Origin of the sequence: Nonomuraea sp. B5E05, assembly GCF_039880665.1 — a bacterium.
GTDB lineage: Bacteria > Actinomycetota > Actinomycetes > Streptosporangiales > Streptosporangiaceae > Nonomuraea.
Window position 1 is genome coordinate 1 of sequence record NZ_JBDPMJ010000036.1, and the last position, 55,388, is coordinate 55,388.

The following is a 55,388-nucleotide window of genomic DNA, read 5'->3' on the forward strand; positions in this document are numbered from 1 at the left end:
CCCACCGCCTGGCCAGCGTCCGCTACGCCGACCGCATCTACGTCCTCGACCGCGGCACGGTCACCGAACACGGCGACCACGACACCCTCATGTCACTCAACGGCCTCTACGCCGACCTCTACACCCTCCAGGCCGCCGCCTACCGCTGACCGGCAGCAGCGGGGGCGGAGGATGATGAGATCTGCGTCCTGCTGGGCACGGGAAGGATGGAGATCGTGATTCGGGTGTTGCTGGCGGAGGACATGGAGCTCATCCGCGGGGCCATCGTCGCGCTGCTGGGGTTGGAGAGTGATCTGACGGTGGTCGCCGAGGTGGCTACGGGGGAGGCGGCGGTGGCGGCCGCCCTGGAGCACCGGCCGGACGTGGCGGTGCTCGACGTGCACATGCCCGGTGAGCTCGACGGGCTCGCCGCGGCCGGTGTGCTGGCCGAGCGGCTGCCCGAGTGCCGGGTGCTGATCCTCACGTCGCTGGGGCGGCCCGAGACGTTGCGGCAGGCGCTGGCGTCCGAGGCCAGCGGGTTCATGCTCAAGGACGCGCCGCCCGCGCAGCTGGCGGAGGCGATCCGCAGGGTGGTCGCGGGCGAGCGCGTGCTCGACCCGGATCTGGCCGCACAGACGATCATGAGCAGGCCGAACCCGCTGAGCGAACGGGAGATCATGGTGCTGCGGATGGCGGCGGACGGCATAGAACCCGCGCAGATCGCCTCGACGCTTTACCTGTCGAAAGGCACCGTACGCAACTACCTGGGGGCGATCGTCACCAAGCTAGGGGCCCGCAACCGGCTCGACGCCGTCCGCATCGCGACCGAAGCCGGTTGGTTGTAGGACCAGAAGCTCATACCCTCCGGGAACCCGGGAGGTGCGCAGGGAGCCGCCGTGGGCGCTCACCCGCTGGGTCAGATTGCGCAGGCCCTGCCCGGGCGGGGCGGCGTCAGTGTCGGCGTGGGTGTCAGTGCCGGTGTCAGTGCCGGTGTCAGCGTCGGCGTCGGTGACGCCGTCGTTGGTGATCCGCAGGCGTGCGGTGGCGTCCTGCGAGGTGAGCTCGATGCGGCAGAGCCGGGCACGGCTGTGGCGCAAAATGTTGGTGACCGCTTCGCGCAGCACCATGGCCAGCAGCGCGTCGATGTCGGCCGGCAGCTCGATCACAGGATCGGCGTGGACGTCGGCGCCCGCGGCGGACAGCACCTCACGGGCGGAGGCCAGCTCGGTGGCCAACGACAACGGCCGGCCGCTGTCGCGGGGAATGGCGGCAACGTCGGCGAGGGCACGCTCGGCGATGCGGGTGATGTCGGCGAGTTGCTCGGCGCTCCGCTCAGGCGTCCGGACGGCCAGCTCTGCCTTCACCACGATGGCCGACAGACTGTAGCCGAGCAGATCGTGCACATCACGGGCGATGCGGCGGCGCTCCCTCTCCAGCGCGATCCCGGCCAGCGCCAGGCGGGCTTGGCGCACCTGGGCGACCATGTGGGTGTGCAGGGCCAGGCCGTGGAACATGACCGCGATGGCCAGCGCGTTGAACGTCCAGTAGAGGTTGTCCACCGGAGCGATGCCGCGTAGTGCCATCACGACGGAGGTCACCGCCAGCACGGCGCCGACCACGGGGAAGGCCGCCCAGCGGGTCCACAGGATGAGCAGCGAGCCGGCGGCGTAGCCGATCAGCTGCGGGTAGGGACGTTCAGGGAATAACAGCGGGGCGAGGGCGAGGGCGAGCTGCAGCGGAAGCGTCCATCGCGCGTGCGCGGGCCGTACCCCGGGCGGCCGGGGCCATGAGTGGCGCAGTTGCAGGCCCGTGACCCCGGCCAGGATCAGGAGAGCGGGGGCCAGGACGGCGGGTGGCGGAGCCGCCCGCCACAGAAACACCGCGGAGACGATCAGGAAGCCCAGGTGCACGGTCACCAGGATGGGCAGCGCGAGCCTGGGCGTGAGGTCGTCGAAGGGCGGCTGGGCCTGGGGCGGCGGAGCCCGCCGGGCGCGCGCGGCGGCCCGGCGCGCCAGGGTGACGATCTCGCCGGTACGCCCCTGCGCCGCCAGGGCGGTGATGGCCGACAGGCTGGAGCCCAGGACGCTCTCGAACTCGCGTGAGGCTCGCTCGCGCTCTTCGGCGACCGACGCCTCGGCCAGTTCGTTGCGGGCGGCGTGCAGTTCGGCGCGCAGGTCGTTCAGCCGGGTGACGCCGAACACCACCAGACCCTGCGTGAGCGCGTTCACCATGGCGTTCACGCAGGTGTAGACGTCGGCCGTGTTGAGCAGGCCGGTCACGGCAACAACGGCTCCGGCCAGCACCCAGCGCGCCGGGCCGCGCGCGATCAGGAGCACGGAGGCGGTGAGCAGCCCAGGAGCACCCTGCCCAGCCCACACGAACAACAGGGCCTGCGCGACCAGAGTCCACGGGCCGACCAGGCGGCGTGGGCGGGGCAGGCTGTGCACGATCTGCAGGATCAGCATGACGATCGCGGGCACGCCGGGCAGCGGTGCGAGCGGATCGAACGCCACACCGGCCAGGACCACCAGGATGATCACCACAGCGGAGAATCATACCGATATGTACGGATCATGCATTTCGCCATACGTACTGGTGTCCCTGACACTGGTCCGGTATCAGCCCAGGTCGGCAGGGTTGTCCCCATGAAAGCGCACCTGATCCGCATCTGGGCCACGGCACTGGCCGGCGCCCTGATCCTTCTCGCAGCAGGCCCGGCCACGGCATCCGCCAGGCCGGTCACGCCGAGGACAGACCTGCCCGGACTGGCCGAGATGATCGACCGGATCGTCCCGGGGCAACTGGCCGAGCACCGCATTCCTGGCGCGGCCGTCGTCGTGGTCTCCGGCGGGCGTACGGTCCTCGCCAAGGGATACGGTGTCGCCGACGTGGCCACGCGCCGGCCGGTCGACCCCCGGCGCACCGGCTTCTTCACCGGATCGCTCGCCAAGCTGTTCACCGCCGCGGCCGCGCTGCAACTCGTGGACGACGGCAAGCTGGACCTGCGAGCGGACGTCAACAAGTATCTGACCACGTTCAAGATCGAGGACTCCTACCCCGGGCGGCCGGTCACCCTGGAACACCTCCTGACCTACACGGCAGGCTTCGACGACGACATCGTCGGGCTCGCCGAGGCCGACCCGGAAGACGTCGGCTCCCTTGCGGAGAGCCTGGCCGAACGGCAACCGCGCCGGGTACGCCCGCCCGGCACGCGCGTCGCCTACGACAACTACGGTGTGGCGCTGGCCGGCCACCTCGTGGAGGCCGCCTCGGGGCAACCGTTCGCGCAGTACGTCGAGCAGCACGTACTCAAGCCGCTCGGCATGAACGCCACCAGCATGGCCGTGCCGCACGCCGCGGACCTCGCCCTCGACCTCGCCGGCGCCTACCGCCCGAGCGAGGACGGCTACGCTGCCGTCAAGGGCCAGTACGGCCCCTGGGCCCCCTCGGGAACCGGCCCTGTCTCCACCCCCGCCGACATGGGCCGCTTCATGCTCGCCCAGCTCAGCGACGATCCGCGCATGGGTACGAACGTCGCTCGCCGCCTCCAGGAGCAGCGCTACGCCCAGGACCCGCGCATCCCGGGCATGGGATACACCTTCGAGCAGCGCTCGCACAACGGCCACCGGATCGTTTACAAGGACGGCGACGTGCCCGGCCACCACAACGTCATGGCTCTGCTACCGAAGCAGGACATCGGGATCTACGTCGTCTACAACGGCGACGGCGTCGGCCAGGTCGCGAACTGGGCCGGCCAGAGCCTCGTCCATCAGATCATGGACGAGTACGTGCCCGCGCAGCCGGACGGCACACGGGCCGTCTCCGGCGGGGACACGACGCGCTACGCCGGCAGCTACCGCTCCACACGCACCAGCCGGACCAGCCTCATGAAGGTCAGCGCGCTGTTCGCCACGACGACCGTACAGGCCAACGCCGACGGCACTCTCACCACCACCGGCCTCTCGCTGGACCCGGAGAAGACGACCCAGCACTGGACGCCCATCGGGCCAGGTCTCTTCCAGGAGCGCGACGGCCGGGCGAAGATCGCCGTCGACGACGAGGGCACGCTGTCCAGCTCGATGAACCCGTCCGAGGCGCTGGAGAAGCTGCACTGGTCCGACGAGCCGATGTTGCACACGGTCCTGTTGGGTCTCAGCGGCCTCGTGTTCATGCTCGCCTTCCTCGCCCTGCCGGTCAACGCCTTGGTCCGGGTCCTGCGGAGGCGTTCCCGTGCCGGCGCCCGGTCTCAGCCGGCCGGTGCCCGTGTCGCCCGGCTGCTGGCCTGGATCACCGCCGCGCTGGTGACCGTCTTCGTCGGCGGCGTCGCCGTGACCATGTCCGACCCGAACGTGGTCATGGAGCTGACCTCTCTCTACGCGCCCCGGCTGGCCGCACTGCCGATCGTCGCCACGGCCGGGCTCGTGCTCTGCGTCGTGGTCGCAGGCTGCGCGGTGGCGGCCTGGGTGAAGGGCTGGTGGGGCCGGCCGGGACGGCTGTGCTACACAGGGCTCGCCCTGGCCGGCGTGGTGTTCTTCAAGATCGCCATGACGTACAACCTCCTCGCCCTGCCGTTCCCGACGAACTGACGACCGGGGCCTTCCTGGCCGCGTTCCGCACGAGCCGCTGCTCATGCGCAGCCGGACACCCGGTGCGTACGCGAGCGCGGACCCTGGTCTCAGCCGACGGTGACGTCGAGAAAGATGGGCTTCTTGCCGGCCAGCAGCGGGGTGCCGTCCTCGTCGGTCATCTTCCAGAAGATCTTGCAGCGGCCGGGGGAGTCGGCGGCGCGCACGCGTACTTTGATGTCGACCGTCTCCCCGGGCAGCACCGGTCCGATCCCGACTCGTTCCGGCGCCTTGCACGGGGTGTCGTTCATGCGGGTCAGATAGCGGTCCTGCCACGGGAGGGTGCCCGCGTTGCGAATGCGCCAGACCTTGTCGAAGGAGGTGCCCCGCTTCACCACGCTCCCGTCGGGGAAGGTCAGGTCCCCTTCGAAGGCGGAGTCGTCGCGCGGCGAGACGGTCTGCGCCGGGGTGGGCTGGGCCGTGGGTTCGCTCTCGTCGCTCTCTCCGAGCAGCGGCAGCACCCAGCCGAGCAGGATGGCGGCGACCCCGACCACGCCGGTGGCCACGGCGAGCACGGTCGCCTTCCTGACCGGCGGCGTACGGCGAGCGCCCGGTCCCGGGCCGGAGGACGGCCCCGGGCCGGCGGAACCATCGGGAGGCGGTGGGGAACCGTCGAGCGGTGCACCGGACGGAGAGGAACCATCGGTCGGTGTGGACCCGCCGGGCTGTGAAGAGCCGCCCGCCTGCGACGGCCCGCCGGGCTGCGAGGGCTCGCCCGCCTGCGACGGCTCGCCCGCCTGTGAGGGCCTGCCGGGCTGTGAGGATCCTTCGGGCTGCGACGGCCCGCCGGGCGGTGAGGAGAGGGCGGGGGCGGTGGGGGAGGGGCGGGCGGATGGGGGTGGTCCGGGCTGATCTGGCGTGCGGCCCTCGATCGTGCCGTCTGCGCTCTCCCCGGCCTGCGCCTGCTCCCAGAGCCTCCGCCACTCGCGCCTGACCTGCTCAGGATCGCGGCCGAGCCGGTCGACCGCCAGGACGCGGACGAACTCCCACGTCGTCTCCCAGCTCGGCAGCGCGCTGCCCCGGGCGGCGGCCGCCAGCGACGACTTCGAGGCCGCCGCGCCGAGGCGGCCGGCCATGTCGGCGAACGACGGGTCGCCCGCCTCCTCCTTGAGCTCCCAGAGACGGTGGGCGAGCAGGGAGACGGGACCGGCGCCAGGGTCAGGCCGGATCGGCCGGCGCCCTCGCCGGGATCCCGTGCCTTCGTCCTGCGGTCCGGAGGAATCCGCCATCCCACCCCTGCTTCGGTCGAGCGCCCGTGCGGCTGCAGAACCGCACCACGTTCAGACGGAACGAGGCTATCAAAGGTGTCCTGGTCGGCCGGATCCCAGGCGGGAGCCCTCTCCCGGTGCGGGCCCCGGCCGGGTGGATGCCACCGCGAATTCACTCGGCCGGGGCCCCGAGGCGCCTCGGCGGTGAGCGCCCAGGCGATCAGGAACGGCGTGTCAGCCGCAGTCGTCCACGGCGTGCGCGACGCGGACCTTGATGCCCCGCGAGTGCTCGCAGTGGTTGTGGAAGGAGAAGGCGACGCTGCGGATGCCCTCGTCGCCGTAGGAGCAGGTGAAGCACGCGCACGATGTCGAGGGCCACGTGCCGTTGCGGTGCTTTCCTCCACCACTTTTGCCCGCCGCCCCGGCTCGTGCCAAGCCATCAATGTCCGAACATTGTCCAGCGGACGTTGGACAAATGAATGCGCTGGTAAGAGCGGCATGATGAAGGATCAGGCCGGTTACGGGAATTCGCCGTACGGGCTGCTTTCGCGGGGCGTCAGCCGGTAGGGGACGCGCACCTCTCCCGGCTCGCTCGTGGCGCCGGCGAGGCGGTCGGCGAGCAGCGACACCGCCGCTCCGCGACGTCCTTGAGTCGTGCCCGCACTCCGCCCCCCCTTCCGCTGCCGATGACCTGACATGGCCCGGTTTACAACGCTGTAACGACTTTCGCCCTGCCTGTTTACAACGTTAGAACCAACGATGTAGAACGGGGCAACATCACATGGGCAGGAGTGATTCACATGTCCCTGGAGAGCCTGACCCGGCGACGCGCGCTCGGCCTCGGCCTCGGCGCGATGGTGCTCGCCGGATGCGGCGGGGGCGGCGGCCCGAAGCAGGCGGCCCAGCAGTCGAGCGGGCCGGCCACGGCGGCGCCCACCAGCTACACGGGCCCCGCGGTGTCCCTCGCCTTCTGGAACGGGTTCACCGGCGGCGACGGGCCCTTCATGAAGCGGCTCGTCGAGCAGTTCAACAGCGCCCATCCGAACATCAAGATCACGATGAACGTCTATCAGTGGTCCGACTACTACTCGAAGGTGCCTGCGGCGGTGTCCGCGGGGCGGGGGCCCGACCTCGGCATCATGCACGTCGACAGCGTGGCCACCAACGCCGCCCGGCAGGTGGTGCTGCCGCTCGACGACGTGGCCACCTCGCTCAGCCTGACCGAGGCGGACTTCTCGCCGCCCGTCTGGCAGGCCGGCGTCTACAAGGGCGCGCGTTACTCCATCCCGCTCGACGTGCACCCGCTCGGCATGTTCTACAACAAGACCGTCCTGTCCAAGGCGGGGCTCGACCCGGACAACCCGCCCAAGACGGGCGAGGAATACCTGGCCGCGCTGGAAACCCTGAAGAAGGCCGGGGTGCAGGGCCACTGGGCCACGCCGTTCCCCTTCACCGGGAGCATGCAGTTCGGCAGCCTGCTCCACCAGAACGGCGGCCGGCTGTTCGCCGATGACGCCGGCGTCTCCCGCTTCGCCGAGGAGCCCGGCGTGCAGGCGCTCACCTGGCTGGTCGAGCTGGTCAACAAGGGCTACAGCCCGAAGAACGTGGGCCAGGACGCCGACTTCATCGCCCTGCAGAACGGCAAGGCCGCCTTCAACTGGAACGGCATCTGGTCCATCAACACGCTCCGGGAGCACAAGGACCTGGAGTGGGGCGTGGCGCCGCTGCCCCAGATCGGCACCGAGCCCGCCGCATGGGCCGGCTCGCACCAGTTCGTGATCTTCAAGCAGCGCCGGCCCGACCAGAACAAGCTGACCGCCGCCAAGGTGTTCATCAACTGGATCAGCGGCCACTCCATCGAGTGGGCCAAGGCCGGTCAGGTGCCCGCGCGCAAGAGCATCCGCGAGAGCGCGGAGTTCAAGGGGCTGAAGGAGCAGGCGGCGATCGGCTCCCAGATCGACCACCTGTACTTCCTGCCGCCCGTGGCCGGCATCGGCGACGCCTCAGCGGTGGTCGACCAGGCCGTCAACGCGGCGATCCTGCTGAAGAAGAGCCCCAAGGACGCCCTCACCGAGGCGGCGGCCAAGGCGGACAAGGTCCTGGAGCAGAACCGGAAGAAGTACGGCGCCTGATGGTCTCGCTCACCCTGAAGGGTGCCGCGGCCCGCACGGCCACCGCCGTCCCCCGGTCGGGACGCGCCACCCCCTACCTCTTCCTGGCCCCCTACCTGCTGCTCTTCGTCGTGTTCGTGCTGGCCCCGGCGATCTACGGCTTCTGGATCAGCCTGCACGACTGGGACTACCTGCTGGAGGCCAGGCCGTTCGTCGGGCTGGGCAACTACACCGCCCTGCTCGACCCGGAGTCGGCGGTCTACGCCGACTTCTGGATGTCGATGCGGGCCACCGGGATCTTCACGCTGTTCAGCGTGCCGTTCCTGGTGGTGCTGCCGCTCGGGCTGGCGTTGCTGCTCCACCGGCCGTTCAGGGGGCGGACGTTCTTCCGCGGGCTGTTCTTCGCGCCGTACGTGCTGGGGGTGGCCGTGGTCAGCCTCATGTGGCGGCTGCTGCTGGACCCGAACCTCGGCCTGGTCGACTGGCTGCTCGGCACCGACATCGGCTGGACGACCTCGCTGCCCTGGGCGTGGATCGCGCTGGTCGGCGTGACCGTCTGGTGGACGATCGGCTTCAACGGCGTGATCTACCTCGCGGGCATGCAGGACATCCCGCGCGACCTCTACGACGCGGCCAAGGTGGACGGCGCCGGCAAGTGGGCGGAGTTCCGCCACGTGACGCTGCCTGGCCTGCGGCCCGTCGCGTTGTTCGTGGTCACCACGACGATCCTGGCCTCGGCCAACATGTTCGGCCAGTCGTACCTGCTGACCCAGGGGGCGCCGGGCGGTGAGACCAGGACGGCGATCTACTACATCCTCGACCAGGGTCTCAGCCAGTACAAGATGGGCAGCGCCGCCGCCATGAGCTACGTGCTGACGCTCGCCCTGATCCTGGTCAGCGTGCTCAACTTCCGCCTGTTCAGGAGGCGCTCGTGAAGCGCTACACGCTGCTCGCCGCGCTGGCCGTGGTGTTCGTGGCGCCGCTGCTGTGGGCGCTCGGCACCTCGTTGAAGAGCCAGTCGGAGGCCACCAGGATGCCGCCGACGTTGTTCCCGACCGAGCCGGTCACCAGGGCGTACGGGACCATCTTCGAGGGCACGACGCAGACGCCGGTGCTGCGCTGGTTCGCCAACAGCCTGATCGCGGCCACCCTGCACATGCTGCTCGTCCTCGTGGTCTCGTCGCTGGCCGCGTACGCGCTGGCCAGGCTGGAGTTCCGGGGCAAGCGGCTGATGTTCGCCGTCATCGTCGGCACGCTGCTGGTGCCGGGGTTCGTCTTCCTCATCCCGCAGTTCCTCATCATCGACCAGCTGGGCTGGCTCGACAGCCTGACCGCGTTGATCGTGCCGGGCGCGGCGGGCGCGTTCGGGGTGTTCTTCCTGCGCCAGTTCTTCCTCGGCCTGCCCCGCGAGCTCGACGAGGCCGCGCTGGTCGAGGGGGCCAACCACTGGAAGATCTTCACCAGGATCACGCTGCCGCTGTCGAAGCCCGCGCTGGCCACGCTCGCGGTGCTGAGCTTCCTGGCCAACTGGAACGACTTCATCTGGCCGATCTTCGTGATCTTCAGCCCGGAGTACTTCACGCTCCCGCCAGGGTTGTCGATCCTCCAGGGCGCCTACACGATCGACTACCCGGTGATCATGGCGGGCGCCGTGCTGGCCAGCGTTCCGGTGCTGATCCTGTTCGCGCTGACCCAGCGTTACGTCATCGAGGGCATCTCCCGCAGTGGGTTGAAAGGCTGACATATGCACATCGCAGCGGTTGCCTCGCTCATCCTGTCGCTGGTGGGCACCCCGTCCTTTGACAATCCCGTGTCGCGGGACTTCGCCGACACCTTCGCCGACCCCGCCGTGATCCGCGGGCTCGACGGCTACTGGTACTCCTACGGCACCTCCGACCCGCTGCGCGAGGGCGAGGGGAAACATCACCGCCTGCCCATCGCCCGCTCCAGCGACCTGGTGGAGTGGACGTACGTGGGCGACGCGTTCGGCGAGGGCGACCTGCCGTCTTACGCGGATCCGAACACCCTGCTCTGGGCGCCGGACGTCCGCTATCTCGACGGCCGGTACGTCATGTACTTCACGGTCACCAACTCGGCGAGCACGCCGCACCAATGGGACTACTCGATCGGCGCCGCCACCGCGCCCACGCCGACGGGGCCGTGGACGCCCGCACCCGAGCCGGTGGTTCCGCCGCGCCCGTCCGGCGACGCGTACTGGAACACGATCGACCCCTCGCAGTTCACGGACGTGGACGGCAAGAAATACCTGTACTTCGGCGGATTCTTCGGTGGGGTGTGGGTGACCGAGCTGTCCGCGGACGGCCTCGAACCCGTCGGCGAACCCACCCAGGTCGCCGTGGACAACAAGTTCGAAGGCTCGTACGTCGTCCGCCGCGACGGCTACTACTACCTGCTGGCCTCGTCGGCGAACTGCTGCGCCGGCCCCACCACCGGCTACTCGGTGCTGGCCGGGCGCGCCACCAGCCCGCTCGGGCCGTTCACCGACCGGGAAGGACAACCCCTGCTCGCCTCCCGCGCCGGCGGCACCCCCGTCCTCGCGCAGAACGGCAACCGCTGGATCGGCGTCGGCCACCACGCCCAGCTCACCGACCTGGCCGGGCAGGACTGGATGCTCTACCACGCGATCGACCGCGACGACCCGTTCCTGGACGAGCCGTACGGCGTCAACGAGCGGCCCATGCTGCTCGACCGGCTCGACTGGATCGACGGCTGGCCGGTCGTCCGCGCCGGGGCGGGGCCGTCCGAACGCTCCTCCGAGCGGCCCGTGACGCGCGGGCACGTCGACGAACGGTTCTCCGGCGGCCTGTCCGGGTGGCGTGACACCGGCGACTGGGCCGTACAGGACGGATATGTCCGGCACACCGGTGGGGAGCAGGCGACGCTGGCGTCCAGGAAGGGCCTCGGCGGCGACCGCCGGGCCGAGACCTACCTCCGGCTCGCCGACGCGCGCCCCGGTGACACGGCGGGATTGCGGATCGGCGCGGCCACCGCGGTGGTGTCGGATTCCGGCCTGACCGTCACCGCGGGAGGCGAGCGCCGCACGGTGGCCCTGCCGGGAGGCGCGGCCACCTGGCGGAACCTGGCCGTCACGGTCAAGGGGCGGACGATCACCGCCGAGGTGACCTCGGCCAGGCTCGGCGACCCCCAGGCCGGCGTGAGCCTGGACTCGCCGGTCCCGCTGTCCGGCGCGTTCGGGCTGGTCGCCAAGGGCACGGCGGAGTTCGACAACGCCGGCGTGGCCCGGCTCGCCAAGCCGGTCACCCGCATGGCGCCCGTCCCCGAGCCCGGCAGGAAGCTCGACGCCGACGAGTTCGGCAGCCTTGACCACGCCTGGCAGTGGGTACGGAAGGACCCCGCCGCCCGCGTCGCCGGCGGCGCGCTGCGCTGGCCGGTGCAGAACGGCGACCTGGTCGGAACGGGCAACACCGCGAGCGTGCTGCTGCGCACGCCGCCGCGCGGCGACTACATCGTGGAGACCAAGGTGACGCTCGACCTGGGCGAGGACACCGTACGCAACCACCAGCAGGCGGGGCTCGTCGCCTACGCCTCCGACGACGACTTCGCCCGGCTCTCCCAGGTGGCCATCTGGAACACCCGGCAGGTGGAGTACGGTCGCGAGCTGCCCTTCGCCGACCGGCTGTCGTTCGGCGGGAACATCGCCGGAGCCCCGGCGAAGACGACCTGGCTCCGGCTCGCCCACCACGTGGACCGGGAGACCGGGGAACACGAGTTCCGCGCCGGGTCGAGCCGTGACGGCAAGACGTGGACGTGGGCCGGGGTGTGGACGTTCGGCAAGGACACGTCCCCGCGCATCGGCCTGGTCGCCCACGGCGGGGCGCAGCCCGCGGTCGAGGCCGAGTTCGACTACGTCCGCTTCTACCGCACCCGCTGATCCGGCGACCTCGGGGCCGCCCCGCTCGTCAGGCCGGCGCACGCCACCAGCCCGGCGGCATGCGCCGGCACGTCGCGCGGGGGCGTACGCCGTGCCGGCGGAGTCGCGTCACGATCACGGCGGGGGAAGCCTGCGGTGTCGGACGACAACGTCGAGGGGGTTCAGGCCAGAACAGTCTCGATCAGGGACGGCTGATCGGAGGAGGCACGCCTCACGCCGGAGACCGCGTGGAGCCGCCGTCCGTGAACGAAGCGCCCGCCGGGCCTGATCGTGCTTCCTCACGGGCGGGAACGTGCTTCAGATCGCCGTACCGCCGAAACCATGCCAGAGTCTCCGCCAAACCCTCGGTGAGGTGAGAGCCGGCCGTGACGCCCGCAGCTGCCAGCCTGCTCACATCGAGCGTCAGTTCCACGTCACGGAACGGGAAATAGTCACGCGGGCGTATCGACGTGTCCGTGACCATCACCAGCCGAGGCGTGACCTCCGCGACACGCGCCAATATGCGCAGGTATTCGAGGAACGAGTACGTGGCGTGCTCTCCCACGTTGTACACATCCGGCACGAGCCTTCCCTCGCAAGCTGTGACGGCAATGCGCGCCAGCTCCCTGGCGTGGATGAACTGGATGCGGGTGCCGCCGTCGCCTGGAACGAGGATCGGCCGGCCGGAGATCATACGGGCCCAGAGAAACTGCTCCCGCTGCTCAGCGTTGTGAGGTCCGTAGACATAAGGAGGGCGCAGGATCGTGAGGGTTCCAGAGGGAAGCGCGCGGCGCAGCAACGCCTCGCAGGCGGCTTTCGCCTCCCCGTAGCCGTCCCAGACCGCGTCGCCGTCCGCCCTGTCCCTTTCCGCGAAGGGAGGATCGGCGGACAGCCGATTGTAGACCGCGGCCGAGCTGATGTAGACGTAGCGCAGGCTCTCCCCCTGTGGAAGCGCCCGAATCACGTTAGAGACGTGCACGAGTTCGGTCCCCGACACATCGACGACGGCGTCGTAGGAGGAGGCGCCGAGCGCCTGGCGCATCTGACCCGCGTCGGTCCGGTCGGCGACCACCTGCGTCAACCTGCGATCCCACAGCGGCCGAGTCGCCCGGTTGAGCACCGACACCTCGTGATCGCACAAAAGGGCGTCGACGATGGCGCGGCCCACGAACCGGGTGCCACCCAGTACCAGAATTCTCATGTCCTCTGATTCCTCTGCGTCGCGTCCTGGCCTGGATAAGCTTCCGGCGCCCTCGCCGCCGAGCTGCGGGTGCTGTGGGAGCTGCGGACGCCCAGGTCATCGGCGGCTTTTCCAACGGCGCTTCTCCAGGGCGACTTCAAGATTGCCAGAGTGGTTAGCCCTGGTGGACTTGGGTGTTCTGGGCTGCGGCGATCTTCCATAGGCCCTCTGTCTTGGCGAGGATGTAGAAGGGGCGGCCTTCGGGATCGTCCGTGGCCCTGCCATCCTGATCGATGGGGACCTGGTGGACGTTGACCGCGGCGACGTCCGGGCGGATGAAAAGGATCCGGACCGGCGTGTAGGTCGCGGTGCCGCGCTTCGTCGCCCCCGGCAGAACTCGGGCGGTGAAGTCGTGGATGGTATCCCACCCCGACAGTCGTTTGCCGTGACCGGTCGTCCACACCGGATCCTCCTTGCTGAACAGGCTCAGAAAATCCTCCACCCGCTCGTTCTGCTGCGCTTCCTGGACCGCCGCGACCAGCGCGACGATCGCCGCGACATCGCCCTGCGGATCATCCGCGTCGCCGAAGACCTCAATGTTCATCATCACTCCTCAAGGATCGTGAGAATTCTGGTTCTGGGTGGCACCCGGTTCGTCGGCCATGCCGTCGTCGATGTCCTGTAGCGCAAGCATGAGGTGCTCGTGCTCAACCGGGCAGCCACTGTGGGACAGCTGTCCAGCCTGAAGGCGCGAGGTCTCGTTTCGCCACCGAGATGCTCGACTGCGGGGTTGTCGTTCGTGTGCGTCCCGGCATCGCCGGCCCGGACGTCGACGAAACCGGACGAGTTGAGTTCGAGAACGAGGACTGTTTCGATTTCCGATGGTGGCCCGGCGGAGATGTGCGGTGGAGGGGTTCGCGCAGGTGAGGGCATCACTGGGCCGTTCGACCCGTGGCCATGAACCGCACGCCGCGCTGGCGGCGGGCGCTGGGGGGTGTGCCGAGTTGCCGGACGAAGGCGCGGCGCATGGTCTCGGCTGTGCCGAATCCGCTTCGGCGGGCGATGACGTCCAAGCCTTCCGCTGTGGCCTCCAGTAGTGTGCAGGCCGCCTCCACGCGGGCGCGTTCGACGTACTTGCCCGGGCTGAGGCCGACCTCGCGGCTGAAGACCCGGGTGAAGTGCCGGCTACTGGTCGACAGCCGTGCGGCCATGGCGGGCACGGTGTAGTCGGCTGCGGGGTAGGCGGCGATGTCGCTGAGCAGCAGACGCAGTGCCTCGTTGCGTACGGCGCCGGTCCGCTGCCAGACGCTGAACTGGGAGCACCCGCCCGGCCGCTGGACGAACATGACCAGCCACTGGGCGACCTGCCGCGTCAGCTCGGTTCCGTGGTCCTGTTCGATGAGGGACAGGGCCACGTCCACGCCGGCGGTCACGCCCGCGGCGGTCACGATCGGCGGGTCCTGGACGAACAGCGCGTCGTCCAGGACGGTGACCGCGGGATAGGCGGTGGCCAACTCGTCGCGGAAGCGCCAGTGCGTGGTGACGATGTGTCCGTCGAGTAACCCGCCCTCGGCCAGGACGAACGCGCCCGTGCACATCGATCCCACGCGCCGGGCCTCCTGCGACAGCCGCCGCACGTGCTTGACCAGCTCGTGGTCGAGCAGCGCCTGCCTGCGGCTCAGGCCGCCCGCCACCATCAGCGTGTCCAGCGGTCCCGTGATATCGGCGATGTCCACATCCACGCTGATGCGCACACCACACGATGTTCGTACATCTCCTCCTCCCGTGGAGGCCAGGCGTACCTGGTATCGGGTGTCGGCGAGCCGGGCGGCGCTGGCGAAGGCGTCCGCCGGCCCGGCCAGGTCCATCAGCTGAACCCCGTCGTACACGACGAAGAGCACTGTTCGCTCGCCGCCCGCCACAGCGGGTAGGTCAACGGTGTCGTTCATCAGTCATCCCCTGAGCTTCACAGCATGTGTAGTCAGTCGCCGGCGGTGCGATTGGCGGAGCGGTGGTGCGCGCGTGCAGCTACCTCAGATGCTCGGCGAGCCAGTCGTAGGCCATGGCCGAGGTGTAGGGGATGTTGCTGATGCCGCAATGGGTGTCGGCGCCGTCCACGGCGGGAAGCGTCGCGAAGTACTTGGGAGCGCGTAGTGCGTGGTGGAAGCGGCGGGCCTGCTCCGTCGCGATGTCCGTCTCCCCTTCGGCGACCAGGCTCAGCGTGGGACAGGTGATCTGTTCTTCCAGGCCGTCCAGGGTGAAGGCCTGGACGCGAGCGGCGAATTCCTCCAGGCGGCTCACCCCGTGGTTCCACATGAAGTAGTTCTCGACCATGGCCTGTCCGGCCCAGCCGGCCTCGTCGAGCTGTTCCGCCACCCCGGTGGCCGCGCGCTCGGCACCGCCCATGATGACGCCGAGCGGCGCGCGCATCGGCGAGTTGGCCACCAGCGCTCTGACGCGCCGGTCGTGCGCTGCCGCCCGGGGAGCCAGGTAGCCGCCATAGCTGACTCCGTACAGGGCGACTCGCTCGGCGTCCACGTCCGGCCGGCCGACGGCATGGTCCACGACCGCGCCGAGCGGTACCTCGTAGTCCGGGCGGAATGTGAGGTGGGGGTGGCTGAGCTGGAGTCCGCGCTGCCCGGGGCCGTGAAACACGATGACGTTCAGCCCGCGCGCCAGCGCGTCGGGAATTCCGCCCAGCAGATACATCTCCTCGCCGGAGCCGTCCACCCCGCCGCACAGCACCACCGTCGGGCGCGGACGCCCGTCGTCGGTGACGGTGAAGACGTGGCCGGGCAGCGTGACGCCGTCCTCGTAGGGAATCTCGACCTTTTCGACCGGGTGGGGCATGAGTTCCGCCGCGGCGTCGAACTGCGTAAGGCTCTCCTCATACACCTTCCGCCGTTCCTCCAGCCGGTTGGCGGGGAAGAAGAACTCCGCCGCGCGCAGGTAGGTCGAGGCCCTGAGATGCGCGGCTCGCGCGGTCACTCGCCGGCCGGCCGCCAGCGCCTCCTCCGCCTGCGCGGCGATCCGCCGGCCCAGTTCGGCCCAGGTCTCGATGTAGATGTCGCGGTCGCCGCCGCGGGCCCGCATCGTGCTCGCGACGTTCATGACCTCCCCCGCGGAGGCGGCGCCGTACGGCGCGCCGGAGAGGATGCGCAGGTAGTGGACGTCCAGCCCGATGTCGTTGCTGAACCGTAGCCGGTTGAAGTGTTGTGCCATCTGTGATCGCCCCCGCTTTCTTGATGAATGTCTCGCGGATGGCCCAACCGTAGGTACGTCGTAGAGTGGCGCTCAATCAACAAGTACGGCCCACTGGCGCATACGCAACAGCGAGGACAAGGTGTCGCAGAGACCGGAGCAGGCCGGAGACCTGCGGGTGGTGCGGACCCGGACACATCTGCGCGCCGCGCTGGTGCAGTTGGCCGGTGAGCGCGGCTACGACGCCGTCACCGTCGGCGACATCGCCGGCCTGGCGATGGTGAACCGCGCGACCTTCTACCGTCACTACGAGGACAAGGAAGATCTCGCGGTCGACGTCCTCGCGGAGGAGGTCGAGGAGGTCGGGAGGTTCACGCCCGTGCGCCCGGGCTGGGCTGGCGGAGACGAACTCGCCGAGTTGGACTCGAGGATCGCGGGCGCGGAGAGGTTGTTCGAGCACTTCGCCGAGCACCGCCGGATGTACCAGCCGCTGCTCGGTTATCCGCGCAACCGCCGGTTCATGATCAGGGCACGTGAGTTGCTGAGCGGGGGGATCTCGGAGCGGATCGACACCGCCGAGCCCGACCCCGACCAGGCCCGCATGCCCATGACGCTCATCCCGGTGTTCGCCACAGAACTCTTTCTGGGCGTGATCGCGTGGTGGCTGGATCGGGGCCTGCCTTACCCGCCGCGCCAGATGGCGGACTGGTCCATCCGCTTCCTCTTCTACGGGTACTTCGGCGCCCTCGGCCTCGAGCACCGCCTGCCCGATGACACGGCCACCTGATCCCGCTTCGACCGTCCGGGCCGAGGTCGATCCCGCCCTCGCGGCGGGCAGGTCGGCCCGATATTTCACATAATTCACGAAATTTGTGAATTTAGTGTAGCTTTGAATCATGACACACGCGATTTCCGTGTCCGGCCTCGTGAAAACATTCGGCCGGACACGTGCGCTGGACGGTCTCGGACTGAACGTCCGAAGCGGCGAGGTCCATGGCTTCCTGGGCCCCAACGGAGCAGGCAAATCCACCAGCATTCGGATCCTGCTCGGCCTGATGCGCGCCGACGCGGGCGAGGCTCGCCTGCTTGGCGGCGATCCCTGGGCCGACGCCACCGAGCTGCACCGCCGGCTGGCCTACGTGCCGGGCGACGTCACCCTGTGGCCCAACCTCACCGGCGGCGAGGTGATCGACCTGCTGAGCCGGCTGCGCGGAGGAGTCGACGAGCGGCGCAAGGCGAGCCTCGTCGACCGGTTCGAGCTGGACCTGCGGAAGAAGGGCCGGGCCTACTCCAAGGGCAACCGGCAGAAGGTGGCGCTGGTCGCGGCGCTCGCCTCCGATGTGGAACTGCTCATCCTCGACGAGCCGACCTCCGGCCTGGACCCGCTGATGGAGGCGGTCTTCAGGAACAGCGTGGCGGAGGAGAAGGCGCGCGGCCGTACCGTGCTGCTGTCCAGCCACATCCTGTCGGAGGTGGAGGCGCTCTGCGACCGGGTGAGCATCATCAGGGCCGGGCGCATCGTGGAGTCGGGCACGCTGGCGGAGCTGCGCCACCTGACCCGTACGTCCGTGGTCGCGGAGGTGGCGAGTTCGCCGGCCGACCTGGCCGGCCTGCCCGGCGTACACGATCTGCGGATCGACGGCCTGAAGATCACCTGCCAGGTCGAGCCCCGCCATCTCGACACGCTGTTCGGCCGGCTGACCGCGCTGGGGCTGCGCGGCGTCACGGCGGCGCCACCGACGCTGGAGGACCTGTTCATGCGGCACTACAAGACGGCGAGCAGCGGCGCGCACGAGCGCCGGAGGGTGGATGCCCGATGAGCGTCTTGACCGGGACCGGCGCGCTCGCCCGGCTCATCGTCCGCCGCGACCGACTGCTCCTGCCCGTCTGGGGCCTGCTGGCCGCGGTCTACCCGGCGAGCATCGCCTCCAGCACGGCCGCCCTCTACCCGACCGCCGAGGATCTGCGCGGCGCGGCCGACGCGGCGTCGGCCAACCTCTCGCAGGTGGCCACCCGCGGCCCGGTGTTCGAGGCGAGCGTGGGCGGGCTGACCGCGTACACCGTGTCCAGTGCGGGCGCCATGCTGCTCGGGCTGGTCAGCATGCTTCTGGTGATCCGGCACAGCAGGGTCGAGGAGGAATCGGGCCGCCGTGAGCTCGTCGGCGCGGGGGCGGTGGGCAGGCACGCGCCGCTGACCGCAGTGCTGGCCGTGGTGCTCGCCGCCAACCTGGTGATCGCCGTCCTCATGGCAGGGGCGCTCATCGGCGCGGGGCTGCCCGCCTCCGGATCGTTCGCGCTGGCCCTGTCGCTGGCCGCCGCCGGCTGGACGTTCGCCGCAGTCGGCGCCGTCACCGCGCAACTGACGCAGAGCGCGGTGGCGGCCAGGGGGATGGGCGTCGCCGTGTTCATCGCCTTCTTCCTGATCCGCGCGGTCGGCGACGTGGGCGGTGTGGCCTGGCTGTCGTGGATGTCACCACTGGGCTGGACGGCGCGGACACGAGCGTTCGCCGAGGAGCGCTGGTGGGTTCTCCTGCTGCTGCTGGCCCTGGTCGGGCTGCTGGCAGGCATCGCCTACCGCCTGTCGGCCCGCCGTGACCTGGCCGCCGGGTTGCTGCCCGCGCGGCTCGGGCCGTCCGCGGCGGCGCCCGGCCTGCGCGGCGCCCTGACCCTGGCCTGGCGGCTGCACCGCGGCCAGCTCTGGAGCTGGACCGCCGGTTTCGCGGTGGGCGGCCTCGCCCTTGGCGGCGCCGTCTCTGGCGAGATCGAGGACCAGATCAAGGCACCGCAGATCATGGAGATGATCGCCAGGGTGGGCGCCGGTGACGCCGAGCCGGTCGACTTCTTCGTCAACTACCTGCTGTCCATGCTCGCCTGGATCATCGCCGCCTACGGCATCCTGTCCGCGCTGCGGCTGCGGACGGAGGAGACGGCCGGACGCGCCGACCTGCTGCTGGCGACCCCGACGAGCCGCGTCCGGTGGGCGCTCGGCCATCTGATCATGGCGGTGGCCGGGCAAGCCGCGGCGCTCATCGCGCTCGGCGCGGGCGCCGGGCTCGCATACGGCGCGATCAGCGGCGACCTGGGCAAGCTGCCCCTGGTGCTGGGAGCCGCGCTGGCCTATCTGCCCGCTGCGTGGGTGATGACCGGGATCGCAGTCCTCCTGGCCGGCCTGCTGCCCCGCCTGTCGATGGCCGCGTGGGGGATCTGGGTGGTGTTCATCCTGCTCGACGTATTCGGCATGCTGGGGCAGGTCGACGAGTCTGTGCTGGTCGTCATCCCGTTCGTGCACGTGCCCTGGGTCCTGCTCGGGCAGGTGACAGTGGCACCCCTGGTGCTACTGAGCGCGGTCGCAGCCGCCCTCGGCGGCGTCGGGCTGGCCGGCCTGCACCGGCGCGACATCGCCTGACTCCTGCTCCAGCCACTTGTGCATCAGCATGGGGACCTCCCTGCGCAGGAAGGCGAAGAACCGCCGGGTCTCCTCCAATCGCTCCCCCACCGGCGTGTCCCGGCCGAACACCGCAAGGCCCTCCAGGGCGCCCTCCTCGAAACGGCGGTAGACGTGGTCGCTGGCCAGAGCCGCCGTGAACCACGCCACCTGATCGACCCGGTAACGGTCACGCCGCTCGCCCGGATCACGCTCGCGGGCGACCATGCCGACGTTCATCAGGTATTTCACCGCGCCGGAGATCGCCGACGGCCCCACCTGGAGCCGGTCGGCCAGCTCGGCGGCGGTGAGCCGGCCGTCGTCGGAGACGAGCAGCGCGGCGAAGACCCTGGCCGCCATCCGGGGATAGCCGGACTCGGACATGATCATCGCGAACCGCTCCAGGAACCCCTGGTCGTCGAGTGTCATCCGAGTGACTTTACACAGTTCACGAAATGCATGAAGGAGCGCCGCATGGATCTGCTGCCGACCGTCCGAGACCATCCCTTCGACCCGCCCGCCGCGCTCAGGCGGCTGGCCGTCGACGGCCCACTGCACCCGCTGGCCTTCCCCGATGGCCACGTCGGCTGGGTGGTGACCCGTATGGCGACGGCCCGGGCTGTGCTGAGCGACGCGCGCTTCAGCGCCCGGCAGGAGCTGCGTCACATGCCGTATCCCCATCCGCTCGGCCAGGAGTCGTCCGCACCCGCCATACCCGGCTGGTTCATCCGGATGGACCCTCCGGAGCACACCCGCTACCGGCGGCTGCTGACCGGCCAGTTCACCGTGCGGCGGATCAACCGGCTGATTCCCCGGGTCCAGCAGATCACCGAAGAGCATCTGGACATGATGGCACGGGCCGGCTCCCCCGCCGACCTGGTCCAGGACTTCGCCCTACCGATCCCGTCCATGGTCATCTGCGAGCTGCTCGGCGTGCCGTACCGGGAAAGGGAGGAGTTCCAGCACACCACCGCCACCGTGCTGAAGCTCGACGCGGACAAGCACGATGTCATCGCCGCGCTCACCAAGCTGCACGAGTTCTTCGTACGGCTCGTCGCCGCCAAGCGCGCCGAGCCGGGCGACGACCTCCTCAGCGGCCTCATCGCGGGCGGCGAGCTGACCGACGAGGAACTGCGGGCGATCGGGATGCTGCTGCTGGTGGCGGGGCACGAGACGACGGCGAACATGCTCGCGCTCGGCTCCTGGACGCTGCTGCGCCACCCAGAGCAGCTGGCCGCCCTGCGCGCCGCCCCGACGCTGATCGACAACGCGGTCGAGGAGCTGCTGCGGTATCTGTCCATCATCCAGTTCGGCGCGCAGCGCGCCGCTCTGGAAGACGTCTGGCTGGACGGCACGCTGATCCGCGCCGGTCAGACCTTGGTCGTCTCGATCCCTGCGGCCAACCGCGACCACACGAAATTCCCGGATCCGGACACGTTTGACTTGGCCAGGGACGCCGCCGGGCACCTCGGCTTCGGCCACGGCGTGCACCAGTGCCTGGGCCAGCAGCTGGCAAGGATCGAGATGAGAGTCGCCTACCCGGCCCTGTTCCGCAGGTTCCCCGACCTCCGGCTGGCCGCTCCCGACGAGGAGGTCCCGATCCGTACGGACATGGCGATCTACGGCGTGCACCGCCTGCCGGTCGCCTTCTAGGGCGCCCGGGACTCCGGCGCTTACGAGGTCGAGATGCTGCTCGGACTCGGCGTCGATCAGCTGCCGACGATGCGGGATCGCGGGCATCCGGTCAGGGAGTACATCGTGTTCGGCACCCAGTGGTGGCTGTACGTCTGCAACCGCGTCGCCGAGGACCCGCTCCGCCTGTTCCAGGCTCTGGTGGACGCCACCCGGCACGGCGGTCATCCCGCATCCGATCAGATGACAGGAGTGGAGTGACGGTCAGCCGTACAAACGCCGGCCGTACTGCGGGCCGTAGTAGACCTCCAGGTCTTCCAGCTCCTCGTCGGGACGTTCCAGGGTTTTGGCGATACGGGCCCTGGAGGGGGCCGCGTCCGGAGTCCACGTCTCGGGCTTCCAGAGGGAGGAGCGAAGGAAGGACTTGGAGCAGTGGTAGAAGACCTCCTCGATCTCGACGAGGAGGGCGAGTCGAGGACGGTAACCCTTGACGATCATCCGGTCGAAGAACGGGGCCTCGCGCAGGATCCGGGCGCGGCCGTTGATGCGCAACGTGTCGCCGCGGCCAGGGATCACGTAGAGCAGGCCCACCTGGGGGTTGCTCAGCACGTTGCGAAAACCGTCGGCGCGCCGGTTGCCGGGACGTTCCGGGATCACGATGGTCGTGTCGTCGAGGACCAGAGTGAACCCCGCCGGGTCGCCTTTGGGCGATGCGTCGCAGGAGCCGTCGGCGGCAGAGGTGGACACCAGGCAAAAGGGGGAAACCGCCAGCCACTGCTTGTCGTGCTCGTGCAGGCGAGAGCGCGCCTTCGTGGCATTGCGCGTTGAAGGCTGCCCTAGGAGTTCGCCTAGCTCCTCCTCCGAAGTGATCTCAACTATCCCCTCAGCGACCATGACGCATCCTCCCAATAGCTCCGGATTGTGTAGTCCTCGTACCCGCGCCGAGCGCGCCGGTCAGCGCGACCCGAGCCTTGCCCCGCCGCTGTCACAAGGCGTTCCGTTCGCTGGCCTCGAAACGGTGGAGGCTGGGAGCGCCTGCCAGCCGGGGCAGGGCCTCGCGCAGTTCGGCGGCTTCCGCACCGGCCCAGCCGACGTAGCCGTCCGGGCGGATGAGCACCAGCGGGCCGTTGGGTGCGGCAGGCGCGGCAATGACGAGCCGGTCCTCCCATCCGGGGACGTCGGCGTCGCCGAGGAGGACGAACCGGCGGCCGCGCAGCGCTTCGTACAGGCGCCGGCCGCCGGCGAGGAAGACGTCGGAGGCACGGGTGCCGACCAGCTCGTCTGCGCCCGCCGGAGCGGAGTAAGCGTGGCCGATGCCGCTGAGCTGACCGGTGATCTTCGTACGGATGGTGGGGATGGACAGCGCATGGCCTACGGCGAAGCCGCGGACAGCGCGGCCGGCGGATGATTCGATCATGGCGGCCCGGATGATGGCACCGCTGCTGCGGAGCACCGAGCGGCCGACGGGGTGACGCTCGGCCTGGTACGTGTCGAGCAGGCTGTCGGGCGCGCCCCGCAGCACCGCGGCGAGCTTCCAGCTCAGGTTGGCCGCGTCCTGGAGCCCGGTGTTCATGCCCTGACCGCCGGCGGGTGAGTGGACATGCGCGGCGTCCCCGGCCAGGAAGGACCGGCCCACCCGGTAGTGCGTCACCTGCCGCTCGTCACTGTGGAAGCGCGACAACCAGCGGGGGTCGTGCATGCCGTAGTCCGTTCCCAGGGCGCGTTTGGTGACCTCGCGAACCTCCTCCAGGCCGAGGGGCTGATCGTCGGGTACGGCATGGCGGCGGTCCCAGGCGAAGACCCGGTAGTAGCCGTCGCCGAAGGGCGCGATGAACGCGAAGGCGTCGCCAACTCCGTTGACGCTCAGCACCTCGGCGGGCGGCTCGGCGACCTTGACGTCGGCGAGCATGATGGACCGCAGGACCGACTTGCCGGGGAACGGCTGGCCCAGGGCCTGCCGTACCGCGCTGTGAAAGCCGTCCGCACCGACGGCATAGACGGCGCGATGGGCCCCGTCCTCGGTGGTGACCGTGACTCCCTCGGAGTCCTGGCTCAGGCCCACCACCTCGGCGTTGTGGACGATTTCGACGCCCACGTCCCGGGCCCGTTCCAACAGCAGGGCCTCTACGTTGTACTGCGGAGTGATCAGCAGATAGGGGAAGCGGCTTGGCAGTGTGCTCAGATCGACCTCGACGTGTTCAAAGAGTCTCAGCCGGTCGAGGGCGGTACCCGTGGCCACGAGCCGGTCGGCCAGTCCGCGCGCGTCCAGGTGCTCAAGTGTGCGAGCGTGCACGCCGAACGCCCGCGAAAGGTTGGAGATCTTGCTGGACCGGCGCTCCAGGACCGTGACCTCGATCCCCGCCTCTGCCAGGTCCCCGGCGAGCAGGAGCCCGGTGGGCCCCGCTCCTACGACGATCACCTCGTGCATACCTCTGCCTCCTTAGTAATAGGCCCGCATCAGCTCGGTCGACCATTGCGGCTGAACGATCTCGCCCTGCGGGCCGAACTCGGTCATGTAGGGCTTGATGTCCAGCACCGGGGTGCCGTCGATGGCGTCCAGCCCGCGTACGTGGATGTCGAGGCCGTCCACGGCGAGCAGCCGGCAACGGGAGACGCCCAGCCGATTCGGGCGGTTCTTGCCCCGCTGGGCGAAGATGCCGACCTCCGGCCAGTCGGGGTTTCCGCGAGGGCGGCGGGCGGCGGTGTGCACGGAGGAGGGAGGCACGAGATGTAACTGGTACACCACCTCCAGGTGTGAGAACGTCTCCAGTCCTGTGAGGGAGTCCGGCCCGAAGCTCGTCCCGTCGAGGCGGATCAGCGCCTGCTCGGTGTTCCAGTCATCGTCGAACGCCTCTGCGCGCCCGCCGACGACCGTTCCCACCGGCTCCACGACGATGGCCGTCGCGTCGTTCAAGGTTTCCTCCAGTTATCGGGGCAGTCGCACCCGACCGTACGACCCGGCGGCTCCGGCCGGATCAGTCACGGTGACCGGTGCCTTACCTGACCGGCCCGCGGGGGCCGTCGGCCGGTTAGGTAAGGTCGGGTACCGTGATCGGGCGGAACGCGGAGATTGCCCTCCTCGGAGGGCTGATCGCCGAGTCCCGCGCCGGGCAGGGCAACGCCGTCGCCGTGTACGGCGAGGCCGGGATCGGCAAGTCGGCCTTGCTGGCGCACATCGCGAGCACGGCACCCGACAACCTGCTGGTGTTGCGGGCGACCGGCGTCGAGGCCGAGTCCGAACTGCCCTTCGCCGCCCTGCACTTGCTGCTGCGACCGGCTCGTCACCTCGTGGACCGGCTTCCCGCCGCACAACGGGCGGCGTTGCGCGGCGCGTTCGGAGAGGATGCGAGGGACGCTCCGGACCGTTTCCTCGTCGGGCTCGCGGTGCTGAGCCTGCTGGCCGACCTTTCCGAGGAGCGTCCGCTGCTGTGTCTCATCGATGACGTGCAGTGGCTGGACCGCGCCTCGGTGGACGCGCTACTGTTCGCCGCGCGCAGGCTGGTGGCCGAACGCATCTCCATGATCTTCGCAGGCCGTGACGACACGGACCCGACCTTGCCCGGCATCCCCGAGTTGCGGCTCTCCGCTCTCGCCAAGGATGACTGCGCGCGACTGCTGGCCGAGCGAGCGGATGGTCTCACGCCCGAGGCACGCGATCGCGTCATCGAGGAGGCCGAGGGCAACCCGCTGGCGCTCCTGCAGTTCGCCGGGAGCCTGACCTCCGAGCAACGGGCCGGACGCCTTCTGCCGCTTCCCTTGCAGCCGCCGGGGCCTTCCCTCGCCGGGCGGTTGCAGCAGTCACTGCGCGCCGCGATCCGGCGGCTGCCCGAACGCGCCCGGTTGCTGCTCCTGGTCGCCGCCGCCGACGGATCGGGGAGTCTGCCGCTCGTTCTGAAGGGGGCACAGGCACTCGGTGCCGCGCCGGAAGACCTGGAACCTTGCGAGCAGGCCGCCCTTGTGGAGGTCTCCGACGGCCGGCTGCGCTTCCGTCATCCGCTGATCAAGGCCGCCGCCTACCACGAGGCGTCTCTCGCCCGCCGCGTGGCCGCCCACCGCGTGCTGGCCGGCCTCCTCGTCGACGACGAGCACACCGACCGCAGGGCCTGGCATCTCTCGGCCGCCGCCCTCGAGCCCGATGAGGAGATCTCGGCCATCCTCGCGGCCGCCGGCGATCGTGCCTGCGGGCTCGGCGGCAACACGTCGGCCGCCACCGCCTACGAGCGGGCGGCGCAACTCACCGTCGACCGGTACAGGCGCGCCCGCTGGCTGGCGGCGGCCGCGCAGGCAGCACTCGGCGCCGGTCAGCTCCCCCGCGCCCGTGCCGTGGCCGACCGGGGCCGACGCCTGACCACGGACCCCGTGCTGCTGGCCCGGCTGACCACCGTACGGGCCGCGGTCGAGACCGAGCAGGGCGACCCGGCACAGGCCGCCCACATGCTGATCGCCGTCGCTGCAGCGGGCGTCGTGCAGGCCGCGCCCGCCGAAGCCGCGTCGCTGCTCGCCACGGCCGCCGGCCAGGCCTGGTTCGCCGGGGACCACGTCGCACTCGGGCAGGCCGCCGATCTCCTGGAGTCTCTCGGCTCCGGCGTCGAGGCCCGCCTGGCCCCCGTGGTCGCGGCCGTGCGCGGCATGGAGCGGGTGTCCGCCGGCGACCCGGCGGCGGGCCTGCCGCTTCTGCGCTCCGCCATTCCCGCAGCCGACATCACCGCGACCGGCCCAGACGCCTCGACGGACTGGGGCATCGCCACCGACCCGGCCGCCGGGGCGTACGCCGTCTTCAGCGCGCTGATGACCGGCGACGACGACGCGGCCAGGGAACTGGCCGCCGCCCGGGTGGAAGCGTGCCGCCACCAAGGGCTCATCGGAGCGTTGCCACACGCGCTGCAACTCCTCACACAGGCGCAGATCCTGTGCGGCAGGCACTCCGAGGCCGCCGAATCCGGCGCTGAGGCCTGGCGCATCGCGCACGACACCGGACAGGTGGGACGCCTGCTGCACCTTCACGGAATTCTGGCGCGCCTGGCCGCCATCCGAGGTGAGGACGAGGAATGCCGCCGCCTCGCCGGCCAGGCGGAGGGCACCGCCCAGGAGCGCAACGGCTCCGGATGGGGCGGGTGCGCGCTCACCCTGCTCGACCTCGTACGAACTCGCTACGACGCAGTGGCCGAGCGGATGGCACGGGTACTTGACGGGCCACTCGGCCACACCGTGATCGTCACCTTCGCCATCGCTGACCACGTTGAGGCGTGTGCCCGCCTGAACGAGCCCCATCGGGCGACCTCGGCATTCGCCCGGTTCGACGCCTGGGCAGCGGCCAGCGGCCGACCATGGGCGGCGGCAGTCGCCCACCGTTGCCACGCCCTGCTCGCCCCACGCGACGAAGCCGAGGCGCACTTCGACTCGGCGCTCGCGATGCACTCCCGGGGCGGGCGGCCTTTCGAACGAGCCAGGACTCAGCTGATGTACGGCGAATGGCTGCGGCGGGCACGGCGCCGCGCTGACGCCGGCGCGCAACTCAGCGCCGCCTTGGCCGGCTTCACCGCGATGGGCGCCGCGCCCTGGGCTGAGCGAGCCCGCATGGAACTGGCCGCGACCGGCGTCCCCGTCACGGTGCCGAGCCCTCGCGCCGACACCGCACCGCTCGACACCCTGACCCCTCAAGAACTGCAGGTGGTGCGGCTCGCCGCCACCGGGGCCACGAACCGGCAGATCGGCGCCCAGCTCTTCCTCAGCCCCAGAACCGTGGGCTTCCACCTTTACAAGGCCTATCCCAAGCTGGGCGTCTCGTCGCGGGCCGAACTGGCGGGCATCGATTTCGGCTCTTTCGGTGATCGGAGTCGGCACGATGCGTAGCGGGGCCACCCGATCCATTCCTCGGTGTGGGCGCGGTAGCCCTCGCCGCACTGATCGACCAGTGCGCGCTGGAGGAAACCGCCCCGGAGGCGGCGTCTGACGCCCCCGCTCGCGCGCCGATTCCGCGCAGACCGCAGCGGGCGCGCATCACGACTCAGGACACACCTAGCATGCCGTCAGGCGTTGAGCTCGGCCCGCAGGAACGCCGCGACCCGCGCCTGCCACTCCCGCGCCAGGCTTCTGTTCGGATCCGGTCCCCGGCTGAGGCCCGGTCAGGGGTTCTCCACGCCTGGTTCGCGGGGCCCTCCCGGCGTGCCGGTGCCGTCGCCTGTGGACGTCGGCGACGGGCTCGGCGGGGACGTGCCGGCTGACGTGGGCGACGGTGGGCTCGCGGGCGACGGCGTCAGGTGGGCGAAGTGGCCCGTTCGCGGCTTGACCGGCACGGTCACACGGATAGGAGGCGCGCCCCGGAACGAGAACGTCAGCGGCACCGTGCCGCCCCGGATGCCGCCGGCCGTGGCGAGCGGCTGCTCGCCCGTGCCGACGGGCTGGTCGGGCGGCAGGGTGATGGGGCCGGGCAACTGCACCGTGCCGCCCCCTTCGGCGGTGATCCGTTCGAGCTGCAGCGGTCTGTCGCCGGTGTTGACCAGAACGCCGTACAGAGGGAACTGCGGCGGCGGTTGGGCCGGGTCGGCGCCGCCCAGGAGGAAGGCGTTGCGCAGGCGCACCCCGCTTCGCCCGTCGGCGTTGGCGCCGTCGTTCGGCGGGTGCCACTGCACGGTGTCGATCCCCAGCTTCGCGCATCCGGTGGCGGCCAGCGCCACGGCGACCATGGCAGAGACGATGGGACGCATCGCACCCAACCCCCTTCGGCACCTCCGTCATCGCCCAGTCGCTACCCGTGACGAACCCGCCCAACCGCCGCCCGCCGCGAACCCCCCGCAGGCACGGGGAAACCGGCGAAAAGAGCATGATGACCACCGGCGGCACGTCCTGTAGCGTCGCGGGTAACGCGGCACTACCGGAGGAGCGGTAGATGGCAGAGGACCAGCGACTCGACGCGACAGATCAGCAGAAGCGACGGCAGGTGGTCCGGGCGGTGATCGCCTCGGCCGTCGGCACCTCGATCGAATGGTATGACTTCTTCCTGTACGGCTTCGCCGCCAGCACCATCTTCGCGGAGCTGTTCTTCCCCACCAGCGACCCGACGACCGGCCTCCTGCTCGCCCTCGGCACCTACTTCGGCGGGTTCGCCGCCCGCCCGATCGGCGCCGCGATCTTCGGCCACTACGGTGACCGCATCGGCCGCAAGGCCACCCTCATCATCACCCTCATGACCATGGGCGTCGCCACCGCCCTCGTCGGCCTGGTGCCCACGTACGCGCAGATCGGCATCTGGGGCGGCATCCTGCTGACGCTGCTCCGCCTGCTCCAGGGCATCAGCGTCGGCGGCGAGTGGGGCGGGTCCGTGCTCCTCGCCACCGAGTGGGGCAAGACGCGCGGCGGCCGGCGCGGGTTCCTGGGCAGCTGGCCGCAGTTCGGCGTCCCGGTCGGGCTCGTGCTCGGCTATCTCGCGCTGCAGATCTTCCAGCCGCTCGACCCCTACTGGGGCTGGCGCATCCCGTTCCTGCTCAGCATCGTGATGGCCGGGGTCGGCCTCTACATCAGGCTCGGCATCCTGGAGACGCCGGTCTTCACCAAGGTCCTGCGGGAGAACAGGGTCGAGCGCGTCCCCGTACGCCAGGTCATCGTGAAGAACTGGCGGGAGATCGTGCTGAGCGCCCTGCTGCGCACCGGTCAGCAGGCCCCGTTCTACATCTTCACCGTCTTCATCCTCACCTACGCCACCAAGACGCTCGGCTTCGAGGCGAGCGACGTCTACCTGTACGTCATCGTCGCGGGCGTCGTCTCGCTGTTCACCGTGCCGTTCTGGGGCTACATCTCCGACGTGGTCGGCCGCCGGCGGCTCTACATCATCGGCGCCGCGGCCATGGTGGTCTGGTCGTTCGTCTACTGGCCGCTGCTCGACACCCGCGTGCCCGCGCTGGTCTTCCTGGCCATCGTGGCGGCGGCGCCCATCCACGACATCCAGTACGGTCCGCAGGCCACGTTCATCGCCGAGAGCTTCACCGGGCGGTTACGCTACAGCGGCGCCTCGCTCGGTTACCAGCTGGCCTCGGTCACGGCGGGCGGGCCCGCCCCGCTGATCGCCGTCTGGCTGTACGCCACCTATGAGAGCTCGTTCGCCATCGCCGTCTACATGGCGATCTGCGGCCTGATCAGCGTGGCCGCCGCGTTCGCGCTCAAGGACCGCGCCCACATGGACTACGCGGTCGAATACGACGAGACCGGCCCCTAGAGCGGGCCCGGCGCATGCTTCGACGATCCTCGAAAGAAGACCCCGCCCGGCGCACCCGGCCCTAGGGTCGCGTTGAAGCCGTACGGCTTGCCGAGCGGGGGAAGGAAACCGACATCACCACGACAGCGGGTCCCTGCGCGCGCTGCGGAGCTCCGGTCCTGGCCGACAGGCACGCGCCGGGATGGTGGGTGGACCAGTGGAACGGGCGGCACTGCGGGGGCGACCCCCGCTTCCCGCACCAGGCGCCGCGGAAGAAGCAGGACCACACGCTCTGGATCGTCGCCGGCTGCGTGGCCGCCGTGGCCGTGCTGGCGGCGGCGGTCGTGGTGGTCGTCGTGCTGAACCGGGGGCCGGACGAGCCCGCCGTGGCGCAGGTGGCGCCGACCCGGCCCAGCACGCGGGAGAAGGAGCCGAGCGCGACGCCGGACCGGCCGAAGGCGGCCGAGGCGCCGGTGCCCTGCGAGCCGGGCAAGAAGCGCAGCCGGTACTGTTTCCCGTCCACGACGCGGGGACCCGACTTCCTGGCCCGCATCGAGAAGGCGCTGAAGTGGCGGTGTTACGAGGCGGGGGAGAGGGACCGTTCCGGCTACAAGGTGAGGGACCCCGAGTGCCAGGCCGTGAACAACGTCGACCAGGCGTACACGAAGCGCGTCTCCATCGGCTACAAGACCCACGACCGCGCGAAGGGCGGCGCGATGACGGAGGTCGACATCGTGGCCTCGACGCACGCCGAGAACCAGGGCACCACCGTCAGGAACACCGCCGCCCTGGCCACCGACGCCTTCGAGATCGCGGTGGTCCACCTGTGGCCCGGCAACAAGAAGTTGCAGAACGAGGCCAAGCAGGCCCTGGCCAAGGCGCAACGCCGGTGCAAGCCCGACTACGACCCGCAGTCGGTGCCGCTCTCGATCGGCTACGAGATCGGGTGCGGGACGCCCATCCCCGTCACGGTGACCAGCAAGGAGGGCAAGCCGGTGCTGACCATCACGCAGTCGCTGGACATCGGGATCCCCTTCGACTACGGCTGGGACTGACTCGCGGTGTCAGACCAGGCCGACCACGAAGCCCTCGTCCTTGATCTCCAGGTACGCCGCCGGCCGGGTTGCGAAGTTTCGGGTCTCGTGCCGTCCGGATCACAGGATGATGTTGATGACGATCGTCAGCAGGATCGACAACACGATCGAGATCGCGATCATGGTCAGGCATCCGGCCCATCCCCCGAGGGGCCGGACGTCCCGGTTTCCGAGGCGCATGACCGGCGGCTACCCGCCCCCGGCCGGGCTAAGCGTCAGCGATCACGGCGACCGCTTCGACCTCGACGAGCTGGTGGTCGTAGCCCAGCACGGTGACGCCCAGCAGGGTGCTGGGCGCGTCGTGCGTCCCCATGTACTCCCGGTAGACCTGCCAGGCCGTCACCAGGTCGGCCTGGTCGGAGGAGGCGACGTAGACCGTGGTCTTGACGATGTCCGTCAGCGCGGCCCCCGCGCCGTCGAGCGCCGTGACGAGGTTGCGCATCACCTGGTGAGCCTGCTCCGCGTAGTCGCCCGGCGCCACCGTCGCGCCCTTGGCGTCGAGCGGGCACGCGCCCGCCACCCAGATGGTCCGCAGCGGCGCGTCCACGGCCGAGGCGTAGGCGTATTCGACGTCCTGCGCCAGCCGGTCGTCGCGGATCAGTCTGACACCCGTGCTCATGGCTCTCCAACGCTTGTGGTCTCGTGCACCGCCACACGATACGCGAGCCCAGGCGGGTGCGACTCATCCGGCCGCGGGAGGGTAGCGGGAACCGGTCAACGTCAAGGAGGCTCACGATGAGTACTTCGCACAAGGCGGCGACGCGCTCGCCCGTGCAACTCGCCGCGCTGGTCGTCGGCCTGGTGTTCCTGCTCGTCGGAGTGCTCGGCTTCATCCCGGGCATCACGACCGACTACGGTGATCTCCAGTTCGCCGGCCACCAATCCGAGGCGATGCTGCTCGGCATCTTCCAGGTGTCGATCCTGCACAACATCGTGCACTTGCTCTTCGGCATCGCCGGTGTCACGCTGGCCCGCTCGTGGCCGGGCGCGCGCGCCTACCTGATCGTCGGCGGGATCATCTACCTGGTGCTCTGGCTGTACGGGTTGCTCATCGACCAGGACAGCGCGGCCAACTTCGTTCCGCTCAACACCGCCGACAACTGGCTCCACCTGGTCCTCGGCGTCGGCATGATCGCGCTGGGGGTGCTGCTGGCCCGTGATCGCGCCGCGGTCTCGCGCTGACCACCGGCGGTCGATCGGGTGAGGGCCGCGCGACGTACCTACGTGCCCGTATATGGGTAGCTATATGGGGGTTTCTCACGTCCCCCTCTCCGGTGAGCGGAAGGCATGCTTGCAACGTGCTCACCAGACGGGAGGGGCCATGCCGCGAGTCACCGAACAGCCGCGGAACATGTTGCGAGCCACTGGACCGCAGAACGCTCGCATGAGTCTGGATGCCCTGTCCGGGAACCGATTTCTGGCGTTGCGGGACAATGTGGCCCTGTGGGTCGGATGGGGCGTTGACGAGCCGGCGGTGTCCTGGGAGTTGTCGGCGACGCCGTCGGCGGTGCCGAGCGCCCGGCGGATGGTCGCGACCCGGCTGCGGGCGTGGGGGCTGCGGGACCGGGTCGAGGCCGCCGAGACACTGGTCGGCATACTGGTCGACGAGGCGCTGCGGCACGCTTCCGGCAAGATCGTGATCAGCTTGTCCGCCGAGGACGGGTGGTGCAGGTGCGAGGTCGGGCGGTGCCCCGCTCCGGCTCGCCGGGCGCGGAAGCTGCTCGACCGCCTGGCCTGCTGCTGGGGTGTCTCCAGGACGGCGGGCGAGGAGGCCGTCTGGTTCGAGCTTCCCGAAGCCGGGCGTTCCTGACCCCCTCCGCCCCCGGGCCGGGGCCGGCCTGACCGGTCCCGGCCCCCGTGCCCGCCGCGCGGTGTCGCCCGCCGGACCGCCTACCATCGGCGGTGTGAGCACCACGACGGGCAGGCCGCGCCGCGCGGGACGGCCGCGCAAGGAAGACGCCAAGGACACGCGGGCCGTGCTGCTGGAGGCCGCCCTCGACCTGTTCGTCGAGAAGGGCTACGCCGCAACGTCCGTCCGCATGATCGCCCGGGCCGCCGGGCTCAGCGACGCCGGCCTCTACGGCCACTTCGCCGGCAAGCGCGCGATCTACGACGAGCTGCTGGCCTCGGCCGGCCCCGGCGCGGTGGGGCAGGTGATCGCGGAGCTGTTCCCCGGCCCCGAGGTGACGCCGGACGACCCCGAGGCGTTCCTGCGCGAGTGCGTCGCCCGCGTGGTCGAGTTCTTCGAGCAGCCGGCCGCGCGCAAGTTCAGCCGCCTTCTGCTGCGCGAGGAGATCGCCGACAACCCCGGCGTCGTCAACGAGATGATCTCCCACGGCACGCGGGCGCTCGGCCCGATCTTCTCCCGGTGGGCCGGGCGGGGCCTGCTGTCTGCGCGCGTGCGCGCGCGGCTGCTGGCCGGCGAGCTGGACGGCGGCGAGCTGGCCTGGGAACTGCTGGCGCCGCTGGTGTTCATCCGGCTCACCTACCTGCACGGCCCCGATGACCTGCACGACGAGGGCAGGCGGCGGGCCGCCTCACACCTGGAGCTCTTCCTCGACGCGGCCGTCCGCCGCTAGACGCCGTCGCTCAGGTCTCGCGCTTCGCCTGCTCGATCTCCGCGTCGTGCTGGGGGTGCCACATGTGCGGATAGTGCAGATCGAACGCCGGTCGTTCCGAACGGATGCGGGGCATGGACGTGAAGTTGTGGCGCGGCGGCGGGCAGGACGTCGCCCATTCCAGCGAGTTGCCGAACCCCCACGGGTCGTCGACGGTGACGCGCGGGGCGCGGCGGGCCGTACGCCAGACGTTGTAAAGGAACGGCAGCGTCGACAGGCCGAGGATGAAGGCGCCGATCGAGGAGACCAGGTGCAGGTCCGTGAACCCGTCGACGGCGCTGTAGTCGGCGTAGCGCCGCGGCATCCCGGCCACGCCCAGCCAGTGCTGCACGAGGAACGTCGTGTGGAAGCCGATGAACAGCAGCCAGAAGTGCCAGGCGCCGAGCCGGTCGTCGAGCATCTTGCCGGTCATCTTCGGCCACCAGAAGTAGAAGCCGGCGAACATGGCGAACACCACGGTGCCGAACACCACGTAGTGGAAGTGCGCGACGACGAAGTAGGTGTCGGTGACGTGGAAGTCGAGCGGCGGCGAGCCGAGGATGACGCCGGTCAGGCCGCCCAGGAGGAACGTCACCAGGAAGCCGACCGAGAACAACATCGGCGACTCGAAGCTCAGGTGCCCGCGCCACATGGTGCCGATCCAGTTGAAGAACTTCACGCCCGTCGGCACCGCGATGAGGAACGTCATGAACGAGAAGAACGGCAGCAGCACCTGCCCCGTGCCGAACATGTGGTGCGCCCACACGGTCATCGACAACCCCGAGATCGCGATGGTGGCGCCCACGAGCCCGATGTAGCCGAAGATGGGCTTGCGGCTGAAGACCGGGATGACCTCGGTGATGATGCCGAAGAACGGCAGCGCGACGATGTAGACCTCGGGATGGCCGAAGAACCAGAACAGGTGCTGCCAGAGCATCGGCCCCCCGTTCTCGGCCAGGTAGACCTGGGTGCCGAGCTTGCGGTCGGCCTCCAGCACCAGCAGCGCGGCGGCCAGCACCGGGAACGCCATCAGCACGAGCATGCTGGTCAGCAGCACGTTCCAGGTGAAGATCGGCATGCGGAACATGGTCATGCCGGGAGCGCGCATGCAGATGATCGTGGTGATGAAGTTGACCGAGCCGAGGATGGTCCCCAGGCCTGCCAGCGACAGCCCCATGATCCACAGGTCGCCGCCCGTGATGGGGCTGTAGACCACGTCCGACAGCGGCGTGTAGGCGAACCAGCCGAAGTCGGCCGCCCCGTCGGCGGTGAAGAACCCGCTCACCACGATCAGCCCGCCGAACAGGAACAACCAGAAGCTGACCGCGTTCAGCCGCGGGAAGGCCACGTCGGGCGCGCCGATCTGCAGCGGCATGATCACGTTCGCGAAGCCGGCGAACAGCGGGGTCGCGAAGAGCAGCATCATGAGCGTGCCGTGCATGGTGAACAGCTGGTTGTACTGCTGCTGGTTGACGAGCTGCAGGCCAGGCTGGACCAGCTCGCCCCGGATGACCAGCGCCATCAGACCGGCGAGGAGGAAGAAGGCGAACGACGCGATCAGGTACATGTAGCCGATCACCTTGTGATCGGTCGAGGCCAGCCAGGCCGCGATGAGCCTGCCCTTGCGGCGGAGCCGTGGCGGCTCCGGCGGCGAGGCGAGCGGCTCGTCCCGGGGCTTGAAGGTGGTCATGTACGGTCTCCGTCTTTCCAGCTCAACGGGTATCGGCTGACCAGGGCCCCTGTCGGAGCGTGCCGCCGGCCACCTGCCCGACCAGCGTTCGCTACCCGGGCGCTCCCGCCCGAACCACCGCCATACCGCGGGACGACCGATCCGTTACACCTCCATGAGAGTCGACCGGCCGTCAGGACGACCGCTTCACCGGTCCTCGACCAGCGCCCGGCCCGTCGCCTCGTGCCGGGCGGCCGGCTCCGGGAGCCGCAGCGCGATCATGGCCACGTCGTCGTCGGCCGAGAGCGGCAGAGCACTGAGCAACTCGTCGCAGAACCGGTCGAGAGGCTGGCGCGCGAGCGCGCACGCGTGCCTGCGCAGCCGCTCCAGACCCTCGTCGAGGTGCTCGTCGTGCCGTTCCACGAGGCCGTCGGTGTAGAGCAGCAACGTGCTCAGCGGGGGCAGCGGCTCGCGCGCGGACACGCACCGGGCGTCGTACGGGATGCCGAGCAGCGGGTTGGCGCCGTCCTCGAGGAAACGGCCCGCGCCCTCGCCGGTGATCAGCAGGGGCGGCGGGTGGCCGGCCACCGCGTAGTTCAGCCGGTGACCGCCTTCGCCCTTCTCGACCCTGGCCAGCACGCAGGTCGCGGTCTCCTCGCAGTAGAGGGTCTTCATCGCGATGTTCAGCCGGGCGAGGATCTCCCCAGGAGGTTCCTGCCGGTCCACGACCAGCCCTCTGAGCATGTTGCGCAGTTGGCCCATGGCGACCGCGGCGCGCAGGTCGTGCCCCGCGACGTCGCCGATGGCCAGCACGGTGGCGCCGTCGGGCAGCACGAACGAGTCGTACCAGTCGCCGCCCACGTCGGCGGCGGCGGGGCTGGCGCGGTAGCGTGCGGCGATCTGCATGCCGGGCACCCGCGGCGGTTGCGCCAGCAGGCTGTGCTGCAGGGCCACCGCGACCTTGTGCGTGCGCTGGAACCGCATCGCGCTGCGCAGGTTGTCATGGGCCTGCTCGATCATCTCGCGCAGCAGGGCGACGGTGCTCTGGCCGAGGGGCGCGCGGTCACCGCAGGCGGCCGCCGTGACCACCGCCGCGAGCGTGCCGTCGACCACGACGGGCAGGAGCGCGATGCTGTTGGCTCCGGTGGCCTCCAGCCAGGTGTGCGTGCCCGCCGGCACGAGATCGCCCAGCGGCGACCCGGGGGCGAACGTCGTGCGGAACGGCCTTCGCCGGCGTACCACGGCGGCGAACCCGCTGTCCGCGGCCAGGCGTTCCTCGCTGAACGGCGGCAGCCTGGGCAGCCCGGCGCGGGCGGCGGTGGCGATGCGCTCGGCCACGAAGTCGCCGCCTCTCGCCAGCCCGTCGGCCAGGTCGATCACCAGGTGCACGCTGCATCCGTCGGCCAGGTCGGGCACGATGACGTTCGCCAGCGCGCCGAGCATGCCCTCCAGGCTCGTCCGGTCGGCCGTCGCCGCGGCGGCCGAGTCGAGCAGCCGCTGGCGCCGCTGCTCCTGCCACTGCTGCTCGATGTCGGTGCAGGTGCCCACCCACTCCACGAGACGGCCGTTCTCCTGGATCGGCACGGCGCGCGCCTGGAAATGCCGGTACGTGCCGTCGATCGTGCGGAGCCGGTAGACGTGCTCCCACACCTCGGAGACCTCCTTGACCGCGCGGGTCCACGACACCTGCGTGGAGGTGCGGTCGTCCGGGTGGACGGCGTCCATCCAGCCGTCGTCGCGGAAGTCGTCCCATGACTGGCCGGTCATCCGCTCCCATCCCAGGCTCGGCTCGATCACCAGGCCGCCGGGGTCGGCCACCCAGACGATCTGCGCGCTGACCCGGACCAGGCTCTGGTAGCGCCGCAGGATGCGGCGGCGCTCGTCGGCCACCGCCTGGAGCCGCTGCGCCACGGTGGCCGGATCGGTGACGTCCAGGAAGACCGCGAGGACGCCGTACGTGCCGTCGTCGAAGGAGACTCGCGAGAGGCTGAAGGTGAAGAAGCGATCACGGTCCTCCGGGGCCTCGCCACCGGGGGCGTCGGTGCGGACCACCGGCGTGCCCGTCCTGAGCACCTGGTCGAAGATGGGGACGTAGTCCTCCTGCACGTGGGGAAAGGCGACCTTGAGCGGGGACCCGATCGGCCGCTCTCCGAACAGGGACCGGTAGGTCTCGTTGGTGTACAGCAGCCGGTGATCGGGCCCGCGGGTCACCGCGACCCCCACGGGTGCCGGCTCCAGCACCTCGAAGGTCAGACCACTCACCCGCTGCCCGTAGACACCGTCCATTGCGACTTATCCCCCGATGACGCCGTTCACGGTGGTTCGCGAGCCCGCCAGACTCCTACCCTTTCCTGACGCGACGGGAACACGGCAGGTCACGGCTGTGGCCCGTGCGACGCCTCAGGACTTCCGGTACCGGCGATAGCATGTCGGGGATGGCGCGGCATGAGGTGGCGTTCAAGATTCTTGGTCCTCTCGAGGCCGTGGCCGGCGGGCGGCCGGTGCGGTTGCGGGGGCAACGGGCCAGGGCGGTGCTGGCGATGCTGCTGGTGGCCGAGGGGCAGGTCGTGAGCACCGACCGGCTGGCCACGGCGTGGGGCGAGGACCCGCCGACGTCGGTGCGCAACCAGGTGACGATCGCCGTGGCCGTGCTGCGCCGGGCGCTGCGGGAGGCCGGCGCCGATCCCGGTGTCATCGCGACGGAGAGCTCGGGCTATCGCCTGCGCGCCCCCGGGACCGACGCGGCGGTCGCGGAGAGCCGGATCGCGGAGGGGCGACGCGCCGCCGAGGAAGGGCGGGAGGCCGAGGCGAGCACGCTGTTCGGCGAGGCACTGGCCCTGTGGCGCGGCCCCGTCCTGACCGAGATGGAGACGGAGGAGGTCCGCGCCGCCGCGGCCCGGTGGGAGGAGATGCGGCTGGCCGTCGCCGAGGAGCGGGCCGAGCTGGAGCTGCGGCTGGGCCGGCACAGCGAACTGGCGGCCGAGCTCGAGGCGCTGCTGGCCGAGCATCCGCTGCGCGAGCGCCTGCGCGGCCTGCTCATGCTGGCGCTCTACCGGTCGGGACGGCGGGCCGGCGCGCTGGAGGTCTACCGCACGGGGCGGCGGCTGCTGGCCGACGAGCTCGGGCTCGACCCCGGGCCGGAACTGCGCCGGCTGGAGGCGGCCATCCTGGCCGACGACCCCGAGCTCCGCGCGCCGCCGCGTCCCGCACGGCAAGCGGGCGCGCCGGTGCTGCTGGTCCCCGCGGAGCTGCCCGCCGGCTCGGGCGGCTTCGTGGGCCGCGACGGCGAGCTCGCCGTGCTGGCGGAGTGCCTGTCGGTGGAGACGGCGCCCGCGGTCGTGGCCATCGCCGGCACCGCGGGCGTGGGCAAGACCAGCCTCGCCGTGCGCTTCGGCCACCGGCACGCCGCCTCGTTCCCCGACGGGCAGCTGTACGTCAACCTGCGCGGCCACGCCCAGGGCCCGGAGATGGAGCCGGTCGAGGCACTCATCCGGATGCTCGGCTCGCTGGGCGTGCCGGCCGGGCAGATCCCGCCGGACGAGGAGGCCGCCGCCGGACTCTACCGGTCGTGCCTGGCGGGCAGGCGCGTGCTCGTGCTCCTCGACAACGCCCTGACCGCCGAGCAGGTACGCCCCCTGCTGCCCGCCGCGCCCGGCTGCCTGGCGCTGGTCACGAGCCGCAGCCGGCTGGCCGGGCTCGTCGCCAGCCACGGCGCCCGGCAGCTCAAACTCGACGTGCTCGGCCATGCCGACGCGCTGGCCCTGCTGGCTTCGGCGGTCGGCCATGACCGCGTGGCCGACGAGCCGGAGGCCGCGGCGGAGCTCGTACGGCTCTGCGCCCACCTTCCGCTGGCCCTGAGGGTGGCCGCCGCCAACATCGCCGTCAACCCGCACCGGTCGATCGCCGGTTACGCGGCGGCGCTGGCCGCCGACCGGCTGGACTCCCTGGAGATCGACGGCGAGGCGGCGGTGCGCGCCGCCTTCGGCCTGTCGTACGCGCGGCTCGCCCCCGACGCCCAGCGGCTGTTCCGCCTGCTCGGGCTCGCGCCCGGCCCCGACATCACCGCCGAGGCGGCGGCGGCCCTGGCCGGCTCCGGCACCGAGCAGGCTGCCCGCCTGCTCGACCGGCTCGCCGCCGCGCACCTCATCGACGAGCACCTGCCACGCCGCTACGCCTTCCACGACCTGATGCGCCGGCACGCCAGAAGCCAGGCCGAGCAGGACGACGCGCCCGCCGACCGGCTCGCGGCGGTCGAGCGGCTCTGCTCCTGGTACGTCTCGACGGCGACGCACGTCGCCCGCGTCGCCTACCCGTCACGGACCTGGGCGCCCACCACCTCACCAACAGCGGCGGGGCCAGGTCCCGAGCCGGTGAGCCGCTCCGTGGCGTCCGGCCAGGAGCCGGTGAGCCTGTCCGCGGGGCCCGGTCCCGAGCCGGTGAGCAGCGCCGACGCGGTGGCCTGGCTGGAGGCCGAGCGCGCCAACCTCGTCGCCGTCGCGGCGCACGCCGCCGGCCAGGAGCCCCGCCGCTTCGCCTGGCAGATCGCCGAAATCCTGCGCCCGTACTTCGCCTTCGGGGCCGAGCCCGCCGACGCGGAGGCGCTGGCCGACGCCGCGATGCGGGCCGCCACCGCGGAGAACGAGCCGCTGGGTCAGGTGACGGCCCAGCTCAGCCTGGCCCTGACCAGCCGCCTGCGCTCCCGCTACGCCGAGTCCGTGGAGGCTTTCGAGGCGGCCGCCGCGCTGGCCCGGCGGGCCGGCTGGCCGCAGGGCGCGGCAGCGGCGCACAACAACCTGGCCGCCGTCCACCTGGAACGGGGTGCGTTGCGGGAGGCGAAGGGGACCTTGCACGCCGCCCGCGAGATCTACCGCGCCGCCGGGCAGCCCAGACCCCAGGCGGTCGTCGCCTCCAACCTGGGCGCGGTCTGCCTGCAGCTCGGCGCGCTCAATGAGGCGGACAGGCACATCCGCGACGCAGAGAGGTTGCGCGAGGCGGCCGGCGACGGGCTCAACGGCATCGAGCTCACCAACCTGGCGAGCGTCCGCCGGCTGCTCGGGCACCTCGACGAGGCGCTCCAGCTCGCCGGGCTGGGGCTCGAGAGCAACTGCGGGAGCGGCCGCTCCGTGGAGGTGCCCAAGAGCCTCGGCGTCCTGGCGCAGATCCACCGCGACGCGGGCCGCCTCGACCTGGCGCTCGACCACGCGCGGCAGGCCGAGCGCCTGGCCAGGGAGGTCAGGAACGGCTACGCGCTGTGCCTGGTCACCACCATCCTCGGCACGGTGCACACCGCCGCCGGCGATCATGCCGCGGCCGCCGGAGTCCACACCGCCGTGCTGAGCCAGGCGCGCGCCGCCGGCATGGACTACGTGATCGTCACAACGCTGCTCGGCCTGGGCCGCGCCTACCTCGGTCTCGGCTCCATGGAAGCGGCGATGCCGCAGGTCAGCCGGGCCCTCGCCATGACGCGCCATGCCGGATACCGGGTCGAGGAAGGTAACGCCCTCACCACCATGGCCGAGATCCACCGCGCCCTCGGCGACCTGAGGCGCTCGGTGGAGTGCGCCGGGCAGGCCCTCGCCGTGCACCGCGAGACGGGGTTCCGGCTCGGGGAGGAGCGCGCCCTTGCCCTGTGGGACGTCGCGCTCCGGTGACGCCGGGCGCCTGCACGTCAGCGCAGCGGGAACCGGCCGGGGTCCACCGTGGCGAGGTCGCGCAGGAAGCCGCGCTTGCGGGGGTCGTCCCAGTCGTTCCACTCGGCGGCGTCGATCAGCGTCCACACGCCCCATTCCAGGAGCATGTAGCGCACGGCCACCGGCCACAGCGCCAGTTCGGCCCCGGTGAGCCGGACGTGCCGCCGGTACGCCGAGGAGAAGGCCGACCACTCGCCGCCCGTGAAGAGCCGGGGCGGCGCGGTGGCCATCTCGTTGTGGAACAGCAGCGCGGCCAGCGCCAGGTCGAGCAGGCGCGGGGCGTACTCGGCGTTGTCGGGGTCGATCAGCACGGGCGCCCCGTCGGCGTAAACCAGGTTGTTCGCCTTGTAGTCCATGGACACCGCGGCCCGCGGGAGCCCGCCGTCGCGCACCGGCGGCAGCGTCCGCGCCACGAACGACTCCAGCCACGGCTCGAGGCGGCCCATCACCTCGTCGCGCAGGTCGGGCGCGTGCTCGCCCAGCACCCGCCCCAACCCGGTGACGTCCTCCTCGACCGAGGCGGCGTCGTGATCGGGCCAGCCGAACTCCGGCATGCCGTCGCCGGCCGGCCGGGCGGCGTGGATGCGGCCGAGGAGGTCGCCGGCCGCGGCGATGTCGTCAGGGGAGCCGGTGTACGGGCGGCCGTCGACCCACGGGTAGGCCACCCATACCCGGTCGCCGACCTGGGCCGGGTTGTCGACGGGCAGGGGGAGCGGGGTGACCACGCCGACGTCCTCCCCTGCGAGCGCCTCCACCCATCGGGCGATCGCGGCCGCGGCCGTCACGGGGCCGGTGGTCCGCTTGATCACGGCCCTGGCGCCGTTCAACCGGACGGGGAAGACAGGGGCGTACGGATAGAAGGAGCGCTCAGGCCTGCCCTCTTCCCCGACGGAGAAGTGCTGGAAGACGTCGGCGAAGTCGGCCGCCCGGTCGTGGGTCATGTGCGCTCCTGCGGGTCTGGGCCGGCGGGGTGTCGAACCTATCCGAAAGCCGCGTGCCGCCGACACCGGTTATCGGGCGGGTGCCGGCGGCCGGGAACGGCCGCCCGCGCCAGGCGTGGGAGGCCGCCGGGGCGGGCAACATCCAGGAGGTCTCCGAACAGAGGGGTGTGGCAGGACATGCCGTCCGTCGTGCTGATCGGCACACTCGACACCAAGGGCGAGGAGTACGCGTGGCTGCGCAACCGGCTCGTGGAGCTGGGCAGCGACGTGGTCGTGGTGGACGCCGGCGTCGGCGTCCCCAGCCAGACGCTGCTCGCCGACGTCTCCAACGAGCAGGTCGCCGAGGCGGGACGAGGCGACCTGCGGGCTCTGCGCGACGCCGGCGACCGGGGCGCCGCCGTGACCACCATGGGCCAGGGCGCGGCGGAGATCCTGGCCCGGCTGCACGCCGACGGCCGCGCCGACGCCGTGCTGGCGCTGGGCGGCAGCGGCGGCTCGTCGATCGCCGCGCGGGCCGTGCGCGACCTGCCCATCGGCCTGCCCAAGCTGATCGTGTCCACGATGGCGGCGGGAGACGTCTCGCCGTACGTCGGGGCGAAGGATGTCACGATGATGTACAGCGTGGTCGACATCGCGGGCATCAACCGGCTCTCCCGCGCCATCCTCGGCAACGCCGCCGCCGCGGCTGCGGGGATGGCCCGCTCGCACCAGCTCGCCAGGGCCCGGCTGACCGCGGGCGGATCCGACCGGCCGCTGGTCGGCGCGTCGATGTTCGGGGTGACCACCCCGGCCGTCGACGCCGCGCGCGAGCGGCTGGCCGAGCTCGGCTACGAGGTGCTCGTCTTCCACGCGACCGGCGCGGGCGGGCGGGCACTCGAAGGGCTCGCGGCGAGCCGGATGCTGGCCGGCGTGCTCGATCTGACCACCACCGAGCTGGCCGACGACCTCGTGGGCGGCGTCCTGTCCGCGGGGCCCGACCGGCTCACCGCGGCCGGCGCGCACGGCGTGCCGCAGGTGGTCGCGCCCGGCGCGCTCGACATGGTCAACTTCGGCCCCCGCGACAGCGTGCCGGCCGAGTTCGAGGAGCGCCTGCTGTACGTGCACAACCCCACCGTGACGCTGATGCGCACCACGGCGGGAGAGATGGCCGAGCTCGGCCGCCGCGTGGCCGCCAAGCTTCGCGACGCGAGCGGGCCCACCGTGCTGTTCGTGCCCCGCCGGGGCGTGTCCGCCCTGGACGCGCCCGGGGGCGCCTTCGCCGACCCGAAGGCCGACGAGGCCTGCTTCGAGGCCATGGCCGAAGGGCTGCGCGGCTCCGGCGTGCCCGTCGAGGAGCTCGACCTGCACGTCAACGACCCCGCCTTCGGCCGCGCCATGGCGGAGCGGCTGCACCACATGATCTCCGGAGGTGCCACGTGAACAGGCAGGACGTGCTCGACAGGCTGCTTGGCACGGTCGCGGCCGGGCAGCCGGTCGTCGGCGCGGGAGCCGGCACCGGCCTGTCGGCCAAGTGCGCCGAGGCCGGCGGCGTCGACCTGATCATCATCTACAACTCGGGCCGCTACCGCATGGCCGGGCGCGGCTCGCTGGCCGGGCTGCTGCCGTACGGCGACGCCAACCAGATCGTCGTCGAGATGGCCTCCGAAGTGCTGCCGGTCGTGCGTGACACGCCGGTGCTCGCCGGCGTGTGCGGCACCGACCCGTTCCGCGTCATGCCGCTCTTCCTCGACCAGCTCAAGGCGATGGGGTTCGCCGGCGTGCAGAACTTCCCGACCGTGGGCCTGTACGACGGGACCTTCCGCCAGAACCTGGAGGAAACCGGCATGGGCTACGACCTGGAGGTGCAGATGGTGCGCCAGGCCCGCGAACGCGACCTCGTCACCGCCCCCTACGTCTTCGACGAGGCCCAGGCGCGGGCCATGGCCGAGGCGGGCGCCGACGTGCTGGTGCCGCACGTGGGGCTGACCACCAAGGGCAGCATCGGCGCCGGCACCGCGCTGACCCTCGACGAGGCCGCCGAGCGCGTGCAGGCCATGCGCGACGCGGCCGTGGCAGTCCGGCCCGACGTGCTCGTGCTCTGCCACGGCGGCCCGATCGCCGAGCCCGACGACGCCGCGTACGTCCTGTCGCGGACCAAGGGCGTGGTCGGCTTCTTCGGCGCCTCGTCCGTCGAGCGGCTGCCGACCGAGCGCGCCATCACCGAGCAGGTACGCGCCTTCAAGTCACTCACCTTCTGAAAGCGAGGAACCGACATGCACGTCAGCCCCGACAGCGTGCCGACGATGGCCTTCGACTGGGGGTCGATCAAGTGGTTCGTCACCCCGTCGGCCGTCGAGGGGGCGAGCAGCACCCTGGGCGAGGTCATCGTCAACCCGGGCCGCGGGCACGCCCGCCACCACCACCCCGGCGCCGAGGAGATCATCTACGTCATCTCGGGCGAGGGCCGCCAGATGGTGGACGACGGCGCGGAGTTCGCCATCAAGGAGGGCGACACGGTGCACATCCCCGCGGGCGTCTACCACTCGACGTACAACACCACCTGGCGGCCGTTGCGGCTGATCGTCACGTACACGCCTGGGGGAGAGGAAAAGGCGCTGGAGGCCGCGCCGGACCTCACGCTGCACGAGCCCGGCGGCGTCGCGGAGTGGCGCCAGGCCTGACCCCGCGCGAGACTGAAACCTTTCGCCCGGCCGGTCGCGTTGTGACGGGCGAGAGGAGATCACATTGGATGCTGACGACGGCTTCCGCGAGTCCGTGCTCACCCGGCAACAGTCGTGACCGGATCGCGCTGCGCCAGGCGCTGGACAAACTGACGCCCAAGCAGCGGGCGGTGATCCCAAGAAGGGTCCTGCCCGGAGCCGCGGCCGGCTGACCGCGGTGGCGGGTCAGCGGCCGGAGGGGTCCAGGGGCCGGTCCGGATGATGCGTCGTCAGGTCGGCGCCCCGGGGGCCGTGGTACGGGTCGCCCGCGTTCAGCCCGGCGGTCTGGATCACGCGGCTGATGTCGCTGGGCGTGAGCAGCCCGATCAGCCGCCCGTCCGGGTCGAGCACCACGGCGCGGCCGTCGGCGCAGCCGTTCATCCTGGTCAGCAGGTCGGTCAGCGCCTCTTCCCGCCGGGCGGCGGGCACCTGGTCGGGAGGGCAGGCGATGTCGCGCAGCCGCGTCACCGCCCGCGCGTCGGGCGGCACCTGGCGGATGCGGTTGAGGGTGACCAGCCCGAGGAAGCGCATGTCGTGCTCCACCAGCGGATAGGTCGACAGCCGCTCGCGCATGACGACCCGGTCGACGAGCTCGGCCACGGTCTCGTCCGGATGGGCGACGACCAGCCGGTCCGACATGACGTCCCCGATCCTGATGCCGTGCAGGGTGGAGCCGAGCTGCGCCTGCTGCTCCTCGGCGCTGGCGGCGTTGACGAGGAACAGGCCGATCAGGGCCAGCCAGAGCCCCTGGAACCCGCTGCCGGTGACGATCTGCAGGAAGCCCAGAACGATGAGGACGAAGCCGAAGGCCCGGCCGGCGCGGGCGGCGGTCACCGCCGCCCTGGTGCGGTCGCCCCACCGCCACCACAGGGCGGCCCGCAGCACGCGCCCTCCGTCCAGCGGCGCGGCGGGGATGAGGTTGAACACGGCCAGGATCACGTTGACCGCGGCGAGGTAGACGAACATCCCGGACAGCAGCGGCGCCCCGTCGGCGGCGGCGACCAGGAGCGCGACGGCCCCGAAGACCACGCCGCACACGAGGCTGGTGAGCGGGCCCACCGCCGCGATCTTCAGGTCCGCGCCCGGCGAGCGCGGCTCGCCGCGCAGCTCCGCCACCCCTCCGAGCAGCCACAGCGTGATGTGCGCCACGTCGATGCCATGGCGCTTGGCCACCAGCGCGTGGGAGAGCTCGTGGGCCAGCAACGAGGCCAGGAACAACACCGCCGTGGCCAGCCCGGCCAGCCAGTACGCCACGGGAGAAGAGCCGGGGAAGACCGCAGGGAACCGGCCGAAGGCGAGCCCGACGAGCAGGATCACCACGATGATCAGCACGCTGGCGTTGAGCCCGACCGGAATCCCCCCGATCCGGCCGAGACTGATGGATGAGCGCATCCGCCCTCCCCCACAGTACGAGTGTCCGCTCCATGTACCCACAAAAGGCACGCCCACGCAGCGACGGGGGCCGGCGCAGCGTTCAGGAACAACCGTGCGAAGAAGCGGTAGGATCAACGGTGACCACCGGACACGAGGAACGATGTCGAGCATCAAAGAGGTCGCCCGGCTGGCCGGGGTCTCCGTCGGCACCGTGAGCAACGTGCTCAACCGGCCCGAGATGGTGGCCCCCGAGACGCGGCTGCGGGTGCAGGCGGCGATCGCCAGGCTCGGCTACGTCCGCAACGGCTCCGCCCGGCAGTTACGGGCCGGTCGCAGCCGGACCATCGGCGTCGTCGCCCTCGATCTGGCCAACCCGTTCTTCATCGACGTGCTGCGGGGTGTGGAGACCGCGGCGCAACCCCTCGACGTCAACGTCATGGTCTTCAACAGCAACAAGGACGCCGTCCGCGAGGCGGGGCTGCTGGAGACGTTCGAGGAGCAGCGACCGCTGGGCGTGCTGATCACGCCGGTCAACGACAGCGGCGAGGAGGAGCGGCTGAGCCGGCTCGTCTCCCGCGGCATCCCGGTGGTGCGCTTCGACAGTTCCGCCCCGCACAGCCACGGTTGTGCCGTCGCCGTGGACGACGTGCTCGGCGGGCGCCTGGCCGGGCTGCACCTGCGCGAGCGGGGGCACCACCGCATCGCCTTCGCCGGCGGGCCGTTCACCGTCCGCCAGGTGCGCGAGCGGCACCACGGTCTGGCGGGCGTGCTGGGCCCGGCCGACGCGCTGACCGTCATCCCGCTGCCCGACCTCACGGTGGCCACCGGGCGCACGGCCGGCGCGGAGATCGCCGGGCTGCCTCCCGGCGAACGCCCCACCGCGCTGTTCTGCGCCAACGACCTGGTCGCGATCGGGGCGTTGCAGGAGATGACCCAGCGGGGCCTGCGGGTGCCGGCCGACGTGGCGATCCTCGGCTATGACGACATCGACTTCGCCGCAGCGGCTGCCGTGCCGCTGTCGTCGATCCGGCAGCCGCGCGAGCAACTGGGCCACACCGCCGCGCTGATGTTGCTGGAGGAGGCCAACCAGCCGGCCGGTCATCGCCCCGGTCACGAACATCGCCAGGTCGTCTACCAGCCCGACCTGGTCGAACGCGCCTCCACCGCCGCTCCCTAGACGGTGGGTGCGCGGCGTCGTCAGCTCATCTGGTCGTTGAGCTCGGTGGCGCCGGGGCCGGGGAAGGGGCCGTTGAAGGGGATCGCGGTCGGAGACGGCCGCAGCGTTCCCGACCAGTCCTGGTAGGACAGCAGGATGGCCACCGCGAGCACCAGGACGACGCTGGTGGCCGCGGCCAGCGCCCACAACACGACCGCGGGAGTGCTCAGGGCGTCGAGCCCGCGGGGCGGATCGGGCTCGCCGCCCTTGCCGCGCGGCCCCGCCAGAAGCTTGTCGAGCACGGGATCCTCGTGCGCCAGCCGTTCTTCGATCTCCGCGAGCGCCCGCCGCTCGTCTCGGGACATTGCCATGATCTCAGGCCGCCTCCAGGGCGTGACGGGAACGGCGGCCGGTCTGGAGAGGGGGCACATGCACCTGAGGGACTCCCAACGTGGCTCTCCACATTCTTGCAGTATGCAACATTAGTGACTCCGCTGTCACGGCGGGCGGAGTTCCAGGATCCGTCTCCGCGCGCGTGGCGCGGGGGTTCCCCGTGGCTGTCGAAGCCGGCCCGCGATCATGCGTCCTGCGGATGCACGGGACCCGCGGCCGGGTCGCCCCGCGGATCCACGGCCCCGACCGTGTAGAACAGTTCTATGCCAGAGCGTCAATCCGCCCGGATGAACGGTGAGGATCAGGCCGCTGTCATCTCGGCGGTGCTGGCGGGCTCGCGGCTGCTGGTCGCGATCGCGGCGCGTTCGCTCGGCGCCGTCGCCGACCGGGTGACGGTGCCGCAGTTCCGGATGCTCGTGGTGCTCTCAGGACACGGCGAGACGAAACTCGTCACCATGGCGGAACTGCTCGACGTCAACTCCTCCACCGCCATGCGGATGGCCGACCGGCTCGCCGCCGCGGGACTGGTGGTCCGTGAGGTCAACCCGTTGAACCGGCGGGAAAGCCTGATGCGCCTGACCGATGAGGGCAGGCGCATCGTGGACCAGGTGACCGCCCGCCGCCGGGACGAGATCGCGGCGATCGTCTCGCGCATGTCGCCGGCGGAGCGCCAGGCGCTGGTCTCGGCGATGACGGCCTTCAACGAGGCGGGCGGCGAGCCGGCGGCGCCGACCCTGAGGGCCGGCAGCCACCCGCTCGGCTGGCCCGAAGCCTGAGCGAGCCCGCCACGTGAGCCACCGGGTCCGGCGGTCCGCCACCTGATGGACCCCAGGCGGCGGACCGCGCGATCAGGGGGTCAGGCCGCGCTGCCGAGGAAACCCTGCTTGTCCAGCCAGTCGGCGGCGACCTTGCCCGGCTCCATGCCCTCGACGTCGACCTGCGCGTTGAGCTGCTGCATGGTCGCGTCGTCCAGCTTGGCGATCACGGGCTGGAGCACCTTCTCGATCGCCGGGTTCTTCTGGTAGGTCTCCTCCCGCAGGGTCATGGCCGCGTTGTAGATCGGGAAGAACTTCTTGTCGTCCTCCAGCACGGTGAGATCGAGAGCGGCGATGCGGCCGTCGGTGGTGAACACCTCGCCGAAGTTGCAGGTCTCGCCCTTGTCGGTCTCGGTGTAGACGACGCCGGTGTCGAGCAGGGAGATGTTGTCCTTGGGGATGTTCATGTCGTACGCCTTGCTCAGGCCGGGCAGCCCGTCGTCACGGGTCGAGAACTCCGTCTCGATGCAGATCGTGACTTCCTTGGGGTTGGTCTTGGCCAGCTCGGCCACGTCGGAGACCGTCTTGACGCCCAGCTCCGTGGCCTTCTCGGAGCGGATGGCCAGGGCGTAGGTGTTGTTCAGCGGGGTGGGGCCGATCCAGTGGATCTTGTTCTTCTGGAGGTCGGCCTCCGCCGTGGCCTTGAACTGCTCGGCGGAGTCCTGGATCGGCTTGGTGTTCTTCAGGAACTCGATCCAGCCCGTGCCGGAGTAGTCCCAGTACATGTCGATCTCTTTGGACTCCAGGGCCTTGCGGTTGGGCACCGTACCGCCGAGGTTGGTCTTGTCGACGACCTCGGCCCCATGCGCCTTCAGCAGGTGCACGGCGATCTTGCCGAGCACGATGTTCTCGGTGAAGTCCTTGGAGCCGACGATGTACTTGGTCCCCTTGAGCTCGTCGCCCGCGCTGCCGGCCTCGACGGCATCGGAGGAACCGCAGGCGCTGAGGGTCGTGATCGAGAGGGCGGCGGCTGCGAGCAGGGTGAACGTCCGTCGAAGCGGGCGGGAGAACATTTGAAGCACCTTCTTGCTATGTGATCGGATGGTTACCGAAAGCGTGGTCACATGCCGCGTGGCTTGAGCAGGTCCTCGGCGAGCCCGCCGAGCCAGTCGATGAAGAAGGCGATGCACGCGGTGAGCACGCCTCCGACGATGGTCACGGGCATGCGGTTGAGCTTGAGGCCGTTGACGATCAGCTCGCCGAAGCCGCCGGCCGCGACGAAGGCGCCGAGCGTGGCGACGCCCACGGTCAGCACGAGCGCGGTGCGCAGGCCGGCCAGGATGGCGGGCACGGCCAGCTTGAGCTCGACCCGGCGCAGGATCTGGCCCCTGGTCATGCCCATGCCGCGGGCGGCCTCGACGAGCGCCGGGTCGACCTGCTGGACCCCGACCATGGTGTTGCGCAGGACGGGCAGCACGGCGTAGGCGACGAGGCCGACCAGCGCGGTCTGGAAGCCGACGCCCATGAGGAACGTGGCCAGCACGAGCAGGCCGATGGACGGGACGGCCTGGCCCAGGTTGCCCACGGTGAGGATGATCGGGGTGATCAGCCGGTTCCTGGACCGCGAGGCGGCGATGCCCAGCGGGATCGCGATGATCACCACGAGCGTGGTGGCGGCCACGGTCATCTGGATGTGCTCGACGGCCTTGGCCAGGATCACCGCCTGGTTGAGGCTGCGCTGCTCGATCGAGTCGAGTTCCAGCGTTCCGACCCAGGCGTACAGGGCGACCAGGACGGCGCAGATGGCGACGGGCGTGAACAGGTGGCGCGCGCCGAACGTACGGCCGAGCTTCCGGGACCGCCCGACGGCCAGGGTCTCAGCGGTCACTGGACACCACGTCTTCCTGCGCGCCGGACCGGGTGCCCACGGCCTCGCACAGGGCGGAGTAGGTGAGCACCCCGGCCGGTGTGGCGCAGCTGTCGGCCCCGTGGGCGATCATGGTGTCCAGCGCCTCGCGGAGGCTGGCGTCGGCGGACACCCGCGGCAGGTCCGGGCCGGCCGGCGCGTCCGTGGCGGGCACCTCCGACACGCGCATCAGCGCGAGGCGCTTGAGCGTGGCGTCCTGCCCGATGAAGCTCGCGACGTAGTCGTCGGCGGGGTCGGCGAGGATGGCGGCCGGCGTGTCGTACTGCGCGATGTGCGAGCCCTCGCGCAGCACGGCGATGCGGTCGCCCAGCTTGATGGCCTCCTCGAAGTCGTGCGTGACGAAGATGATCGTTTTGCGCAGCTGCTTCTGCAGCTTGACGAACTCGTTCTGCAGGTGCTCGCGCGTGATGGGGTCGGTCGCGCCGAACGGCTCGTCCATGAGCATCACGGGCGGGTCGGCGGCCAGCGCCCTGGCCACGCCCACGCGCTGCTGCTGGCCTCCGGAGAGCTGGCGGGGGTAGCGGTCGCGGAAGGCCGACGGCTCGAGGTTCACCAGCGACAGCAGCTCGTCGACGCGGGCGGAGATCCGGTCGGCTGTCCAGCCGAGCAGGTTGGGGACCAGCCCGATGTTCTGCGCGATGCTCTGGTGGGGGAACAGGCCCACCTGCTGGATGGCGTACCCGATGTGGCGTCGCAGCTGGTCGGGGTCGAGGCTCAGCACGTCCTGCCCGCCGATGCGGATCTCGCCGGACGTCGGCTCGACCAGGCGGTTGATCATCTTCATGGTGGTCGTCTTGCCGCAACCCGACGGGCCGACGAAGACGACCAGCTCGCCGGCCGGGATGTCGAGGGTGACGTTGTCGACCGCTGGGGCAGGCTGGCCCGGATAGTGCTTGGTCAGCGAGCGCAGCTCGATGCGCACGCCTTCGGTGTCACGGTCGAACACGAAGCCCCCTTGGGGTGGTGATGTAGCGAACGGCGAAGAAGAACAGGTCGAACAGGATGGCGATGACCACGATCCCCAGCGTTCCCGCGAGGGTCGCGTTGAGCGAGTTCACCGAACCGAGCCGGGACAGGCCCTCGAAGATCTGCGTGCCCAGGCCAGGGCCGTCGACGACGGCGGCGATGGCGGCGATCCCGATCAGCATCTGCGTCGAGATGCGCACGCCGGTCAGGATCAGCGGCCAGGCCAGCGGAAGCTGGACCCGCAGCAGCAGCCGGGTGCGGCTCAGGCCCATCCCGCGGCCCGCCTCGACGGTGGCCGCGTCGAGGCCGCGCATCCCGGTGACGGTGTTGCGGATGATCGGCAGGAACGCGTAGGCGGTCAGCGAGACCAGTGTGGATCCCCAGCCCAGTCCGACGATGGGGATGAGGAGGGTGAGCAGCGCGAGCGACGGGACCGTCAGGATCCCGGCGGAGATCGCCACTGAGGTGCTCCGCACCTTCGGGGCGTCGTAGGCGAGGAGCCCGATGCCGACGCCTGCCACGGTGGCGATCGCGATGGCGATCCCCACGACGAGGGCGTGCTCGGCCGCGGCCAGCGAGAGGGTGTCCCAGCGCGAGACCACGTACTCGCTGAAATTCATGGGGGTACCGGCTTCCTTTACGCTTGCATGGGTTCGCAAACGTATGCGATTAGTTGCGGTGAGCGCAAAACTAGGTGCAACTAGCGCAACAGTAGTGCAATGGTTCTGTTATGAACGGATAGGGATGACGGACAAGCCGATGGTGCCCTCGGCAGGTCTACGCCGGGACATGGAGATCCTCGAAGTTCTCGCAGGTCACGGGGATGGCCGCGATGCCGACGGGTTCGGTGTCAGCTGGATCGCGCAGCGGCTGGGCCGGGAGAAGAGCCAGGTGTCCAGGGCGCTGCGCGCGCTCGAACTCGAAGGCATGGTCGAGCGCGACCCGATCACCCGGCGCTACCGCCTCGGGTGGCGGCTGTTCGCGCTGGCCGCACGCACCCAGCACGCCAGGCTGGTCCAGATCGCCGCCCCCTACCTGCGAGGGCTGGCCACCGCCTTCGACGAGGACGCCTACCTCTGCGTGTTGCGCGGCAACCTGGTGCTGACGCTGATGTCGGTGCCGTCGTCGCGGGTCTACCACCGGGTCTGGGAGGGCATCTCCGTGCCGCTGCTCATGGCCGCCGCCGGCCGCTCCCTGGTCGCCGACTGGGACGACCAGCGGATACGCGAGCTGCTGCGCGCCACCACCCTGCCCTCCGAGCTCGACTCGGCGGTCAGCGGCACGGAGGAGTGGCTGGCCGACCTGGCCCACGTACGATCGTGCGGTTACGCCGTGACGGACGTCGAGCTGGAGGACAGCAAGGCCGGGGTGTCGGCGCCCGTACGCGATCATCGAGGGCTGATCACGGCGGCGATCAGCGTGTCGGTGACCCGGACGCACGCGGCGGCCCGGCTGCACGAGATCGGCGCCGCCGTCGGGGAGGCGGCGCGCCAGCTGTCCATCTCGCTGGGGCTGGTGCCGGACGGCCGCCCGGTCATGTCGCCCACGCAGGGGTCGCCGTGACAGGGGCTTCCCGGCGTCAGGCGCTCGGCGTCGGGAAGCTCTCCGGTGTGGTGAGTCCGGTGCTCTCGAGCAGGCGCTGGTGGTTGAGCACGGCCGCGTTGCACTGCTCGGAGAACTTCCTGACCAGGGTGTTCTGCGTGCTGCCGCGGACCGTGCCGATGAGGCCGAAGATCTGGCCGTGGGCCAGGCGCAGCCACTTCACGTACGTGGTGTCGTAGTCGATCCCCGTGCGCCCGGATATGTCGGACATCCAGCTCTGCTGGTCGTCGGTGGGCCTGACGGGCATCTCCACGTTCAGCTTGGCCGCGAGGTCGCGCGCCGCCTCGTCGAGCTCGTGGTGCTGCGACGCGATCTCGGAGCTGATCTTGCGGACCTTGGCCGTGCTCGCCTTCTGGATGGCCTCCTGGGCGATGACCATCTCCCACAGGGTGGCGAGCCGGACCTTCTTGATCAGCGAGCGGTCCGTCTCCGACAGCGGCCCCCACTTGGTGAGCCACGTGCCCGAATCACCCTCCTGATCCGCCTTGGGGGTCTCCGCGGCGTCCTGCGTCTCCTCGGGGAACGCCGTGTCCGCCGGCAGCGGGGCGGTGGTCTGCACAGCGGCGACGTCGGGCAGGTCGGCGCTCTGGGCGGGGAACGACGGGGCGCACGCGCCGAGCGGGAGCATCGCGGCCAGGCCGCAGACGACGATAACCGGACGGCTGCGTCGGAGTCGCATGTGCCGTCATCCCCTCTGGGTTTCAGGGCTCGGCCCTGCATGGGCTGTGCCGGGTCACTACGGGATACGCGGCGTCCGCGAGAAGCGTTCAGGTGGCGGGCCGAAAAGGTGCGAGGCGTGGGGCCGGAATGCGACGACAGTCCGTTGCGCGAAGCAACGGACTGCTAGGGTGGGCTCGCACAGCACGGTCCCCCCACCTGGACGGATGCCATGAACCCGATGGAACCAGGCGCCTACGGGGCTCATCCTGACTTCGACATCGGTTTCGACCGCCACGGCCGCATCGCGCTCCTGCACCTGAAGGGCCGCCTCGCCGGGGTCGCATCGCTCGTCCTCCAGCAATACCTCGTCAAGGTGCTGGTCGCCCGGATCCCGCCGCTGTTCATCGTGAACGTCGAGGGCCTCACCGAGACCGACGACGCGGGGCGCGAGACGCTGCGCTCGGCCGACCGGCACGCACGGGCGTCGGGCGGGCGCATGATCGTCGCGGGTGGCGGCGGGGCGCGGCGCCTGGAGCTGGGCGCCCTGGACCTGGTGGAGTCCGTCGACGACGCGTTCGCGGAGCTCACCCGCTCCGGCGCCGGCGACCTGCTGTAGCGCACACGCGGGTCTTTTCCGATTGATGGGCGAACGTGGTGCTCGTATGCCCTGGTCCAGGGGAATGTTCGGTCCGACGTGACCCGTACAGGAAGGATCGGACCGTGGCCACCACCAAACGCACTGCCAAGTCTCGCCGGAAAGGGTCCAGCCAGCCGTGGATTCACCAGGACGGCGTGGAGATCCAGGAGTTCGGCACGGTCCGCATGTTCCCGCTCGGGCTCACGTACGAAGCGCGGATGTATTCCTGCCAGCGCCTCAACCAGGTGCTCGCGGACACCCAGATCCTCTACAGCCTGTACAAGAAGCACCACTGGCTGATGCGCGGCCCCACCTTCTACCAGCTCCACCTGCTGCTCGACAAGCACGCCGCGGAGCAGCTCGAGCTCGTCGACGCGCTGGCCGAACGGGTGCAGACCCTCGGCGGCGTGGCCGTCGGCGATCCGCGGCACGTCTCCGAGATCACCGTCATCCCGCGCCCGCCGGACGGCGCGGAGGAGGTGCCCGCGATGTTGTCGCGGCTGATCGAGGCGCACGAGGCGATCCTGGTGGCGGCGCACGACGCGGCCGCCCGCTCCGCCGAGATGGGCGACGACGGCACCAACGACCTGCTCGTCTCCGACGTCATCCGCACGGGAGAGCTGCAGACCTGGTTCCTCATCGAGCACCTGGTGGACACGCCGCTGGTCGAGTCGGCCCGCGACCGCTAGAGCGACCGTTGCAGCGACCGGCCGGTGACGCGCCGCGTGAATGCGTGAGGCATCCTCTCAAGGGTGACGTCCAGGAACATCCCCGCACCACGCTCGTACGACGCCTGAGCAACCTGGCGGTGCTCGAACCGGTGAACATCGTGATCTTCGGCGTGGTGGCGTTCGTGCTCCTGCCCGCGCCGCTGAACGCGGTCAACGTGACGGGGTTCGTCCTGGTGACCGTCCACCTGCTGATCGGCGGCGGCTACTGGGCGATCAAGGTGCGGCAACTGCGCGCGCGGCTGCCGGAGCCGCCGTTCATCGGTGCCTTCGGGTGGTTACGCCGGTTGTGCGAGGCCGGCCTGATCGCCGGGGACATCAAGCGGCTGCTGCGGACGCGGCGGTTGCACCGCTCGCATCTCTACCTCGACATGCGCGCCCATCGACGGTGAGCGTCAGCGGCGGGCATACGTTCGGAAAAGTCCTGCCGTCACGACCGTCCCGCGCCCGCGTCGCGCGCTAAGAACATGCCGGTGAGTTCATCGTTGCGTTCACGGCTGCGCGCCGACCCGTGGCGCGTGCTGCTCGTTCTGGTGGCCGCCTCCTACGGAATCTCCCAACTGCTTCTGGTCGGCCCGGGAATGGGGCTGGGCTGGGACGAGGTCGTCTACGTCAGCCAGGTCGACCCGCGTGTGCCCGCGGCTGAGTTCATCGCGCCGCGCGCCCGCGGCATCACCCTGATCGTCGCCCCCGTCGTGCTGGTCACGTCGTCGACGGAGGCGCTGCGAATCTACCTGTGCGTGCTGTCGGCGCTGGCGCTGGCCGTGTCGTTCGGCACCTGGCTGCGGGTGCGCCCAGGACCGGTCGTGCCGATGGCGGCCCTGCTGTTCGCGTCCTTGTGGTTGTCGCTGTTCTACGGCAACGAGGCCATGCCGAACCTGTGGGTGGCGTTCTCGGCGGTCGCGGCGACCGGGTGGTGCGTGCGCTGCCTGCGCCAGGATGGCGGGCTCGGCCCACCGCTGGGGCTGGCGGCGAGTGTGGCCGCGGTGGGGCTGCTGCGCCCGCCGGACAGCGTCTGGCTCGCCCTTCCGCTGGCTGTGGCAATGCTGGTCGCGCC

The 55,388-nt window shown here is 70.7% G+C and carries 52 protein-coding genes (1 of these 52 running past the window's edge); 29 read left to right on the forward strand and 23 right to left on the reverse strand.

Features of this window, described 5'->3' with window-relative positions; translation table 11 throughout:
• The first annotated feature begins 215 nt into the window (after positions 1-215).
• The gene (locus tag ABGB01_RS40405; protein ID WP_347779137.1) at positions 216-824 is read left to right on the forward strand and encodes a response regulator transcription factor; all 609 of its coding nucleotides are present in this window, start codon (positions 216-218) and stop codon (positions 822-824) included.
• Here ABGB01_RS40405 and ABGB01_RS40410 read toward each other — a convergent pair.
• A complete protein-coding gene (locus ABGB01_RS40410; protein ID WP_347779139.1) occupies positions 765-2,522 on the reverse strand; it encodes a histidine kinase in 1,758 nt (585 codons plus the stop codon). The genes ABGB01_RS40405 and ABGB01_RS40410 overlap by 60 nt on opposite strands.
• A gap of 102 nt (positions 2,523-2,624) precedes the next feature.
• Between ABGB01_RS40410 and ABGB01_RS40415 the strand changes: the two genes are divergently transcribed.
• Complete coding sequence (locus tag ABGB01_RS40415) at positions 2,625-4,565, forward strand: serine hydrolase domain-containing protein (protein WP_347779140.1); 1,941 nt, start codon at positions 2,625-2,627, stop codon at positions 4,563-4,565.
• Between the two features lie 89 nt (positions 4,566-4,654).
• Here ABGB01_RS40415 and ABGB01_RS40420 read toward each other — a convergent pair whose 3' ends face one another.
• Together ABGB01_RS40420 and ABGB01_RS40425 are read right to left on the reverse strand one after the other, a co-directional pair.
• Positions 4,655-5,833 carry an NBR1-Ig-like domain-containing protein gene (locus ABGB01_RS40420; protein ID WP_347779141.1) on the reverse strand — a complete coding sequence of 393 codons (1,179 nt, stop codon included), beginning with the start codon at positions 5,831-5,833 and terminating at the stop codon, positions 4,655-4,657.
• Positions 5,834-6,046: 213 nt separating this feature from the next.
• Complete coding sequence (locus tag ABGB01_RS40425; RefSeq protein ID WP_347779142.1) at positions 6,047-6,247, reverse strand: hypothetical protein; 201 nt, start codon at positions 6,245-6,247, stop codon at positions 6,047-6,049.
• 365 nt (positions 6,248-6,612) lie between these two features.
• Between ABGB01_RS40425 and ABGB01_RS40430 the strand changes: the two genes are divergently transcribed.
• From ABGB01_RS40430 to ABGB01_RS40445, 4 genes are read left to right on the forward strand one after another with little or no spacing between them, the layout of a single operon-like run.
• The gene (locus tag ABGB01_RS40430; RefSeq protein WP_347779143.1) at positions 6,613-7,944 is read left to right on the forward strand and encodes an ABC transporter substrate-binding protein; all 1,332 of its coding nucleotides are present in this window, start codon (positions 6,613-6,615) and stop codon (positions 7,942-7,944) included.
• Positions 7,944-8,858, forward strand: coding sequence for a sugar ABC transporter permease (locus tag ABGB01_RS40435; RefSeq protein ID WP_347779144.1), 915 nt, complete (start codon positions 7,944-7,946; stop codon positions 8,856-8,858). Before ABGB01_RS40430 ends, ABGB01_RS40435 begins: the two co-directional genes overlap by 1 nt.
• Positions 8,855-9,664 (forward strand): carbohydrate ABC transporter permease, encoded by an 810-nt coding sequence (locus tag ABGB01_RS40440; RefSeq protein WP_347779145.1) that lies wholly within the window; start codon positions 8,855-8,857, stop codon positions 9,662-9,664. Before ABGB01_RS40435 ends, ABGB01_RS40440 begins: the two co-directional genes overlap by 4 nt.
• 3 nt (positions 9,665-9,667) lie before the next feature.
• Positions 9,668-11,836: a family 43 glycosylhydrolase gene (locus ABGB01_RS40445; RefSeq protein WP_347779147.1), complete on the forward strand. Its 2,169-nt coding sequence runs from the start codon at positions 9,668-9,670 to the stop codon at positions 11,834-11,836.
• Positions 11,837-12,047: 211 nt separating this feature from the next.
• Here the strand turns inward: ABGB01_RS40445 and ABGB01_RS40450 are convergent, their stop codons facing one another.
• The 4 genes from ABGB01_RS40450 to ABGB01_RS40465 form a co-directional block, all read right to left on the reverse strand.
• Positions 12,048-13,016 (reverse strand): NAD-dependent epimerase/dehydratase family protein, encoded by a 969-nt coding sequence (locus tag ABGB01_RS40450; protein ID WP_347779148.1) that lies wholly within the window; start codon positions 13,014-13,016, stop codon positions 12,048-12,050.
• 154 nt (positions 13,017-13,170) lie between these two features.
• Positions 13,171-13,599, reverse strand: a complete 429-nt coding sequence (locus ABGB01_RS40455; RefSeq protein WP_347779149.1) for an SgcJ/EcaC family oxidoreductase — start codon at positions 13,597-13,599, stop codon at positions 13,171-13,173.
• Positions 13,600-13,927: 328 nt separating this feature from the next.
• On the reverse strand, positions 13,928-14,944 hold the full coding sequence (locus ABGB01_RS40460) for a DJ-1/PfpI family protein (protein ID WP_347779150.1): 1,017 nt from the start codon (positions 14,942-14,944) through the stop codon (positions 13,928-13,930).
• A gap of 79 nt (positions 14,945-15,023) precedes the next feature.
• Positions 15,024-16,217, reverse strand: a complete 1,194-nt coding sequence (locus ABGB01_RS40465) for an alpha/beta fold hydrolase (RefSeq protein ID WP_347779151.1) — start codon at positions 16,215-16,217, stop codon at positions 15,024-15,026.
• Between the two features lie 121 nt (positions 16,218-16,338).
• Between ABGB01_RS40465 and ABGB01_RS40470 the strand changes: the two genes are divergently transcribed.
• From ABGB01_RS40470 to ABGB01_RS40480, 3 genes are all read left to right on the forward strand, one after another.
• Positions 16,339-16,983 (forward strand): TetR/AcrR family transcriptional regulator, encoded by a 645-nt coding sequence (locus ABGB01_RS40470; protein ID WP_347779152.1) that lies wholly within the window; start codon positions 16,339-16,341, stop codon positions 16,981-16,983.
• 109 nt (positions 16,984-17,092) lie between these two features.
• A complete protein-coding gene (locus tag ABGB01_RS40475) occupies positions 17,093-18,016 on the forward strand; it encodes an ABC transporter ATP-binding protein (protein WP_347779154.1) in 924 nt (307 codons plus the stop codon).
• Positions 18,013-19,602 (forward strand): ABC transporter permease, encoded by a 1,590-nt coding sequence (locus ABGB01_RS40480; RefSeq protein ID WP_347779156.1) that lies wholly within the window; start codon positions 18,013-18,015, stop codon positions 19,600-19,602. Before ABGB01_RS40475 ends, ABGB01_RS40480 begins: the two co-directional genes overlap by 4 nt.
• Here the strand turns inward: ABGB01_RS40480 and ABGB01_RS40485 are convergent.
• Positions 19,531-20,049, reverse strand: coding sequence for a MarR family transcriptional regulator (locus ABGB01_RS40485; RefSeq protein WP_347779158.1), 519 nt, complete (start codon positions 20,047-20,049; stop codon positions 19,531-19,533). The two genes, ABGB01_RS40480 and ABGB01_RS40485, sit on opposite strands and share 72 nt — an antisense overlap.
• 45 nt (positions 20,050-20,094) lie before the next feature.
• Between ABGB01_RS40485 and ABGB01_RS40490 the strand changes: the two genes are divergently transcribed.
• Together ABGB01_RS40490 and ABGB01_RS40495 are read left to right on the forward strand one after the other, a co-directional pair.
• Positions 20,095-21,273, forward strand: a complete 1,179-nt coding sequence (locus ABGB01_RS40490) for a cytochrome P450 (protein WP_347779159.1) — start codon at positions 20,095-20,097, stop codon at positions 21,271-21,273.
• 33 nt (positions 21,274-21,306) lie between these two features.
• Positions 21,307-21,513: a hypothetical protein gene (locus ABGB01_RS40495; RefSeq protein WP_347779161.1), complete on the forward strand. Its 207-nt coding sequence runs from the start codon at positions 21,307-21,309 to the stop codon at positions 21,511-21,513.
• Between the two features lie 3 nt (positions 21,514-21,516).
• Here ABGB01_RS40495 and ABGB01_RS40500 read toward each other — a convergent pair whose 3' ends face one another.
• The 3 genes from ABGB01_RS40500 to ABGB01_RS40510 all read right to left on the reverse strand — a co-directional run bounded on the left by ABGB01_RS40500 (position 21,517) and on the right by ABGB01_RS40510 (position 24,166).
• Positions 21,517-22,146 (reverse strand): pyridoxamine 5'-phosphate oxidase family protein, encoded by a 630-nt coding sequence (locus ABGB01_RS40500; RefSeq protein ID WP_347779162.1) that lies wholly within the window; start codon positions 22,144-22,146, stop codon positions 21,517-21,519.
• A 91-nt stretch (positions 22,147-22,237) separates the two neighbouring features.
• Positions 22,238-23,680: an FAD-dependent monooxygenase gene (locus tag ABGB01_RS40505; protein ID WP_347779163.1), complete on the reverse strand. Its 1,443-nt coding sequence runs from the start codon at positions 23,678-23,680 to the stop codon at positions 22,238-22,240.
• 12 nt (positions 23,681-23,692) lie between these two features.
• A complete protein-coding gene (locus ABGB01_RS40510) occupies positions 23,693-24,166 on the reverse strand; it encodes an SAM-dependent methyltransferase (RefSeq protein WP_347779165.1) in 474 nt (157 codons plus the stop codon).
• 134 nt (positions 24,167-24,300) lie between these two features.
• Here ABGB01_RS40510 and ABGB01_RS40515 point away from each other — a divergent pair, with 134 nt between their 5' ends.
• Positions 24,301-27,105, forward strand: coding sequence for an AAA family ATPase (locus ABGB01_RS40515; RefSeq protein WP_347779167.1), 2,805 nt, complete (start codon positions 24,301-24,303; stop codon positions 27,103-27,105).
• Positions 27,106-27,377: 272 nt separating this feature from the next.
• Here the strand turns inward: ABGB01_RS40515 and ABGB01_RS40520 are convergent, their stop codons facing one another.
• The gene (locus tag ABGB01_RS40520) at positions 27,378-27,959 is read right to left on the reverse strand and encodes a hypothetical protein (protein WP_347779169.1); all 582 of its coding nucleotides are present in this window, start codon (positions 27,957-27,959) and stop codon (positions 27,378-27,380) included.
• A 182-nt stretch (positions 27,960-28,141) separates the two neighbouring features.
• Here ABGB01_RS40520 and ABGB01_RS40525 point away from each other — a divergent pair, with 182 nt between their 5' ends.
• Together ABGB01_RS40525 and ABGB01_RS40530 are read left to right on the forward strand one after the other, a co-directional pair.
• Positions 28,142-29,464, forward strand: coding sequence for an MFS transporter (locus ABGB01_RS40525; protein WP_347779170.1), 1,323 nt, complete (start codon positions 28,142-28,144; stop codon positions 29,462-29,464).
• A 188-nt stretch (positions 29,465-29,652) separates the two neighbouring features.
• Positions 29,653-30,498, forward strand: a complete 846-nt coding sequence (locus tag ABGB01_RS40530) for a hypothetical protein (protein WP_347779171.1) — start codon at positions 29,653-29,655, stop codon at positions 30,496-30,498.
• Positions 30,499-30,745: 247 nt separating this feature from the next.
• On the opposite strand, the gene ABGB01_RS40535 is transcribed toward ABGB01_RS40530, so the two are convergent.
• Complete coding sequence (locus ABGB01_RS40535; RefSeq protein ID WP_347779173.1) at positions 30,746-31,156, reverse strand: RidA family protein; 411 nt, start codon at positions 31,154-31,156, stop codon at positions 30,746-30,748.
• A gap of 116 nt (positions 31,157-31,272) precedes the next feature.
• Here ABGB01_RS40535 and ABGB01_RS40540 point away from each other — a divergent pair, with 116 nt between their 5' ends.
• The 3 genes from ABGB01_RS40540 (at position 31,273) to ABGB01_RS40550 (ending at position 33,116) form a co-directional block, all read left to right on the forward strand.
• Positions 31,273-31,719 (forward strand): DUF4383 domain-containing protein, encoded by a 447-nt coding sequence (locus tag ABGB01_RS40540; RefSeq protein ID WP_347779174.1) that lies wholly within the window; start codon positions 31,273-31,275, stop codon positions 31,717-31,719.
• Between the two features lie 202 nt (positions 31,720-31,921).
• Positions 31,922-32,347 carry a hypothetical protein gene (locus ABGB01_RS40545; protein WP_347779175.1) on the forward strand — a complete coding sequence of 142 codons (426 nt, stop codon included), beginning with the start codon at positions 31,922-31,924 and terminating at the stop codon, positions 32,345-32,347.
• A 94-nt stretch (positions 32,348-32,441) separates the two neighbouring features.
• Positions 32,442-33,116 (forward strand): helix-turn-helix domain-containing protein, encoded by a 675-nt coding sequence (locus ABGB01_RS40550; RefSeq protein WP_347779177.1) that lies wholly within the window; start codon positions 32,442-32,444, stop codon positions 33,114-33,116.
• Positions 33,117-33,126: 10 nt separating this feature from the next.
• Here the strand turns inward: ABGB01_RS40550 and ctaD are convergent, their stop codons facing one another.
• Both ctaD and ABGB01_RS40560 read right to left on the reverse strand, forming a co-directional pair.
• Positions 33,127-34,824 carry a cytochrome c oxidase subunit I gene (ctaD, locus tag ABGB01_RS40555; protein WP_347779179.1) on the reverse strand — a complete coding sequence of 566 codons (1,698 nt, stop codon included), beginning with the start codon at positions 34,822-34,824 and terminating at the stop codon, positions 33,127-33,129.
• Between the two features lie 186 nt (positions 34,825-35,010).
• On the reverse strand, positions 35,011-37,089 hold the full coding sequence (locus ABGB01_RS40560) for a SpoIIE family protein phosphatase (protein ID WP_347779180.1): 2,079 nt from the start codon (positions 37,087-37,089) through the stop codon (positions 35,011-35,013).
• A 149-nt stretch (positions 37,090-37,238) separates the two neighbouring features.
• Here ABGB01_RS40560 and ABGB01_RS40565 point away from each other — a divergent pair, with 149 nt between their 5' ends.
• Positions 37,239-40,454 carry a BTAD domain-containing putative transcriptional regulator gene (locus ABGB01_RS40565; protein WP_347779181.1) on the forward strand — a complete coding sequence of 1,072 codons (3,216 nt, stop codon included), beginning with the start codon at positions 37,239-37,241 and terminating at the stop codon, positions 40,452-40,454.
• A 17-nt stretch (positions 40,455-40,471) separates the two neighbouring features.
• Here ABGB01_RS40565 and ABGB01_RS40570 read toward each other — a convergent pair whose 3' ends face one another.
• Complete coding sequence (locus ABGB01_RS40570) at positions 40,472-41,434, reverse strand: phosphotransferase (protein WP_347779183.1); 963 nt, start codon at positions 41,432-41,434, stop codon at positions 40,472-40,474.
• Positions 41,435-41,611: 177 nt separating this feature from the next.
• On the opposite strand from ABGB01_RS40570, the gene ABGB01_RS40575 reads away from it, so the two are divergent.
• The 4 genes from ABGB01_RS40575 (at position 41,612) to ABGB01_RS40590 (ending at position 44,306) form a co-directional block, all read left to right on the forward strand.
• On the forward strand, positions 41,612-42,853 hold the full coding sequence (locus tag ABGB01_RS40575; RefSeq protein WP_347779185.1) for a Tm-1-like ATP-binding domain-containing protein: 1,242 nt from the start codon (positions 41,612-41,614) through the stop codon (positions 42,851-42,853).
• Positions 42,850-43,671, forward strand: coding sequence for a phosphoenolpyruvate hydrolase family protein (locus ABGB01_RS40580; protein WP_347779187.1), 822 nt, complete (start codon positions 42,850-42,852; stop codon positions 43,669-43,671). The genes ABGB01_RS40575 and ABGB01_RS40580 overlap by 4 nt, the downstream gene beginning before the upstream one ends.
• A 15-nt stretch (positions 43,672-43,686) precedes the next feature.
• Positions 43,687-44,094 carry a cupin domain-containing protein gene (locus tag ABGB01_RS40585; protein WP_347779189.1) on the forward strand — a complete coding sequence of 136 codons (408 nt, stop codon included), beginning with the start codon at positions 43,687-43,689 and terminating at the stop codon, positions 44,092-44,094.
• Between the two features lie 68 nt (positions 44,095-44,162).
• Positions 44,163-44,306, forward strand: a complete 144-nt coding sequence (locus ABGB01_RS40590; RefSeq protein WP_347779190.1) for a hypothetical protein — start codon at positions 44,163-44,165, stop codon at positions 44,304-44,306.
• Positions 44,307-44,319: 13 nt separating this feature from the next.
• Here ABGB01_RS40590 and ABGB01_RS40595 read toward each other — a convergent pair whose 3' ends face one another.
• Positions 44,320-45,525, reverse strand: a complete 1,206-nt coding sequence (locus ABGB01_RS40595) for a site-2 protease family protein (RefSeq protein ID WP_347779192.1) — start codon at positions 45,523-45,525, stop codon at positions 44,320-44,322.
• 142 nt (positions 45,526-45,667) lie between these two features.
• On the opposite strand from ABGB01_RS40595, the gene ABGB01_RS40600 reads away from it, so the two are divergent.
• Positions 45,668-46,684, forward strand: coding sequence for a LacI family DNA-binding transcriptional regulator (locus tag ABGB01_RS40600; RefSeq protein WP_347779193.1), 1,017 nt, complete (start codon positions 45,668-45,670; stop codon positions 46,682-46,684).
• Positions 46,685-46,704: 20 nt separating this feature from the next.
• On the opposite strand, the gene ABGB01_RS40605 is transcribed toward ABGB01_RS40600, so the two are convergent.
• Positions 46,705-47,034, reverse strand: coding sequence for a DUF3040 domain-containing protein (locus ABGB01_RS40605; protein ID WP_347779195.1), 330 nt, complete (start codon positions 47,032-47,034; stop codon positions 46,705-46,707).
• A gap of 309 nt (positions 47,035-47,343) precedes the next feature.
• Between ABGB01_RS40605 and ABGB01_RS40610 the strand changes: the two genes are divergently transcribed.
• A complete protein-coding gene (locus ABGB01_RS40610) occupies positions 47,344-47,832 on the forward strand; it encodes a MarR family transcriptional regulator (RefSeq protein WP_347779197.1) in 489 nt (162 codons plus the stop codon).
• An 80-nt stretch (positions 47,833-47,912) separates the two neighbouring features.
• Here ABGB01_RS40610 and ABGB01_RS40615 read toward each other — a convergent pair whose 3' ends face one another.
• The 4 genes from ABGB01_RS40615 to ABGB01_RS40630 are packed head-to-tail and all read right to left on the reverse strand — an operon-like array spanning position 47,913 to position 51,324.
• Positions 47,913-48,884: a glycine betaine ABC transporter substrate-binding protein gene (locus ABGB01_RS40615; protein ID WP_347779199.1), complete on the reverse strand. Its 972-nt coding sequence runs from the start codon at positions 48,882-48,884 to the stop codon at positions 47,913-47,915.
• A 47-nt stretch (positions 48,885-48,931) separates the two neighbouring features.
• Positions 48,932-49,699, reverse strand: a complete 768-nt coding sequence (locus ABGB01_RS40620) for an ABC transporter permease (RefSeq protein ID WP_347779201.1) — start codon at positions 49,697-49,699, stop codon at positions 48,932-48,934.
• A complete protein-coding gene (locus ABGB01_RS40625) occupies positions 49,689-50,684 on the reverse strand; it encodes an ATP-binding cassette domain-containing protein (protein ID WP_347779203.1) in 996 nt (331 codons plus the stop codon). Before ABGB01_RS40625 ends, ABGB01_RS40620 begins: the two co-directional genes overlap by 11 nt.
• Positions 50,671-51,324, reverse strand: coding sequence for an ABC transporter permease (locus ABGB01_RS40630; protein ID WP_347642163.1), 654 nt, complete (start codon positions 51,322-51,324; stop codon positions 50,671-50,673). The genes ABGB01_RS40625 and ABGB01_RS40630 overlap by 14 nt, the downstream gene beginning before the upstream one ends.
• A gap of 124 nt (positions 51,325-51,448) precedes the next feature.
• Between ABGB01_RS40630 and ABGB01_RS40635 the strand changes: the two genes are divergently transcribed.
• Positions 51,449-52,267 (forward strand): IclR family transcriptional regulator, encoded by an 819-nt coding sequence (locus tag ABGB01_RS40635; RefSeq protein WP_347779204.1) that lies wholly within the window; start codon positions 51,449-51,451, stop codon positions 52,265-52,267.
• A gap of 16 nt (positions 52,268-52,283) precedes the next feature.
• Here ABGB01_RS40635 and ABGB01_RS40640 read toward each other — a convergent pair whose 3' ends face one another.
• On the reverse strand, positions 52,284-52,985 hold the full coding sequence (locus tag ABGB01_RS40640) for a DUF4142 domain-containing protein (RefSeq protein WP_347779205.1): 702 nt from the start codon (positions 52,983-52,985) through the stop codon (positions 52,284-52,286).
• Positions 52,986-53,204: 219 nt separating this feature from the next.
• Here ABGB01_RS40640 and ABGB01_RS40645 point away from each other — a divergent pair, with 219 nt between their 5' ends.
• The 4 genes from ABGB01_RS40645 to ABGB01_RS40660 form a co-directional block, all read left to right on the forward strand.
• Entirely contained in the window at positions 53,205-53,582 is a 378-nt protein-coding gene (locus ABGB01_RS40645; protein ID WP_347779206.1) for a hypothetical protein, read from the forward strand.
• Positions 53,583-53,686: 104 nt separating this feature from the next.
• Entirely contained in the window at positions 53,687-54,292 is a 606-nt protein-coding gene (locus ABGB01_RS40650) for a DNA starvation/stationary phase protection protein (protein WP_347779207.1), read from the forward strand.
• A 44-nt stretch (positions 54,293-54,336) separates the two neighbouring features.
• On the forward strand, positions 54,337-54,723 hold the full coding sequence (locus ABGB01_RS40655) for a hypothetical protein (protein ID WP_347779208.1): 387 nt from the start codon (positions 54,337-54,339) through the stop codon (positions 54,721-54,723).
• Positions 54,724-54,804: 81 nt separating this feature from the next.
• On the forward strand, positions 54,805-55,388 hold the 5' portion of the coding sequence (locus ABGB01_RS40660; RefSeq protein WP_347779209.1) for a hypothetical protein. It continues 892 nt past the right edge of the window; only the first 584 of its 1,476 coding nucleotides appear in the window; its start codon is at positions 54,805-54,807; the stop codon falls past the right edge of the window.

What these genes read in the sequence shown, in the direction of transcription:
- ABGB01_RS40630 (WP_347642163.1), bottom strand. Translation starts at nt 51,324, where the DNA reads ATGAATTTCAGCGAGTACGTGGTCTCGCGCTGGGACACCCTCTCGCTG.
- ABGB01_RS40590 (WP_347779190.1), top strand. Translation starts at nt 44,163, where the DNA reads ATGCTGACGACGGCTTCCGCGAGTCCGTGCTCACCCGGCAACAGTCGT.
- ABGB01_RS40495 (WP_347779161.1), top strand. Translation starts at nt 21,307, where the DNA reads ATGCTGCTCGGACTCGGCGTCGATCAGCTGCCGACGATGCGGGATCGC.
- ABGB01_RS40430 (WP_347779143.1), top strand. Translation starts at nt 6,613, where the DNA reads ATGTCCCTGGAGAGCCTGACCCGGCGACGCGCGCTCGGCCTCGGCCTC.
- ABGB01_RS40520 (WP_347779169.1), bottom strand. Translation starts at nt 27,959, where the DNA reads ATGCGTCCCATCGTCTCTGCCATGGTCGCCGTGGCGCTGGCCGCCACC.
- ABGB01_RS40485 (WP_347779158.1), bottom strand. Translation starts at nt 20,049, where the DNA reads ATGACACTCGACGACCAGGGGTTCCTGGAGCGGTTCGCGATGATCATG.
- ABGB01_RS40535 (WP_347779173.1), bottom strand. Translation starts at nt 31,156, where the DNA reads ATGAGCACGGGTGTCAGACTGATCCGCGACGACCGGCTGGCGCAGGAC.
- ABGB01_RS40585 (WP_347779189.1), top strand. Translation starts at nt 43,687, where the DNA reads ATGCACGTCAGCCCCGACAGCGTGCCGACGATGGCCTTCGACTGGGGG.
- ABGB01_RS40435 (WP_347779144.1), top strand. Translation starts at nt 7,944, where the DNA reads ATGGTCTCGCTCACCCTGAAGGGTGCCGCGGCCCGCACGGCCACCGCC.
- ABGB01_RS40545 (WP_347779175.1), top strand. Translation starts at nt 31,922, where the DNA reads ATGAGTCTGGATGCCCTGTCCGGGAACCGATTTCTGGCGTTGCGGGAC.
- ABGB01_RS40505 (WP_347779163.1), bottom strand. Translation starts at nt 23,680, where the DNA reads ATGCACGAGGTGATCGTCGTAGGAGCGGGGCCCACCGGGCTCCTGCTC.
- ABGB01_RS40420 (WP_347779141.1), bottom strand. Translation starts at nt 5,833, where the DNA reads ATGGCGGATTCCTCCGGACCGCAGGACGAAGGCACGGGATCCCGGCGA.
- ABGB01_RS40575 (WP_347779185.1), top strand. Translation starts at nt 41,612, where the DNA reads ATGCCGTCCGTCGTGCTGATCGGCACACTCGACACCAAGGGCGAGGAG.
- ABGB01_RS40570 (WP_347779183.1), bottom strand. Translation starts at nt 41,434, where the DNA reads ATGACCCACGACCGGGCGGCCGACTTCGCCGACGTCTTCCAGCACTTC.
- ABGB01_RS40635 (WP_347779204.1), top strand. Translation starts at nt 51,449, where the DNA reads ATGACGGACAAGCCGATGGTGCCCTCGGCAGGTCTACGCCGGGACATG.
- ABGB01_RS40560 (WP_347779180.1), bottom strand. Translation starts at nt 37,089, where the DNA reads ATGGACGGTGTCTACGGGCAGCGGGTGAGTGGTCTGACCTTCGAGGTG.
- ABGB01_RS40475 (WP_347779154.1), top strand. Translation starts at nt 17,093, where the DNA reads ATGACACACGCGATTTCCGTGTCCGGCCTCGTGAAAACATTCGGCCGG.
- ABGB01_RS40540 (WP_347779174.1), top strand. Translation starts at nt 31,273, where the DNA reads ATGAGTACTTCGCACAAGGCGGCGACGCGCTCGCCCGTGCAACTCGCC.
- ABGB01_RS40490 (WP_347779159.1), top strand. Translation starts at nt 20,095, where the DNA reads ATGGATCTGCTGCCGACCGTCCGAGACCATCCCTTCGACCCGCCCGCC.
- ABGB01_RS40600 (WP_347779193.1), top strand. Translation starts at nt 45,668, where the DNA reads ATGTCGAGCATCAAAGAGGTCGCCCGGCTGGCCGGGGTCTCCGTCGGC.
- ctaD (WP_347779179.1), bottom strand. Translation starts at nt 34,824, where the DNA reads ATGACCACCTTCAAGCCCCGGGACGAGCCGCTCGCCTCGCCGCCGGAG.
- ABGB01_RS40455 (WP_347779149.1), bottom strand. Translation starts at nt 13,599, where the DNA reads ATGAACATTGAGGTCTTCGGCGACGCGGATGATCCGCAGGGCGATGTC.
- ABGB01_RS40480 (WP_347779156.1), top strand. Translation starts at nt 18,013, where the DNA reads ATGAGCGTCTTGACCGGGACCGGCGCGCTCGCCCGGCTCATCGTCCGC.
- ABGB01_RS40525 (WP_347779170.1), top strand. Translation starts at nt 28,142, where the DNA reads ATGGCAGAGGACCAGCGACTCGACGCGACAGATCAGCAGAAGCGACGG.
- ABGB01_RS40415 (WP_347779140.1), top strand. Translation starts at nt 2,625, where the DNA reads ATGAAAGCGCACCTGATCCGCATCTGGGCCACGGCACTGGCCGGCGCC.
- ABGB01_RS40640 (WP_347779205.1), bottom strand. Translation starts at nt 52,985, where the DNA reads ATGCGACTCCGACGCAGCCGTCCGGTTATCGTCGTCTGCGGCCTGGCC.
- ABGB01_RS40595 (WP_347779192.1), bottom strand. Translation starts at nt 45,525, where the DNA reads ATGCGCTCATCCATCAGTCTCGGCCGGATCGGGGGGATTCCGGTCGGG.
- ABGB01_RS40645 (WP_347779206.1), top strand. Translation starts at nt 53,205, where the DNA reads ATGGAACCAGGCGCCTACGGGGCTCATCCTGACTTCGACATCGGTTTC.
- ABGB01_RS40500 (WP_347779162.1), bottom strand. Translation starts at nt 22,146, where the DNA reads ATGGTCGCTGAGGGGATAGTTGAGATCACTTCGGAGGAGGAGCTAGGC.
- ABGB01_RS40445 (WP_347779147.1), top strand. Translation starts at nt 9,668, where the DNA reads ATGCACATCGCAGCGGTTGCCTCGCTCATCCTGTCGCTGGTGGGCACC.
- ABGB01_RS40565 (WP_347779181.1), top strand. Translation starts at nt 37,239, where the DNA reads ATGGCGCGGCATGAGGTGGCGTTCAAGATTCTTGGTCCTCTCGAGGCC.
- ABGB01_RS40605 (WP_347779195.1), bottom strand. Translation starts at nt 47,034, where the DNA reads ATGGCAATGTCCCGAGACGAGCGGCGGGCGCTCGCGGAGATCGAAGAA.
- ABGB01_RS40460 (WP_347779150.1), bottom strand. Translation starts at nt 14,944, where the DNA reads ATGAACGACACCGTTGACCTACCCGCTGTGGCGGGCGGCGAGCGAACA.
- ABGB01_RS40615 (WP_347779199.1), bottom strand. Translation starts at nt 48,884, where the DNA reads ATGTTCTCCCGCCCGCTTCGACGGACGTTCACCCTGCTCGCAGCCGCC.
- ABGB01_RS40610 (WP_347779197.1), top strand. Translation starts at nt 47,344, where the DNA reads ATGAACGGTGAGGATCAGGCCGCTGTCATCTCGGCGGTGCTGGCGGGC.
- ABGB01_RS40465 (WP_347779151.1), bottom strand. Translation starts at nt 16,217, where the DNA reads ATGGCACAACACTTCAACCGGCTACGGTTCAGCAACGACATCGGGCTG.
- ABGB01_RS40450 (WP_347779148.1), bottom strand. Translation starts at nt 13,016, where the DNA reads ATGAGAATTCTGGTACTGGGTGGCACCCGGTTCGTGGGCCGCGCCATC.